Below are 56,454 nucleotides of genomic sequence, written 5' to 3'. Positions count from 1 at the left end.
GCAACATCGTGCCCAACGTCTGGTCGCTGCACATCCGCGATGCGCATTCGCCGATGTGTTTCACCAACGGCAAGGGCGCGACCAAAGAGGGCGCACTGGCCTCGGCACTGGGCGAGTTCATCGAGCGCCTGAATTGCAACTTCTTCTACAACGACCAGTTCTGGGGCGAGGACATCGCCACCGCCGAGTTCGTGCATTACCCGAACGAACGCTGGTTCAAGCCCGGCCCGAAAGACGAGCTGCCGGCGGAGATTCTCGACCAATACTGCCTCGACATTTACAATCGCGACGGCGAGCTCAAGGGCTCGCACCTGTTCGACACCAACTCCGGCAACACCCAACGCGGTATCTGCTCACTGCCGTTCGTGCGCCAGTCGGATGGTGAAGTGGTGTACTTCCCGTCCAACCTGATCGAAAACCTGTTCCTGAGCAACGGCATGAGCGCTGGCAACACCTTGGCTGAAGCACAGGTGCAATGTCTGTCGGAGATCTTCGAGCGCGCGGTCAAACGCGAAATTCTCGAAGGCGAGATGGCTTTGCCCGACGTGCCGCAGGAAGTGCTGGAGAAGTACCCAAGCATTCTCGCCGGGATCAAGGGGCTGGAAGAGCAGGGCTTCCCGGTGCTGGTCAAGGACGCGTCGCTGGGCGGTGAATTCCCGGTGATGTGCGTGACCCTGATGAACCCGCGCACCGGCGGCGTGTTCGCCTCGTTCGGCGCGCATCCAAGCCTGGAAGTGGCGCTGGAACGCAGCCTGACCGAATTGCTGCAAGGCCGCAGTTTCGAAGGCTTGAACGACTTGCCGCAGCCGACTTTCTCCGGCCAGGCAGTGACCGAACCGAACAACTTCGTCGAACACTTCATCGATTCCAGCGGTGTGGTGTCGTGGCGCTTCTTCAGCGCCAAGTCTGACTTCGAATTCGTCGAATGGGACTTCTCAGGTCAAGGCGAAAACTCCAACGCCGAAGAAGCCGCAACCCTGTTCGGCATCCTTGAAGACATGGGCAAAGAAGCCTACATGGCGGTCTACGATGACCTCGGCGCCAATGCCTGCCGGATCCTGGTGCCGGACTATTCGGAAATCTATCCGGTGGACGACCTGATCTGGGACAACACCAACAAGGCCCTGCAATTCCGCGCCGACATCCTCAACCTGCACAGTCTGAGCAAGGTCGGCCTGCGCAACCTCGCTCAAGGCCTGGAAAACAGCGAGCTGGATGATTACACCGACATCACCACGCTGATCGGCATCGAGTTCGACGACAACACGCCGTGGGGCAAGTTGACCATTCTGGAACTGCGCCTGCTGATCTACCTCGCTCTGCAGAAATTCGAGCAGGCCAAGGATCTGGTCGAAGCCTTCCTGCAGTACAACGACAACACCGTCGAGCGCGGCTTGTTCTATCAGGCGGTGAACGTGTGTCTGGAAATGGAGCTGGACGAAGACCTGGAACTGGCCGACTACGAGGCCAACTTCCGCCGCATGTTCGGCGACGAGCGCATGGACGCGGCGATTGGTTCGGTCAACGGCAGTGTGCGTTTCTACGGCCTGACGCCGACCAGCATGAAGCTCGAAGGGCTGGATCGTCACCTGCGTCTGATCGACAGCTATAAGAAGCTGCACGCGGCGCGGGCTAATGCGGCGGCGTTGAATCGCTGATAGCACACGATCACTTTTGCTGAGTAAACCTGTAGTGAGGGGATTTATCCCCGATGGCGCGCGAAGCGGGCCCGGCTTCTTCAACCGATCAAGAAGCGGCCTGCTGCGCAGTCCATCGGGGATAAATCCCCTCGCCACGGGTGAGTGTTCTGGGGACATGGAGATACAAGGATGGAAGAGAGGGTCGTGAAGTCGAAGCTGGTCAACTTTCTGGTGGCTGACGTCGAGGTGGATTACGAAGGTGTCGGCGATTTCTACGATGTTGCCGGCAGTGGCAATGTCAGCGCGTTGGCCGGTGTGCTGGAGGGGGTCAAAGAGGTGTACGGCGGGCTGTGGGTCGGCGGCAAAATGACCCTGACCAATACCGCTGTGTACCTGAATGCCAACGCCATGAACCGCATGGTTCAGGACGGCACACTGGACATCAGAGTGCCGCTGGGGATGATCCGCAAGGTCACGCTTGAAGGTGGCTTCATCACCAAAATCGTCTGCCTGGATACGGATGCTGGCAGCATTCTGTTCCGTTGTTATGGGGCGAAGGACATCGTTGCACTGATCGAAAAGTCGATCCAGCCACGGGTTTCGACGGCGGTGCTCAAGCGCGGTGTTTAGCCGTTGGTCTATTGCGGCGCCAGATCGCCGTACCAATACGCCGCCGTCACACCCCCATCCATCAAGAAATCGCTACCTGTAATAAACGTGCCTTCCGGCCCCATCAACAACGCACCGACCGCGCCGACTTCATCCGGCGTGCCACCGCGTCCGGCGGCGCTGAGGTCTATCATGCGCTGGTAGCCTGGACCACGCGGGCCGCTCAGTTCGTCCCGCGCCAGCGGGGTGAAGATGATGCCCGGGCTGATGGTGTTGACCCGCGCCCCGCGCTTGCCCCAGCGTACGGCCTCGGCCATCACCCGCAAGGAATTGCCGCGTTTGGAGATCTGGTAGGCGTGCAACGGATCACTGATCTGATCGGCCTGCAGCATCGGTAACGCCAACAGTTCTTCCACCGGCGTGGTGGCCAGTGCCTTGTTCTGCTCGACACTCAAAGCCGGCAGGCGATGGCCAGACTGCGAGGCGATCACCACCGCCGAGCCGCCGTTGGCGATTACGTTGCCGAATTCCTCCAGCACCAGCGCCGTGCCATACAGATCCACCCGAAGAATGGTTGCTACTGGCGCCTGCGATGGGGAAACACCAGCGGCATGGATCACGCCGCTGATTTCGCCGATGGCAGTGGCGGTCTGCACCAGTGCCTGCACCGATTCGCGAGAGGCGATGTCGACGACCGTCGCGGTGACCTCAAACCCTGCATCGAACAGGACTTTGGCCGCCGCGTCGGCGTTCTCCTGCTTCAGATCGGCCAGCACCACATGCTTGCCGGCACTGACCCGGCGGGCGATGGCCTGGCCAATAGAGCCGGGGCCGATGACGACGATCACTTGCGCAGGATTTTTCATGGTGGGCAGCTCTTTTCAGGTGATGCGTCACCTTATAGGGCGGCTCATTGCTCAACAATACGGGTTTGATTGCTAGGGCTCATAAGCAGAACTCATCAATTGCCCTCAGCGTTTGCACTGCGCCTGCACAACCTGGCAGGTGTTCGGCGTACCTCCGGAGCGGCTCGCATAACGCATGCAGTTATTCAGTGATTTCTTCCGCGCCATGCTCAAGGTATCGCCCCAGGCCAGACCCCCTTCGCCGGAAGTGGGTACGGCTTTGGCGTAGCAGTTCGAACCGTTGGTGGCGTAGCGCTTGCTTGAACATCCCGCGGTCAGCGTCAGGGTGGTGGCGAGCAGGGTGAGCAGCAGCCATGAGGTGCATCGGCGTACGTTTGTTGCAGTCATCACGGTTCCCCCGCTGGGTCAGGCGCATTGATTGCCTGTCTGTCAGGCGTTGGGCATTATCCAGCAATCGACATAAGGAAGCGTCCCCAATGCGTGCACCCACCCTACACCTGATGTGCGGCAAGATCGCCTCGGGCAAATCCACACTGGCCCAATCATTGGCTGAGCAGCACGGCGCGCTTGTGCTCAGTGAAGATCAGTGGCTGTCGCGGCTGTATCCGGAGCAGATCAAATCCGTGGCGGATTACGTTCGATGTGCGCGGCAGATTCGCGGGGTGCTGGGGCCGTTGGTGATCGATGTGCTGACAGCCGGGGTTAATGTGGTGCTGGATTTTCCGGCCAATACCGTGGCGGACCGGCAGTGGCTGCGAGGGCTGGCGGAAACTGCAAAAGTGCCGCATTGCCTGCACTATCTCGCGGTGGATGACGATACTTGCCGCGCCCGGCTGCATGCGCGCAATGCGCTGGCCGAACATGAGTTTGCCGCTTCGGATGCGGAGTTTGATTTGATCTCCAGCTACTTTCAGGTGCCGGAAGTGGGCGAGGAGCTGGAGATTGTCATGCACCGAAATCGCTAGCAGGCCAGTTCCCACAATGATCTCTACCGCCTGATCCACGGAGAGACTCGTGGTGTCGAGCCGAAGGATCGGCTGCGTCCAGGCTTCATATTCGTGATTCACAACAGAAGACCAGCTCGGGGGAGTCAGCCCCGTTGTGTCTGATTGCCGATGCTCAACCCGGCGACGATGCTCAAGTCGGTCTGAGCAAATCACTTCGATGTTGCGCAACGGCGCTCCCGAGCGGGACGCGATGTCGGCCCACGTCGCGTGCAGAAGTGGATGAAGAACTCGACTTACAAAGCCCACATCCGGACCAGTGCAAATTTCAGATCCACACTGACGCATGTCTGGCCATCCACCCATTCATCTTCGCGAAGGCGCCGTCCGGTATTGGTTTCGCGCTCGCCTTTGGCGATGACCAGGACGAACAGGCGGGTCGGACACTCGAAAGAGCGCAACCGGTCAACATCGGCCCGCACCGACCAATCGCCTTCCAGGCACTTGGCCTGCGAGACATCGCCCAGACATTTGATTTCGGCGACCATCCTTGCCGCGCCGTTGTCGTCCAATGAGTACAGGTCCGCCTTGCGTCGGTCGCCTATCGGCAGATCCGTCCAGATCTCGACCTCATCTTCGAACCAGGCTTGCAGACTGATCTGAGCCTGAATCCAATGCTCGCGGCAACTGTTGAGTTGCAGCACTTGCTCAAGATTCTTTTCCATCTCGCGAAAGGCGCGCTCGAACAAACCGAGCCATTGAGTGGTGTCCATTTCACATTTCCTGTGTCAGTCCATTTGGGGAGAGGGATTATGGACAGAATCTCCTTCAAGCGAAAACTCCACATTCATCACCGAACCCTGTAGGAGTGAGCCTGCTCGCGATAGCGGTATATCTCTGACATTTACGTTGTCTGACCCACCGCTATCGCGAGCAGGCTCACTCCTACAGTGACTCTCCGGCAGATACGGACAAAAAACGCAGCCCACGGCCCAATCGCGCAGGCATTTGCGTGCGCAGTCGTTCTGTCATATTCAGTATCAGTTGATTGCAGATAGTAGCCAGCCCAACGCTAACTCCAATGAGGCTGCACTGTGTTCCAACGTCTTGTGTGTTCGCTGTCCGTTCTGAGCCTGTCCATCGCCGCTGCCCACGCTGCCGAGCCCGTCGCGCTCGACACGCCGCGCCTGAAAAGCATCGACAACTTCCGTGACGTCGCTGGCCTCACCACCGCGTATACCACGGCCCATGACGGCACGATGCGTGGCGGTGTGTTCTACCGTTCCAACGCGATCACGCCGTCGGCGGCGGATCTGGCGACGCTCAACAGCCTGGGCATCAAAGCCGTCTACGACCTGCGCACGCCGAGCGAAATCGCTGGCACCCCGGACACGATTCTGACCGGCGCGACCTACCAGAACATCGACATCATCGGCAGCACCACCTCGGGTGCGAACATCACCACCGTGTCGTTCAAAAGCGCCGCCGACGCCATCGCCATGATGGAACAGACCAACCGTGCCTTCGTCAGCGATGCGGGGATGCGCGGCCAGTTCGGCAAGCTGTTCAACGAACTGGCCACCACCGACGGCGCGCAGCTGTTCCACTGCACCGCCGGCAAGGACCGCACCGGCTGGACCGCCGCCGTGTTGCAGAGCATCGCCGGGGTCGATAACGCGACCATCATGGCCAACTATCTGGCGACCAATGACTACACCGCCGCCCGCGTCGCCGCGACTCTTAAAGCAATGCCGCCAAGCATGGCCTCGGTCTACGCGCCGTTGCTCGGCGTGCAGGCTAGCTATCTGCAGGCCGGGCTCGATGAAGTCACCGCCGAATACGGCAGCATGGACAACTACCTCAAACAAGGCCTCGGCCTGTCGCAGGCAACTATCTACGTGCTGCGCGGCAAACTGGTTGAGTACAACAGTCTGCCGGGTCAGGCCGGGTTGATCGGCAACGCCGCTGCCGGTGCCGAATTGTTGCGCGAGTTGCAGAACACCAGCCTGTCCGGCACCTACAGCGCCTACAACTACTACCTGCAATCGGCGATCGACGCCGGCACCCTCGGCGGTGTTGAATCCCAGGTCGGCGGTCAGGTTCACGCTGACGCCGCCAGCTACCTGCTGCGGCAGAACGCGCTGATCGAACAAGCTGCGGCGCCTTACGCCAGCGGCTTCGATCTGAAAGTCGGCCAATACCGGTTGTGGACCACCGCGCTGGCCGGGTACCTCGGCACCGACGGCTCGTCCCACGCCGAGAGCAGCAACGAACACAGCCAAGGCCTGATGGTCGGCATCACCCAGCGCTTCTCCGAACAACTCAGCGCGCGCGGCGGATTCGGCTACAGCAAAGGCACCGTCGGCGGCGCGGGTGGCGAGGCCGATACCGACTTCACCTTCTTCAACCTCGGCGCGCGCTACGGCTTCACCAGCCTGGAACGCGGCTTGTTCGTCGACGCCAACGCCAGCGCCGGCTACGTCGATTACGACAGCAAACGCGAACTGGGCGGCGGCCTCGGCACCGCCAAGGGCGACACCCACGGCAACCTCACCGGCGCGACGCTGGCGCTGGGTTACCGCGCACCGGTCAACGGCATGATCCTCGAACCAAGCCTCGGCCTGCGCGTCAGCCACCTCGACCTCAAAGGCTTCAAAGAGAAGGGCAGCGAACTGTCCCTCGACGTCGACGACAACACCGCCACCCGCCGCAGCGCCGTCGCCAACCTCAACGTGGCGTTCGCCTCGGTCGCGATGGGTGCCTGGCAACTGGTGCCGGGCGTGCAAGTTGGCTACGAACGCACCCTGGGCAACAACGACGTCAACAACCAAGGCCACCTGCTGGGCCTCGACATCGAACAGCGCGCCGCCTTCGACAACCGCGACCAGTTCAGCGGCGGCGTCAACCTGATGGCCAGCCTCGGCGCCGTCAGCGTCGGCGCGGAAGTCGGTGCCAGCGGCGGTGGTGACAGCCACGGTTTCAGTGGCAGCCTGAAGGCCAGTTACGCGTTCTAAAGAAGGGGAGGACTAACAGGTCAAGGATGACCTCAATCCTCAAGGCACCCCAAAAACAGAAGGTGCCCCCCGAACCTGTGGCGAGGAAGCTTGCTCCCGCTGGGCCGCGAAGCGGCCCTGAAAACAAGCCTTGTCAAACACACCCAACCAGCTCACCGACCTGACCATTCAGTTCCGCAGCCCTCCCACAACGCTCCCCAACAAATCCCACAAACTCCCCTGCAGGCATCGGCTTCGCAAACAACCACCCCTGCCCGAAATCCACGCCACGACTGCGCAAATAATCCAGCTGCGCTTCCGTCTCAATCCCTTCAGCCACCAGCTTCAAGCGCAAACTCTTGGCCATGTCGATGATGTGCGCGGTCACCGAACTCGCCTCCGGATCACGCCCGATAGTGTCGACAAACGACTTATCGATTTTCAACACATCCAGCGGCAGCTGCTGCAAATGCTGCAGGCTGGAAAACCCGGTGCCGAAATCATCGATGGCCGCCAGATGCCCCAACTCGCGTGCCTGATTCACTGTCTGCCGCGCCGATTCGATCTGCACAAAACCGCGCTCCGTGGCCTCCAGCCAGATCTGGCTCGGCCACACATCAGCCTTGCTCATGGCCGACTTGAGCCGTGGCAGAAAGCGCCCGCTGCTGATATCCGCCGCCGCCAGATTGATCGCCACATGCAGGCTGCGTTCTTTCACCAGCAGCGGCCCGAGATCCTGCATGACGTGATCGATCACCTGATCAGTGATCGGCAGAATCAGCCCACTCTGCTCAGCCAGCGGAATGAACAGATCGGGCCGTACCAGACTGCCGTCCGGATGCCGCCAGCGCACCAGCGCTTCGGCCCCGACACAAGCGCCATCGCTCAAATCAATGATCGGCTGATAGTGCACGATGAACTCACGATTACGCACCGCCAGTTCCAGCTCGGCCAGTGGCGACAACCGCTTGCGCGTACGCCGCACAATCACCAGCGCAAGCATCCCGGCAATCAACCCGCCGATCGGCAGCAACAGCATCTCCCGGCGCACCAGACCCAGCAGCAACTCATGACGCGACACCGCCGCAATCGCCACCCAGTCACCGCTGTGCACCAACGTATACAGATAACCGTCCTCCAGCGCCGAAGCGGGGCCCAGATGCACCCGATTCATGAAGCGCTCCGCCCCCGGCCGCGACACGCCGACCAGTTGCCCGGCAGCGGTGCCGACCATCAAATGCACATCGTCCTCAACCAACACCTGCAAAAACTGCTCAGGGTCGACCAGCACATTGAACGCCGCATACTGCAGCGCCATCATCGGCTTGGCTGGCACAATCCGCGCCTGCACACCGAGCGACACGCGCACCCCGTCAGCGGTGACAAAATCTTCCTTCCACGGCGTCACCCGATGGCCCACCGGCCCCCACGAACCGCAGGCGTAAACCTCTTCCTCGACATAGCCGATCGACTTCACCGCAAACGTGTTGATGGTCAGCAGACGCATCTCGTCGATGCTCTCCGGCGTACACGGCGCAAGGCTCGACGCGGCGACGCTCTTCAGCACCCCGGCGGCTTCTTGGAAAGTATTGTTGGCGCGGCTGGACGCCACGCTGGCCAGCGATTCGAGACGTTGCTGCGCCGCTGCCAGGTTCAACACCCAGGCGACGTAACCCATCAAAAGTACTGGAAGCAAGACACACGGAAGGCCCAGGAGAATGCTCCCCCAGACAATGCGTTTTTTGTTCATTTGACGCCACCTTGGCCCACGGCCCGTGACGTGCGGCTGCACGGCTGTTAATCAGCGACCACAGATTAGCGCTGGCACCATCGACCGATCTTGCCGCAGATCAATATTTCTGCCGCCCACGCCTGTCAGCGTCGCGGGTGCGTGCCCGAGCGCAAATCCGCCGGACTCACCCCATACGCCTGCTGAAAATACTGACAAAACCGCCCGACATTACTGAAGCCAAAGCGCAGCGCCACCTCCGTCACCGACGCCGAATGCCGCTGCCTCAGCGCCTCGAAAGCGCGCTCCAATCGCACCTGCCGCTGATACGCCACAATCGACGTCCCGACAAACCGCCGAAACCCATCCTGCAATGCGCGCTGACTGACATTGCTCAACCGCGCCAACTCGACGCCACTCACCAACTGCTCCGGATGCGCCTGAATAAACTCCATCGCCAACTTTACATGCCGCGGCGCCACCCTCGGCGCGGGCTGGCGCAACGCCTCGGTAAAATTGTGCGGCCACGCCTCCAGCACCGCATCAATCAACATCTCACGCAACCGCGACGGCATCAGCGTGCCGCTGTTGAGCAACAGATCAAACTCCGTCCCCGTCGCCAGATCAATCAACGCCTTGATCCCCTGAAACGCCGCCGTGTGCAGATCCACCACCGGCTCAAACACAATTTTCTGCACAATCGGTCGCCCCAACAACGCCGCCAACCGCTCCGTCAGCTGCCCACGATTCACCGAAATCCCGTGCTGCGCATGATTATCGAGAAACCGCATCGAACTGATATCCGCCTTATCAATCGCCAACCCCACCTGGGCCACACCGACGGACTCGGTGCGATGGTTGAACACAATCTTGCCGGCCGTGGGAATCACGAACGTGATCTCGTCCTGCGGGTCGGGGAAGGTGACGGTGAAATCGCCGTGGTAATACATGCGCCGGAAACTGACGCCGTCGTGTCTGCCGTAGACGCCGCCGATGGTGATGTTGGAGGGGATCGGCGGGGTGTCGGCGTAGCGATTGCCGAAGAGGCGGGAGAAGAGGGCGCCGAAGTCTTCGCAGTGGAGGTTTTCGGAGCGGAGGATGATTTTTTGGCGGGGTGGGGCGACGGAGTACACCTTGGGGCACCTTTTGTTGGGGCTCTTGGGGAGGAGGCGCAGGGGAGGTTAGCAGGTTGGGGGTGACAGGTTTGTGACGGGAGATTGAGTGGAGACAGATTTCCTTTCGGCTAATAACCCCCAGGTATATCCGGCAGCAGCGGGCATATACTTCAGGCGATTCCTTGCTTCGGTGTTATCTAAAAAAATTAAGAGTTTTTAAATATCTGTTCTGTCATTTTTATGGTTGGAATGATCAATGACTTTGTGTAATAGATTTTATATCCATGCGCCGTAATGCGTACCTTGCAGGGTATGAAAGCCTTATTGGCTAGTAATGGTCGGACGGCCTCGTAATCATTCAGATCGAGTTGCGTCCCATCGGGTCTTGTATTGTAAAAAACAAGTTCTGAAGTGAAGGTGTGATTTGGTCTGATTTGGCTGCTCGCATTCACCAGACCTTCAGCCTTTATATTGATTGAATGCTCGGACGAAAAATCTATATCGCCGTCTAACGAGCAGATCAATGTCGGTGTAAGCTGATTGGCGCTTTCGTAGTCGTTGAAGGCATTGGGTAAGTCCACTGTTGAAGTGAATTTCACAGAAAAAAGATTATTCGGGCCTAATTCAAAGGAAGACAAGGTAAGGTCTGCGGGCGGGATGTTGGCTGTTTTTACACAGCCAGTGCAGAGAAGTAATGTCAGGTAGACGAAGCAGCGATATAGATTCATTGACCGAAAATACCATTGATGGAATCAAAAATCAGATCGAGCGCTGATTTTTTTCCTGAAAAGGTTGAATGAATATCTAATTATTCGGCTTGTCTTGTTTACCTCTTTGCGCACATTTCAATTTCAGCTTGTGTTGACGCTTTTGTGTCAAGACCTAATCTGTATTTGCAATAATCGATGATGTCCTGCCTTTGCTCGCTCGTGAGTTTTTCTACTCGACGGTAATTTCCATCGTTGGCATGGATGTTTGTAAATTTCACACGCAACGTTGGCTCCTTCTTAATGAAGAAAATTCGATTAACTTCGCCATCAGAAACTTCATTATAGAAGCCCACGTTCAGGATGATCAAAAGCGAGACCAAACCAGCAAATATAAAATATTTCATTCCGCGCCTGGCTTCGGTGGTGGGAGAAGTCCGGTCTTGGTGCGGATGTTTCTGACAAGCTCCATGCCAATGTTGCCGGGACAGATTTTCCCTTCACTCACTTGGCCGGGGTACTCCCGGTGGCCGCCAAAATTCTTGATCAGAAAAACACCTTTAAGCACTTTGATCAATCGCAGTAACGAGTCAATCTGTGCCGCAGGTATGACGTTTGTTGTGCTGACCCCGAAGTACTCCAGGGTTTCTCTGCCTTTCGCAACGATGTCTCCGCCTTCCTCTGCAGTAGTCAGGTTTTCCAGAAGCACTATTCCGATCACGCCTGTGTTGAACAGGTGAACGTTCGACCCTAGAAACCTGATGTCACGGCCTTCGAGAACCGTTCCGTCGCAAGCGATCCCATAGTGGTAGCCGATATCGTCAAAGCCGTTACCCATGTGGTGGGATTGAACGCCCTTCATTTGCTTGCTTCCGCCTGGAGTGCATTCGTATGAGCGCCCGGCATGGTGCAGAGCAATCATTGAATAGTCCCAATCCTTTTCCATGTCAGGTTTGGCCTTGGCCGCTCCCCAACTAGAGCGTTCGGTAAAGACGCCGCCTGCCTTTCGGATGTTTTGAATGATCGCCTCGCGTGTCGCCGCTCGATCATCGACTTTTACTGGGATGGGGCACATGAACTCGCCGGGCTTGATTTTTTGAGCGGTCGCTTTCGTCAAGAAATTGTCAGCCATTACTGCCCCTCCGACAGTTCGTCGAGTGTTCTTGCCGGAGCATTAAATATGACGTGCAGAGAAATTTTTGAGTCTTTCGATGGCGCCTTCACGTGAGCAACTCCATTTGCATCCGTGACGCCCGTGACTTTTACCCCGTCGACGGTTGCAACAAAATCCCTGAGTGCCAATGGCTCACCGGTCTCGCTGTTGAGCACGCTGAATGATTGACCAAAGGTATTAGGCAGGACTAACGGCAGTGGAGGCGTAAACGGCGCGGGAGTATGTGAGTTGCCAATGATTACAGTACCGGAGCCACTGATGACATTGTTGCCATGGGCTCCCGTGCTACCCAAGGTTGCTGCGGGCAAGCCATTGATGAGAACCGTGGAGGCGACGTCTCCGACAATTGCGCTTCCACATGCGCTCTTGTCAGTCTGTCGTGCGGCAGCCAAGCCATCGAAGAAAACGTCTGGAGACCCAGAGGCTATTGGGTTGACTCCGTGCCCTGGTAGTGGGCAGGACGTGGGATCGGTAATACGAGCGGCAGGTTTGCCCGACATCTTGAACATCCTTGTAGAAGTAACGGCAGTCGAAGTCTGGCATAGAGGCAGGCTGCAAACCATAGCAGGGCGATCTTGAGCTTTCGGAGCGAGATGTTGGGAATCTGAGAATTCGCCTATCGGTTCGTCCTGAAGGCAGATGCCTAACGCGTTCCTGTTTCTAGTTAGTCCCTCCGTGGCGACCTATTTAACGCCGCCAAGGAGGGAGCGTTCGTTATGCCGTCGGCACAACATTATCCAACGCCTGATTCACCGCCAGTTCCCCCAGCATCACCACCTGCGCAATGCCCAGCAGCGTCTTGCGAATCGGCCCCTCCACCAGCGCGGCCACATCCCCCAACATCACCGTTGCCGAACCCAGTGATTCACTGGCGTTCGCCAGCAATTCCTCGGTGGCGATTTTGGGGTTGGCCAGGAACATGGCGTTGGGTGTGTAGGGCGTGGCCATGATTTGGCTGGCGGGGTTCAGGTAGTGGTCGAGGGCGCGTTCGGCGGCTTCGCTGAGTTTTCGGGAATCGGAGGATTCGTAGGGTGAGACCGTTTCGGTTACGGGCGGGTTTGGTGTGACCTTGAACATAGTGACGCTCCATATGTGGCTAAGGGAACCATCACATTCGCTACCAAACGAGGGTGGTGGCCATTACGAAGGTTGGTAGACCGGCACACATGGAAAAACCGGCGCGCTCGAAAGCGCCCTGCGCATGGCCACCATAAAACACAGGCGCCAGAAGGCATCTGCGTAAGGTGACGTTTTGCGCCATGTGTGAAACCGGGCTACCAAACCCGATCGCTGCTTTTCAGCGACCGACCCACGATAGAACCCGCACCCTGGGCGCACAAGCCGGCGGATTCTGGCGTAGTCGTAGGCAATGGCGCAAGGCGTTGTAGCCTTGGGGACGTAACACCGGGTGTCATATAAACAACTCTGTTTAAACGCGTCATCGCGCGCCATTGGTAGGGTCGCCCTCGGCCAGCATATGTTTCATGTATTCGCGTTCTGGCGCGCCGGGCAGGACGCCGGTGGTGATAGCTTCGAGCACGGTGATGTGTTGTTCGTTGACGACGCTGACTTCGGCTGTTGCGTGGCCTCGCTCGTCGATGCTGGTGATGAGCCAGTGGCAGGTGATGGTTTCGCCGGGATAGACCGGGCGCTTGAACTGGAGGTTCATGCCGGTGGCGAGCCAGCCGATCTGGCCGCCGATTTCGGTCATCAGGCTGGCCGTGAGCAGGCCGTGGGCGATCGGCGCTTTGAATGTTCGCAGTTGCGCATAGTGTGCGTCGCAGTGGACGGGGTTGTAGTCGCGGGACAGTTGCGCGAAGTGTTGGACGTCGTCGGGTGTGAAGCGGCGGACGACGTTGAAGCGGTCGCCCACCTTGAGGCCTTCGGCGGCGCGTTGTCTCGGGGTTTGCATGGGGGCCTCCTGCTGCTGGCGGTTGGTTAAAAGGTGTGTTCGGGGCCGGGGAAGGTGCCGGCCTGTACGTCGTCGGCGAAGTCTCTGGCCGCCGTTTGCAGGACGCTGCGCAGGTCGGCGTACTGTTTGACGAAGCGCGGCAGACGTCCCTGGCGCAGGCCGGCCATGTCCTGCCAGACCAGCACTTGCGCGTCGCACTGATTGCCGGCGCCGATGCCCACGGTGGGGATCGCCACCGCTTGAGTGATCGCTGCGCCAACGTCGCCGGGCACCATTTCGATCAGCAGGGCGAACGCGCCGGCGGCTTCCAGCGCTTTGGCGCTGTCGATCAGGCGCTGCCCGTCTTCGCCCCGGCCTTGTACACGATAGCCGCCCAATTGATGTTCCATCTGCGGGGTGAAACCGATGTGGGCCATGACCGGGATGCCCGAGACGCTGAGCTTGGCGATGTGTGGGAGCAATTCGACACCGCCCTCGATCTTCACCGCATGGGCGCCAGCCTCCTTCATGAAACGCACGGCGGTTTGCAGGCATTGTTCGGGTGAAACCTGGTACGAGCCGAAGGGCAGGTCGGCGATGACCAAGGCCCGCCGGGTTGATCGGGTGACGGCGCGCACCAGCGGGAGCAGTTCGTCGACGGTCACGGCCAGGGTCGAGTCGTTGCCAAACACGTTGTTGGACGCTGAGTCGCCGACCAGCAGGACGGGAATGCCGGCGTCCTCGAAAATTACTGCGCTGTACATGTCGTACGCGGTCAGCATCGCCCATTTGCGCCCTTCGACTTTCATCTGTTTGAGCTGCGGGATGCGCAGGCGTGTTGCCGGTTTGGTTAGGGCAGTGGTGTCGTAGGGTGAGGTGTGTTCGGTCATTGGCAGATCTCGTCAGGAGGAAGAATCAGGCGTGCAGCTGTTCGATCAGCAGCCCCAGCGCAATCGCAATCATGATCAGCCCTGAAACTCGACTGACCCTGCGTGCCGCTGCAGGCCGGGCGCGCAGTACCACCTGTGAGCCAAACCCGACCAGCAGATAGATCACCGCGCAACTGGCGGTATGCACCAGGCCGAGCGCGACCATTTGCAGCGGCAGGGGCCACGGCGCGGCGGCGTCGGTGAATTGCGGCAACAGGGCGAGAAACAGCAAGAGCACTTTCGGGTTGAGCCCGCTCACGCAAAGGCCCTTCAAGGCCCAGCGCGCCCATGAGTCGCTGGTCTGGCTCGCTGCGGCGTGCGGAGTGGAAGGGCGGGCGAACAGATTGGCGCCCAGCCACAGCAGGTAACCAGCGCCGGCTACGGTCAGTGCTGTCAGGGCCAGCGGATGTCCGGCGACCAGCGTGCCCACCCCGGCCGCGACGATCAGCGTGGCGAGTAAGTGCCCGGACAGCAGACCGCCCACGGCGGGGAGTACGACGCGGTGCTTCAAGCCCGCGGAAATCGCATAGGCCCAGTCGGCGCCGGGGGTGATCACAAACAGAATCGATACCGCCCAAAAGGCGGCAAATACGCTGAAGGTCATGGCGTCACCCATGATCGTTGACGTGGCGTTGCTTTGCTCATGTTGGTTTTCCATCAATCATGTGCCGCGCCGGTTGCAGCGGCGCGGCAGTTTTTGGTTGAGGGAGAATAAGCAAACTCGGCTAGAATATTTTTCCAAAGATGGTCGTCATGGCGCATCAGATTAGAAGGTTTTATTGCGTGGACAGAACTGATCGGAAGATTCTTGCTGAGCTGCAAAAGGATGGTCGCCTGTCGGTCACCGAACTGGCCGATCGCGTAGGCCTGAGCCTTTCACCCTGCCACCGCCGCGTGCGGGCGCTGGAAGAGTCCGGGGTGCTGCTCGGCTACCGGGCAAAACTCGACCCCGCCGCGCTGGGCCTGAACTTTTCCGCGATGGTCTTCGCCACGTTGCGTGAGGGTGACCGGCAAGCGGTGGAGGCGTTCGAGGCGGCGCTGGTGGAGATTCCGCAGGTGGTGGATGCGCAACGGTTGTTCGGCGAACCGGATTATTTGCTGCACGTCATCGCTCAGGATTTGCCAGCGTTTCAGCGCCTGTATGACGAGTGCCTTTCGACTTTGCCGAATGTGCAGCGGCTGACCTCGACGCTGGTGATGAAGCGCGTAGTGCAGGATCGACCGTTGCCGTTGTAAACAGAGTGATACGATCGGGGCGTGCCACCCACGCCACAGAGCAGAATCGGTCACCATGAAACCCAGTTTCGAAAAAATCCCCACCGAAGCCACTGCCTCCTGGACGCTGCTGAACCGGCGCCTGCCAGGGGCAATTCCGTTTGAGTGGCACCACCACCCCGAGTACGAACTGACGCTGACCTTGAACAGTCGTGGCCATCGCTATATCGGCAATGACGTCGCGGCTTACGATGACGGCGATCTGATTCTGGTCGGGCCGAATGTGCCGCATAGCTGGTCGTCGGCGGAGCGGGTCGATGCCGGGCAACCGCATGTGGCGTTGGTGATCTGGTTTTCGGCGGCGTGGGCGGAGTCGCTGGTGACGTTGTTTCCGGAGATGGGGTCGCTGCGGCAATTACTTGTGGCGGCGCGGCAGGCGTTGAGTTTCAGTGCTGCGGCGTCGCAGGAGATTCGGCCGCTGATTGAGGCGATGGTCGAGCAGGAGCCGTCCGAGCGTTTGATCGCGCTGCTGACGGTGTTGAGCAAACTGACACGGGACGTTGATGCCAGGCAAATCCTGTCGGCGCCGGACTCTCAGATTGGCAGTCAGATCGTTGAGGATCCGCGTATACATCGGGTTCTGGATTACGTGCATGGACACTACGCCGAAGCCATCAGCATTCCAGCGTTGGCCGAGATGGCGTGCGTCAGCGTGTCGGCGTTTCATCGAATGTTCCGTCGGCATACGCGCTGCACGGCGTTGGACTACATCGTACGGCTAAGAGTCGGACACGCCTGTGCGTTGTTGATGCAGGGGAATACGACGGTTTCGCTGATTGCCGAAGAGGTAGGGTACTCGTCGCTGGCGCTGTTCAATCGGCAGTTCAAGGCGTTGAAGGGGCTGACGCCTTCGGAGTTTCGTCGTCAGCACTGTCATCACTTTCTGTAAGCGGCGCGCCGCTACAACGCCACAATCGTATTACTCGACGCGGCAAATCAGGCTGCCGCCGACACCATCGGAAGTGGTCCCATACCTGCACCAACAACAAGGTCTGCAGGTCCCCCGATGAGCAAATACCAGTCATTCGAGAGCGCAACGCTTCCGGAGAGTTACCGCGACAGTATCGTAAAAATGAAACGCACCTTACGCGCGCAGATCGGCGATGTGCAGGGGCTGTTCGCCGAGGTCAGTGAGTTTATTGCCGGCGAGATTGCGTCGGTCAAAGCCCATGAGGCGCAGACCGGGTCGGGCTGGCCGGTGCTGGAGTTCGCTGATATCGCCGCTGGCACAGTGACTGCCGAGCAACTGGCGTTGATCAAGCGTCGCGGTTGCGTGGTGATCCGCAATCACTTCCCCCGCGAGCAGGTGCTGCAGTGGGACCAGGGGTTACTGGATTACCTCGACAAGAACCGGTTCGATGCGGTTTACCGTGGGCCGGTCGACCAGTTTTTTGGCAACCTGGAGGCTTCGCGGCCGGAGATTTTTCCGATCTATTGGTCGGCGTCGCAAATGCAGTTGCGTCAGCATGAGCGGATGGGCACGGCGCAGGCGTTTCTCAATCGGTTGTGGAAGACTCATTCGCACGGTAAGGACTGGTTCAATCCGGACATCAACGCGCTGTATCCGGATCGGGTACGTCGGCGTCCGCCGGGCACGCACTCGAAAGGCCTTGGCCCGCACACCGATTCCGGGGCGCTGGAGCGCTGGCTGCATCCGGCGTATTTGAAGGTCTTCGACAAAATCTACAGCAACGACTTCGCGGCCTACGACCCGTGGGATGCGGCGTTTCGTACCGAGGTGGATGAATACGCCTACAAGGACACGGTGAAGTGTTCGGCGTTTCGCACATTTCAGGGCTGGACTGCGCTGTCGGACATGCAGGCCGATCAAGGCGTGCTGCGCACCCTGCCGATCCCCAAGGCGATGGCGTACCTGCTGCTGCGGCCGCTGCTCGATGACGTGCCCGAAGACGAGTTGTGTGGGGTGGCGCCGGGCAAGGTGCTGCCGGTATCGCGGCAATGGCATCCGCTGCTGATCGAGGGGCTAAGTCCGATTCCGGATGTGCAGGCCGGCGATTCGGTCTGGTGGCATTGCGATGTGATCCATAGCGTCGCGCCGGTGGAGAATCAGCAGGGCTGGGGCAACGTGATGTACGTGCCGGCGGCGCCGATGTGTGCGAAGAATCTGCGCTATGCGCGGGATGTGTTCAGGGCGTTTGAGCGGGGTGCTTCGCCGGATGATTTTCCGCGGGAGGATTATGAGCGCTCGTGGGTGGAGCGTTTTGCTGTGGGGAGTCTGAATCCGTTGGGGCGCGCGGGACTTGGGCTGGAGTGAGACCACGTAAACTGACTGAAACAACGACTATGCAGTAATACCGCTCTGAGCAAGGTTGCGGAGCGCAGGCTTGGGACATGTTGAGCGCAGACCGTCGATATGTTCCATCAAACCATCCGGGATGCTCTGCCACATCGGGTCTAGTATGAAATCAACACCTTCTCGCCGGGCCATTTTTGCCGCAGGAACAAAATCAGCGTCACCTGCAATGAGCACAATTTGGTCCACCTGTTGCTTGAATGATAAGGACGCCACATCGAGACCTATCCGCATATCAACCCCTTTTTGTCGGGTTTCAATGCTGACGTCATTTTCCGTAAGGTCGGCGATCAGGATTTTGCCCTTTAAAAGCTGCGCTATTTTTGCTGGCTTTATTGTCCATTTCACATCTTTCGATAGATGCCCTAGCCGTAGGGCGAGCTTGCGTTTATTACGCAATCTGGCATGGAGCTCCTTGCGAAATACCGCCTCTCTGGACTTGGAGAAATCCACTGCTTTTTTGGTGATCGGGTTGTGCTGTTTGGTGTCTAGCGGGGGACAGTCGTAGAAGAAAATTCGATACAGCTCTCTTCTGTGACGTTGTAGGAGCTCTTGCGGCTGGCCGTTATGGCGAGAAATGATTTTGCCAAGAAGGTGGGCAGTGGCCCATCGTTGGACAAGATCAGCAGCACGTTCAGCATTGAATGCATTTTGAGGTTCAATCCTTCGAAAGCGCTTGATGAAAAATGCGCCATCGACCAATACCGCTGTGGGCATGCTTTGTTCCTGATAACAAAACGCCCAAGGGTTTGGCACGTCCTGGATGGTTAGGACGGCGTACTGCCTTGGGCGGGATGGGGGCAGATTAGGTGCGGGCGACGCGGGCGTCAACCGCTCCTTCTCGGTTTGATCAAGCTTTGCTTTCAATCTTGTACGCCCATCGCTTTCGATGATGGGCAACGACGAGCAGAACGATAAAGCTGAAGGGCAAAACGTACAAGCCAGCCACTTCCGCAAGATTTGTAGGCAAATGCGCGGGCGCTTGTAGCCCCAATGTGGGGGTGATAACGGCCTGATATGAGTGGTTTGTCTGTTGGTGCAACGACCATGGAGGGGGCGGTTCTTGACCTTACGGCAGCCTCGGGTTACTCGGTGACGGATCTGACGCCTTCGCGAGCAGGCTCGCTCCCACATGGGTTTTGCGGTGTACACAAATGTTGTGGTCGGTACGAAACCTGTGGGAGCGAGCCTGCTCGCGAATCGGATATCCACGGTACTCAAGTCTATTCATTACCCTTTTGGACACAGTGTTTGTCCAGCCGACCGATTTTTGCCGTGCGCTTGAACCCCTAACATCGTCTCCACTCCGTGAACAAACACGGTTCCCCACGAGACGGTGAACATCATGAAACTTGCAAAGATCGCTCTTCTTCTGGTCCTTGGCGGTATCGGCGCGCAGGCGTTTGCGGCTGACGAGACCGCGCAAGTCGAGGCCTACAACGCCGCCGCTCAAGCAGACATCGCCCACGTGGTGTCGATCTCCGAAGCGGCCAATCAGTGCGGCGCGGTGCCGGTGCAGATGACTTATGACGACTCGACGGGTGCGCGGCATGTCGTGCAATACCAGGTGATGGGCAGCGGTTGTTCCAACGGTTGATGGTCGATGCCGGCGCTGGAGGGTCGACACTCCAGGTCTGCGGCACTAAGCGTTGGCGAGTGGTCTGGCGCCGGCCATGTCTTCATCGGATGCCAGCAGTTGCGGGATGGCAGTTTTCAGGAACTCCACCCAGGTCTTGATTTTGGCGTCGACGAATTTGCGCGACGGGTAGATCGCGAACAGGTTGTATTCCTCCAGGCGGTACTGCGGCAGTACCCGCACCAGTGTGCCTCCGACCAATCCTTCGACGGCTGATGCCAGCGGCTGAATGCCGATGCCCATGCCATTTCTGATCGCCGTGGCCATGCCGTCGGCGGTGTTGATGTGGAAGGGCGAGTCCGGGATATTCTGGGTTTCCATGCCTTGAGGCCCTTCGAACACCCAGTTTTCTGCAGGCATCACCGTGTTGACGATGCGCAGGCAGTCGTGCGCGGCGAGGTCGGCGGGTGTGGCTGGATGGCCACGTTTGGCCAGGTACGCCGGCGAGGCGCAGAGGATGCTGTAGGTGGTGCCCAGGCGTTGCGCGACAAAGCCGGAATCCGGCAGGTCGCGGGCGAGGACGATCGACATGTCATAGCTTTCTTCGAGCAGGTCGGGCAGGCGATTGCTCAGGGTCAGATCGAACATCACCGTCGGGTGAATCTCGCGGTAACGGGCGATTGCATTGATCACGTAGTGGTTGCCGATGGCGGCCATGGCGTGAATCTTCAGACGCCCGACTGGCAAGGTCTGGGCGGTGCCGGCTTCTTCATCGGCTTCGCGCAGGTCATCGAGGATTTTTTCGGTGCGCTGCAAATAACGCACACCGGCTTCGGTCAGGGCGAGGCGGCGGGTGGTGCGGTTGATCAAGCGCGTGTGCAACCGGGCTTCGAGGCTGGAGACGGCTTTGGAGACGTTGGTCGTGGTGGTGTCGAGCACGTCGGCCGCAGCGGTGAAGCTGCCGCTCTGGGCCACGGCGACGAAGCAGCGCAGGGTCTGAATAACGTCCATCGTTGTGGTTGGCTCTGTGGCTGGGATGGCCATTCTAGGGTTTGCCGTGGGTGGTGGTGCAAATGTTTGCGAACGAGGGGCGTGCGCATGGCGGGTGAAGGGCTTGAAGACATTCTGGCGCCGGGGCTTTCGGTAGTGTTCTGCGGGATCAATCCGGGATTGCTTGCGGCGGCGCAGGGGCATCATTTTGCCGGACGCGGGAATCGCTTCTGGCGCACCTTGCACCTGGCCGGGTTCACCCCGCATGAAGTGCGGGCGGAGGACGATCGAAGCATCCTGCAATTTGGCTGCGGGTTGACGGCGGTGGTCGAGCGGCCGACGGCGCGTGCGGATCAGTTGGCGGCGCAAGAGTTCGCCGCTGCGGCCCTGGGCTTTGAGCAGAAAATCAGCTGCCATGCGCCGCGCTTTGTGGCGTTTCTCGGCAAGGCTGTGTATGCGGCGTTGTCGGGGCAGAAGGTGGTGGCGTGGGGGGCGCAGGCAAGGACCTTTGGTGGCGCGCACGTGTGGGTGTTGCCCAATCCCAGTGGGCGCAATCGGGCGTTCTCCCTTGAGCAACTGGTAGCGGCTTATCAGGAATTGCATGAGTCCCTGATCGCTAGAGGGTAAATCATGCGTCCAGCGTTTTTCGGTTGGCCAGCTACGATTGATGCAGTCAAATCGCCGAGGAGGACGCCCGCCATGAAGCCCGAAAACCCAAACATCGACGCCTCGGCGCTGATCGACGCTCGAATCGCCGAACTCGCCGATTGGCGCGGCGCCATCCTCGGCGAGATTCGCAAGGTCATGCACCAGGCCGATCCCGAGGTGGTGGAGGAGTGGAAGTGGCGCGGCGTTCCGGTGTGGTCGCGGGGCGGGATCATTTGCACCGGGGAGACTTACAAGGCGGCGGTGAAGATGACCTTCGCCAAAGGCGCGGCGCTGGCCGATCCGGCGGGGTTGTTCAACGCCAGCCTTGAGGGCAACACCCGGCGGGCGATTGATTTTCACAAGGGCGACCCGGTCGATGAGCAGGCCCTCAAAGCGCTGATTCGCGAGGCGATTGCGTTGAATTTGTCGAAGTGAATCGTGGCGGTTGCACCGGCTCAGAAATAACTGGCTGTTTTAAAACAAATTTTTTTGCATTCAGGGCTTCCCAGATCAAAAAAAGGTTGGTAAATTGCGGCCCATTCTCGCAGAGCTTGTTACAGAGCTTGAGATATAGGGGCGTCGCCAAGCGGTAAGGCAGCAGGTTTTGATCCTGCCATGCGTTGGTTCGAATCCAGCCGCCCCTGCCATATTCAGAAAAAACGCCAGTCCGAAAGGGCTGGCGTTTTTTTATGCGCGCGATTTGGGTCTGGCATCGACAGTGGCCTGAGCCGGAGCGGGGACTGATGTAAACTGCCCGCGCAAAAGTCCCGGTGCGTCGTTGGCCGGCGACCCTCAATCTCTCCAGACAAGAGACTTTCATGGCTAATCAAGACCTCAGCTTCACCCCTGATCCGGATGCAGATTCGATTTCCTCCGACGTTGTCGGTTTCAACGGCATTCTGGTTTCGACCCAGATCCCGACCCGCGCCGACGGCAGCCTGGAGCTGGGCGACATCACCCTGCAAAGCGAATGCACCCTGCAGGCGCTGAAAGTGGCGCTGGAGCGGGCCGGCAGTTCGATGGATCGGGTCATGCACCTGACCATCTACCTCACCGACATGGCTGACCGTGCGGCATTCAACGAAGTCTACAAGCGCTTCTTCGCCAAGCCATGGCCGGTGCGCGCTGCGGTCGGCGTGGCGTCGCTGGCAGTGGAAGGCATGCGCGTGGAAGTCACCGCGATGGCGGCCAAGGCCTGACCGCCCCCTGTAGGAGTGAGCCTGCTCGCGATAGCGGTAAATCAGCCACCATCAACGTTGACTGTGCCACCATCATCGCGAGCAGGCTCACTCCTACAGGAGACTCTCGTGTCGGATTGGAGCGAGGTCATCTGCCACTTGGCAGCACAGGCGTGCCGCCCGGGAGTTTCGCGGCTACAATGCGCGCCTTAACCGTGACAGCCTGACTAAAAAAACTATGTCCTTGCCCAAGCATCATCTGGAATTGCTCAGCCCCGCCCGTGACGTGGCGATTGCCCGCGAGGCGATCCTGCACGGCGCCGACGCCGTGTACATCGGTGGCCCGAGCTTCGGCGCGCGCCACAACGCCTGCAACGAGGTGAGTGAAATCGCCGAGCTGGTGGAATTTGCCCGCCGTTATCACGCGCGCATTTTCACCACCATCAACACCATCCTGCACGACAATGAACTGGAGCCGGCGCGCAAGCTGATCCACCAGTTGTACGATGCCGGTGTCGACGCGCTGATCGTCCAGGATCTGGGCGTGATGGAACTGGACATCCCGCCGATCGAGCTGCATGCCAGTACCCAGACCGACATCCGCACCCTTGAGCGGGCGAAGTTCCTCGATCAGGCCGGCTTCTCGCAACTGGTACTGGCCCGCGAGCTGAACCTGAAAGAAATCCGCGCCATCGCCGACGAAACCGATGCCGCCATCGAATTCTTCATTCACGGTGCGCTGTGCGTGGCGTTCTCCGGGCAGTGCAACATTTCCCACGCGCAGACCGGGCGCAGCGCCAACCGTGGCGATTGCTCCCAGGCCTGCCGTTTGCCGTACACCCTGAAAGACGAAAAGGGTGGGGTGATCGCCTACGAAAAACACCTGCTGTCGATGAAGGACAACAACCAGAGCGCCAATATCCGCGCGCTGGTCGAGGCCGGTGTGCGCTCGTTCAAGATCGAAGGTCGCTACAAGGACATGGGCTATGTGAAGAACATCACCGCCTATTACCGCCAGCGCCTCGACGACGTGCTCGAAGACCGTCCGGACCTGGCCCGCGCTTCCAGCGGCCGCACCGCGCACTTCTTCCTGCCGGACCCGGAAAAAACCTTCCACCGTGGCAGCACCGACTATTTCGTCACCGATCGCAAGATCGACATCGGCGCCTTCGACTCGCCGACCTTCACCGGTCTGCCGGTGGGCGTGGTCGAGAAAGTCGGCAAGCGTGACATGCAGGTGGTGACTCAGGAGCCGTTGTCCAACGGCGATGGCCTCAACGTGCTGGTCAAGCGTGAAGTCGTGGGTTTCCGCGCCAACATCGCCGAGCCGAAAGGCGAGTTCGAAGAAGACGGCGAGAAGCGCTACCGCTACCGCGTCGAGCCAAACGAGATGCCCGAAGGCCTGTACAAGCTGCGCCCGAACCATCCGCTGAACCGCAACCTCGACCACAACTGGCAACAGGCGCTGCAGAAGACTTCTGCTGAGCGTCGCATTGCTCTGAGCTGGGTCGCACGTCTGCGTGAAGAACAGCTGGAAGTGACCGCAACCAGTGAAGAGGGGATCAGTGCCAGCGTGACCCTGAACGGTCCGTTCGGTGTGGCCAACAAGCCGGAACAGGCGCTGGAGCAATTGCAGGATCTGCTCGGCCAGCTCGGTACCACTCAGTACCACGCCACCGACATCAAGCTCGACGCACCGCAGGCGTTCTTCATTCCGAACTCGCAGCTCAAGGCCCTGCGCCGCGAAGTGATCGAAGCGCTGACCGCCGCCCGTGTCGCAGCGCATCCGCGTGGCAGCCGCAAGGCTGAAACCACGCCGCCGCCGGTGTACCCGGAGTCGCACCTGTCGTTCCTGGCCAACGTCTACAACCAGAAGGCGCGCGACTTCTATCACCGTCACGGCGTGAAGCTGATCGATGCGGCCTACGAGGCGCACGAAGAGGCTGGTGAAGTGCCGGTGATGATCACCAAGCACTGCCTGCGCTTCTCGTTCAACCTGTGCCCGAAACAGGCCAAAGGCGTGACCGGTGTGCGCACCAAGGTCGCGCCGATGCAGCTGATTCACGGCGACGAAGTGCTGACCCTGAAGTTCGACTGCAAGCCGTGCGAGATGCACATCATCGGCAAGATGAAAGGCCACATCCTCAACATGCCGCAACCGGGCAGCGTGGTCGGCCACATCAGCCCGGAAGACCTGCTGAAAACCATCCCGCGCGCGCCGCACTGAGTGACGGGCGGGCGTGGCGCTACGGTGTCACGCCTGCGCGGGCTCTCGCTCGGCCAGGTCTTCGAGCAAGTCGGCTGACGGCACAAAGAACAACCCCCCGGTGACTGCGGTGCTGAAGTCGAGCAAACGGTCGTAGTTGCCGACGGGTTTGCCGACAAACATGTTCTCCAGCATCTGCTCGATCGGTTCCGGCGAACGCGCGTAACCGATGAAATAGGTGCCGAACTCGCCAGCCCCCGGACGACCGAACGGCATGTTGTCGCGCAGGATCTTCTGCTCCTGACCGTCCTTGGTGATGGTGGTCAGGGCGCTGTGGGAATTGCTCGGCTTCACTTCTTCACCGAGTTCGATGTCGGCCAGTTTGGTTCGGCCGATCACCTTCTCCTGAGCCTCCACGCTCAGCGCATTCCAAGCGTCCATCTTGTGCAGGTACTTCTGCACCAGCACATAACTGCCGGATTCGAACGCCGGGTCTTCGTTGCCGATCAGGGTGAAATGGTTTGCCTTGCGGCCCACCGGGTTCTCGGTGCCATCGACAAAACCGATGATGCTGCGCATGTCGAAGTAGCGGAAACCCTGCACCTCATCCACCACGGTGATCGCGCCATTGAGCGCGCTGCACAACTGGGTTGCCAGTTCGAAACACAGGTCCATCTGATCGGCACGGATGTGCAGCAGGATGTCGCCCGGGGTCGCCACAGCACGGCGGCCCTCGACGCCGAACTCGCGGAATGGATGCAGCGAAGCCGGACGCGGGCTGCCGAACAGGGCGTCCCAGGCGTTGGCGCTGAACCCGCAGACACACGACAGGTTACCGCTGGGCACGCGTTTGCCAACCGAACGGGTGAGGGCGGCGATGTCGCCGCACCAGCCGCGCACCTGGCTGGCGGCGTCGCTCCCGGGCAGCAGCGTGGCGACGATGAAGATCGCGCTGCTGGTGATCGGGTTGCAGATTGCTTGCGGCTCGGGGGTATCCATTGATGAGGTCATAGTCGGTTCCATATGCGCGGGGCCAAGGTCGGCGCTCAGTATGAAACCAAAAACGTTTCATCGATATCTCAGAAGCGACCGAGTCGATAGGCATCCAGTGCCGGCAAGCCGGAGTTCGCTGAGGGTGATACCAGATGCGCGACCATCTCTGCAGTCACCGCCGCTTGAGTCAGCCCCAGATGCTGATGACCGAACGCAAGCAGTACCTTGCCGTCGCAGACCTTGTCGATGATCGGCAGGGAGTCCGGCAGCGACGGACGAAAGCCCATCCACGGCGTCGCGTCTTCAGCGTTCAAATCATGACGGAACAAGCCCTTGCTCAAACGGTGTAACTGCCAGGCGCGTTCCATAAAGGGTGGACGCTCCAGACCGGCGAACTCTACGGTACCGGCCAGGCGCAAGCCGCCGGCCATCGGCGTCATGATGAACTTGCGCTCCAGCGAGGTAACGGCGAACGGCAGTCGCTCGTGCTCGTGGGGCAGCATCAGGTGATAGCCGCGCTCGGTGTCCAGCGGCACGCGTTTACCGGTGAGTGCGGTGGTGAGTTTCGCTGAGTGCGCGCCACAGGCAATCAGCACCTGCCGTGCAGTAAAACGCCCCTGATCGGTGAGCAACGACACGCCATGCTCCTGTAACTGGCCGCCCTGAACCTCCTGCTCCAGGAACTGCACGCCGGCTGTTTTCGCCGCGCTCACCAGTTCACACACCACCCGGTAAGGGTCAAGAAAATGCCCGGTGCGCGGGTAGAACAACCCGCCCTGAATCTGTTCGCTGAGCTGCGGCGCGGTGTCCCGCACGGCGCTGGCCGACCAGAAGTCCACCGGCACCTGTTGCTGACGCATGCGCGCCAGCAAGGCTTCGACGGCTTGTCGCGATTCGGCGCGCTCGAATACCAGCAGCGAGCCGTCCACCTTGAGCAGGTCGGGGCGGGCGATGCTCTGCAGCAGGCGCTTCCAGGCATCGAGGCTGCTTTCGTTGAGCGCGCGCAAACCGGCCACGGTGCGCTGAAACGGCGCCGGACGCAGGTTCAGCAACAATCGGCTGAACCACGGCACAGCGCGCGGCATGTACTTCCAGTCCAGGCGCAGCGGCCCCATCGGGTCCATCAGCATCGCTGGCAGACGCTTGAGGATCGACGCATCGGCAATCGGGAACACCTGCTCGGTGGCCAGATGCCCGGCGTTGCCAAACGAGGCGCCATGACCGGGCGGCTGCTTGTCGATGACCACCACCCGCTGACCCTGACGCGCCAGCTGCAGGGCACAGGTGACGCCGATGATGCCGGCGCCGATCACCGCGATATCGGCGTTGTCCGCTGTGAGGTTGTCGGGCATGGTCAGGCCTCCCTCTGACCGTCGAGCAAGCGCCGCAATTGCAGCAGATTCGCTTGTTTCAGCGGCGGCGGCAACAGGCTGTCGGGGAAGTCCTGATAACACACCGGCCGCAGGAAACGCAGAATCGCCGCCGTACCGACCGAGGTGCTGCGCGAGTCCGAGGTGGCCGGAAACGGCCCGCCATGCACCATCGCATCACACACCTCGACCCCGGTCGGCCAGCCGTTGACCAGCAGGCGTCCGGCCTTGCGTTCCAGTGTCGGCAACAAGGCCCGGGCGCGATCCAGATCGGCGTCATCCAGGTGCAGGGTGGCGGTCAGTTGGCCTTCGAGGTGTTCGCAGACCTGACTGATTTCATCGTCGTTGGCGCACTGGACGATCAGTGATGCTGCACCAAAGATTTCACCTTGCAGGCGTGCGTCGGCAAGGAAATCCTGCGCCTGGGTCACGAACAGCTGCGCCTGACACTGGTTCGGCCCTTCAGCCGCTAGACCGATGGCCACGCGTTGCGCCTGAGGATGCTCGGCCAACGCAGCGACTGCGCTTGCATAGGCGCGGAAGATCCCCGGCGTAAGCATGGTCTGCGCCGGGCTGCGCTGGACCCCTTCGGTGGCGGTGGCGATGAAAGCGTCCAGCGCCGCCTCTTGGCGAGCAATGACCAGCCCGGGATTGGTGCAGAACTGCCCGGCGCCCTGAGTCAGCGAGGCGACAAAACCCTGCGCCAACGCCTCACTGCGAGCGGCAAGCGCTGCGGGAAACAGCAGCACCGGATTGATCGAACTCATTTCCGCGTACACCGGAATCGGCTCGGGCCGTGCCTGTGCCGCTTTACTCAGGGCGAGACCGCCACTGCGCGAGCCGGTGAAGCCCACCGCCTTGATGCGCGGATCGCTGACCAGGGCGATGCCGACCTCGTTGCCGGAACCGAACAGCAGCGAAAACACGCCGTCGGGCAAACCCGATTTTTTCACTGCACGCGTCAGCGCCTGGCCGACCAGTTCACTGGTGCCGGGATGCGCGCTGTGCGCCTTGACGATCACTGGGCAACCGGCGGCCAATGCCGAAGCGGTGTCGCCGCCCGCCACTGAGAACGCCAGCGGAAAGTTGCTGGCGCCGAACACGGCCACTGGCCCCAGCGCGATCTGCCGCTGGCGCAAATCAGAACGTGGCAGCGGCTGGCGCTGGGGTTGTGATTGATCGACGCGAACGTCCAGCCACTCGCCAGCACGCACTGTGCGGGCAAAGGTGCGCAGTTGCCCGCAGGTGCGTCCGCGTTCGCCCTGGATACGGGCGCGTGGCAGGCCGGTTTCGGCCACGGCACGGTCGATCAGCGCATCGCCAAGGGCTTCGATCTCATTGGCGATGGTTTCGAGAAATTCGGCGCGAGCGTTGAGGGAGGTCTCGCGATATCGATCAAAGGCTTGCCACGCCAGTGTGCAGGCCTGTTCGACATGCTCGCTGCTGCCCCCAGCATAGGCCGGTTCCAGCGCCGCGTCAGTGGCGGGATTGATCGCGCGGATCGCTTCACGGCTGCCGGCAATGGCTTGGCCGCCGATCAGCATGTGGCCTGTCAGAGTCATGGCGCTTCCTTGATAAAAAAGGTGAAGCCCCGGCATCACACCGGGGCAGGGACTGCGGTCAGGCGAGGTTCTGTTCGGCGGACCAGTTTTTGTACCACTGGCGGAACAGCGCGTACTGGGTCTCGGCGTAACGGCGCTGGGCATCGCTCAAGGCGTCGGTTTCGTTGAAATGCAGGGCGTATTCGCGGTCGCCGTTGAGCACCATCAGGTGCTTGTAATACAGCACCAGGTCGCAGCCCTCATCGAACGACGACAGCACTGCCAGCGCCGCTTCCAGTTCGCGCGCCAGACGTCGAGCCTTGGCATCGCCCTTGGCCGCTTGCTTGCTCAGCGCCACCAGTTGCAGCACTTCGCGCGGCAGGGCGTTGCCGATGCCGGTGATCGCGCCAGTGGCGTTGCAGTTGACGAAACCGTGCACCACTTGCGTATCGACGCCGACCATGAGGGTCACGGCATCGTCCTGCGAGGTGATGTTCTCGGCGGCGTAGCGCAAATCGGCGCCACCGCCGAACTCCTTGAAGCCGATCAGGTTCGGGTGTTCGCGGCGCAGTTCGAAGAACAGCTCGGCGCGGGTGGCGAAGCCGTAGTAAGGGCTGTTGTAGATCACTGCCGGCAGGTTCGGCGCGGCGTTGAGGATCGCGGCGAAGTGGGCTTTTTGTGCGGTGGCCGAGGCACCACGGGACAAGACGCGTGGAATCACCATCAGGCCATGGGCGCCGACTTTCGCCGCATGTGCAGCGTGGGATACCGCTTCACGGCTGTTGACCGCGCCAGTGCCGACGATGGTCGGTACCCCGGCGGCTACCAGACGCGCCACGCCTTCCTGACGCTCGGCCTCGGTCAGCAGCGGCCAGTCGCCCATCGAGCCGCAGTAAACCACCGCGCTCATGCCGATATCGATCAGCTCGCGACCCTTGGCCACCAGTGCGTCGAAGTCAGGTTTGCGCGCGGCGGTGCACGGAGTCATCAGCGCGGGAATGCAGCCAGTGAAGATGTTATCGCTCATTGTTGTAGCTCCTCGGGACATTCATTCGGATCGTTAGAAAGCGGGGCACTCAGATGCCCCACGCGAAAGGGTCCTGCTCGTCGATCAGCAGAGTGGCGTCGGCGGTCATGTAGGCGCGGCCGGTAATGAACGGGCGCACGCGCTCGCCATGCCATTCGAAGCAGCCTTCGAACTGGCTGCCGGTGATGCTGGCCTGGGTCCAGACCTGGCCTTCAGCGAGTTTGCCGTCAGCGGCCAGACAGGCGAGTTTGGCGCTGGTGCCGGTGCCGCAGGGCGAGCGGTCGTAGGCCTTGCCCGGGCACATGACGAAGTTGCGGCTGTCAGCCTTGGGGTCGTCGGCAAACAGCTCGACGTGGTCGATCAGCGCGCCGTCCTCACCGTGAATGCCTTGGGCTTCCAGAGCCTTGAGCATCGCCCAGGTGTAATCGGTGAGGGCTTCGACGTTGCTCATCTGCAGGTCCTGGCCGTGCTCGGAGACGAGGAAAAACCAGTTGCCGCCCCAGGCGATATCGCCGAATACGCGACCGTAACCGGGCACGTCCACCGGCACCTGTTTGCGGTAGCGCCAGGCCGGGACGTTGCCCAGGGTTACCGCGCCGTCCTCGTGCAGGGTGGCGCTGACCGGGCCGACCGGGGTGTCGATCTTGTGCACGCCCGGTTCGATGCGGCCCAGGTAATGCAGCGAGTTGACCAGACCGATGGTGCCGTGGCCGCACATGCCGAGGTAGCCGGCGTTGTTGAAGAAGATCACCCCGCAAGTGGCATCCGGCGAGACCGGCGCGCAGTACAGCGCGCCGACCAGTACGTCGTTGCCACGCGGCTCGAGCAGGCAGGCGCGGCGCCATTGATCGTGGCTTTCGCGCAAGGCATCGCGCTGCTCGGCGATGCTGTTGCCGGGCAGCTCGGGAAAGCCTTTCATCACCAGGCGCGTGGGTTCACCGCCGGTATGGGAATCGATGATGTGCAGTCGTTTCATGAACGCGTCCCTTCAATCAAAGTCAGGCGTGAGCAGGGCGCTGGCCCTGTGCCGAATGGGTGGAGGATTCAGCGGCTTCGCTTTCGTCGTCTTCGGTTTCCAGACGAATCAGGTGTGCCGGTACGCCGGTGGCGGCGCCCCAGTAGTAAATGCCCAGCGCGCAGACCGCGACGATTACGGTATCGAACGGATGGCTGAGTACGCCGATACCGCCGAAGCTGCCGAGTTTGGAGAGGACGATAGTCACCGCGTAGAAGCCGATCAGCCACGCCGACGAGCGCACTTGCTGGCCGAGGTTCAAGTGCGCGGTCGGCACCATGCGCCCACACAACAGGTAGATGACGAACATCAAAATCTGCAAACCGAGCAACCACGACACGGTGCCCCAGCCCGACCAGTAGACGATCAGCGCGGCGATAATGAACGACAGCGGCCCGAGCACACGCATGCCCTTGACCCGGAACGGACGCGGCATGTCCGGCGCGTTGCGGCGCAGTGCGGCCACCGTCACCGGGGCCACCGCATAGCTCAACACCAGCGCGGCGGAGACCACGTTGATCAGCGCTTCCCACGACGGGAAGGGCAGGGTCCAGAACACCGACAGGCCAAAGGTCAGCCACAGCGCCGGACGCGGGATGCCGGACTTCTCATCGATGCGGGTAAAGATCTTGAAGAAGGTCCCGGTCTGCGCCCAGCCGTAGATCACCCGTGGCGTGGCGTTCATGTAGATGTTGCCGCAGCCGCTGGGCGAGATCACCGCATCGGCCACCACCAGATACGCCAGCCAGCCGACGCCCAGTGCCAGGGCGATGTCGCGATACGGCAGGGCCAGTTCCTTGGCGACGCCGGCCCAGCCATTGGCGAGCATTTCGGTCGGGATGCCGCCGAGGAAAGCGGTTTGCAGCAGCACGTAGATAGCGGTGGAGAGCAGCACCGAAAGGATCAGCGCAATCGGAATCGTGCGTTGCGGGTTCTTCACTTCGCTGGCCACGGAAATGATCGGCGTCAGGCCCAGATAAGCGAAGATCACCCCGCCGGCCGACACGGCCATTTCGATGCCGGACAGACCGAACGGCGCAAATCCATGCACTTCGAAATTGGCCGGTTTGAAGAAGGTGAACAGCACGCCGATCACCAGCAGCGGCACGATGAACTTGAACACGCTGACCAGATTATTGGCCATGGCGAAGGTCTTCACGCTGCGGTAATTGAGCAGGAAAAACAGGCACAACAGCCCGAACTGCACGAACCAGCCAAGCACGGTCGGGTCGCTGGAGCCGACCTTGGTCAACTCGGGAAACCACGCCGCCGCATATTGCCGCGAGGCAACCACTTCGATCGCCACCAGACTGGAAAACGCGATCAGCGTGATGAAGCCCATCAGGTAGCCGAGCAGCGGGCCGTGGGAGTAAACCGGGTAGCGCACCACACCGCCGGCACGGGGCAGTGCGGCGCCCAGTTCGCAGTAGACGATGCCCAGCAGCAACACGGCGAAACCGCCGAGCAACCAGGAAAAGATCCCCGCCGGGCCGGCGATGGCCGACACGTGACTGGCCGCGAACAACCAGCCCGAACCGAAGATCGCCCCCAGTCCGATGAACGTGAGGTCTATCAGTGAAAGTTGCTTCTTGAACTTGCCTTGGCCTGTCATAGCGTCGCCTTCTTGTTGGTTGTTGGAGGGGCGTGCAGTGGCGTTACAGTGAACTCATCAGGCGATGGGCGATTGATGTTTTTTGCCGGTGACGATGACGAAATCAGCACAATGGCCAACGGCAAAGGCCCGGCTCGACAGGCTCTCGGCCATCGGGCAATCTGCGCGCAAGCCAATGCGCACCGTGGGGAGTGACAGTCATGACGCAGAACGCGTTTGCGATCCTGAGCCAGCAGAACGAGGCGAGCCGACCGCAGAGCCTCGACGATCTGCTCGCCAGCATGGCGCTGCTGTTGCCCATGCTCGACGTGATTCCCAACGCGGCGATCTTCATCAAGGATCTGCAGGCGCGCTATGTCATGGCCAACCAGACGCTGGTGCAGCGCTGCGGTTTGAAAGACTTGCGACCGTTACTGGGCAAGACCAGCGCCGAGGTGTTTCCGGCGCAATTGGGGCCGGGCTATACCGAGCAGGATCGGCGGGTGCTGGAAGAGGGGTTTGTGTTGGAGGATCAGCTGGAGCTGCATCTGTACGGCAGCCGCGAACCGGGTTGGTGCCTGACGCACAAGCGTCCGCTGTACGACCGTAATAATCGGATCATTGGCCTGGCGGGAATTTCCGTCGACCTGCAAACCGCCAGCGAAACCCATCCGGCGTATCAGCGACTGGCGGCGGTGGATGAATACATTCGGGCGAATTTCAATCGCCGGGTCAGCCTCGGCGAACTGACGCGCATCGCCGGGATTTCAGTGGCGCAACTGGAGCGCTACTGCAAACGCGTGTTCCACCTGACGCCGCGGCAGATGATCCAGAAAGTGCGCCTTGAGCATGCGCATCGGCTGTTGCACGGCGAGTTGCCGATCACCGAAGTGGCGCTGCAGTGCGGCTATACCGACCACAGCGCGTTCACCCGGCAGTTCAAGGCTTCGACCGGATTTACTCCGCGCCAGTATCGCTTGGCGACGGGGAGCTAGGCGCGCGCTGGGGATCTAAAGGGTTCAGTCGCTTCCCTTTTGAAGTATTTCTTCCGCAATGCGTTTGTAGAACTGCCGGGTCAAGCTGAAAAAGGAACTGAGTTTTCCATTTTGAGGTAATAGTTCATTGCTGGCGAGACGTTGAAGGGCGTTCTCATCGTTTTTGTATTTTTCATAGAGCTCATTTAATTCATGTCTCCATTTCCGTCGTTCTGTACGTAAGAAGGGGCTGTCTAGATTGAGCACATCGATGGTGTACAGCGCACAGTCTTTATCTTTTTGATTCAACCCTTCAGCAGGAACGACGCTTCCGTCCGGTAGATACCAGAAATAGCGTGCGCAATCAGCTTGGCGAGGTGAAATAAAACGTTGCATGTCGACAGCTTTCTGTTTTTTAGGAGCATGTCCACCGAATATCATCTTGGAATGTTTGACAGGCTGAGCTGCTTTAAAGGGGCCTATCTCGTCGCTGCGTAAGGCGCTCGCCGCTATATTGCTACTGTCGAAAGTACGCTGAGGGCTTTGGCTTTTGTTCTCTAGATGCTCAATGTGATATCCCAGTTGATACTGATCAGCGCGCAATTCGCTGTAGCAACACAGAAAGTATTGCTCTGAGAGCATGATGTTCAAAATTTTCTTTCTGTGCTTGAAATAGCTCCATTTGAGTGATGCTTGTCCAGATGTCTGAGGTGGTTCTTTTTTCAGGTATTTTTCCGCGTTTACCCGCTCACGGATAAATTTCATTTGTTCAGCGCCTTTTGTCGCTGGATGTCCCGTTTCAGCCTAAGCAGTTGTGGGTGCAACTCACCCAACGTGGCAATCAATTGCTCCATTAACAGAACACTTTCAGGGGCTTCATGGAAACCTTGGTCAACGAGTGCGGTGAGGCGCTTCAGGTCGGTTTTCTCTGGAACAGGCGGCAGTGGATCCACTTCCATTACACTTTGCAGTACGTCACCGCTAGATTCGCCATAGGTGTGGACAAGGGGTTCACTTGCCACGATTTGACCATTCGCATTGCGGTCGACTACCCGAATGTTTTCCCGCCGCACCGTACTCAGTACTTGAGGGCTGTGTGTAGTAACAATGAACTGAACTTTTGGGAAGGCGTCCTGCAGTTGCTTCAGAATTGTTTGTTGCCATCCAGGGTGCAGATGCATATCGATCTCGTCGATAAGCACAACGCCAGAGGTTTTCTTCACGGCGTCTTTTTTGTAATGGTAATTCAACAGCGCACAGCGGCAGGCAAGATCACCGACCAGTTCAATCATGCAGCGAACACCATCGCCCAGTTGAGAGAGCTTCAGCTTCTCGGAGCCATGCTCGAAAAGCAGATCTTTTTCGCCAGACCTCGGGAGTTGAACCTGCCAGCCCGTGACGGTGCAGATCGCATCGCCCACCCCCTTCCACAATAGAGCAATTGAGTTGCGATTGAGTAATCCACTGCTCGCTGAAGAAAAGAGAAACATAACGAACCATTCGAGCCTCATGAAGCTCGATTTAACGCTCGTTGCACCGTCGTATCCTGCAAATCGGATAGTAGAACGGCCAGTTCCTCTCAGGCCTGCACTTCTTTTCCAAAGGCGACTTGTTCCGTAACAGGCGATAACCGGTAAATCAGTAGGTCGTACGTCAGCTCCCAAAAGAAGATCAAGATCTTCAGATACTGCATCCATTGCCTTTTCGGCTGCACGCACGTCGACAAAACTACCGCGTGACCATTGAAGTCGGCCTTTTTCAGTCTTTAGTGCACATCCAGTTTTATTTAAATGGAGACTCTCAAAGAGATCGTCCTCGTCGTCCTCATCAAAGGCATCAGAGTCCCAGTCATCAGGAAAGACAAACTTCCCTTCAACTGAACATGGAAACTGCAGCGCAATGCCACCGCTTGCTGTTGGGATGCGATGTACATCGTCGATATCGATTCGAGGCGGTGATCCTGGTCTGATATCGTCCACATAGTTGCGAACATAGGACCAAAGTAGCAGCCTCAAAGCGCTCATCAACGTTGTTTTGCCGCAACCGTTCACACCTACAATGACTGTCACGTCGGGGTGTAATTTGAGGTTAAACCTTTCGAAACCTCGGTAGTTTTTAAGACGAATGTTACCGAGTCTCAAAGGGTATCCTCCGATCTGTCTACTGTGATCGATTGATTGAGTAAATCAAAGTTGCATCTAGGGCAGAGTTGATTGCGAGTACTAATGTTTCTGTGCGTTTGCATGTTGAGCCCTGAGCGTCCATGAGCGGGTGTGACTATCCGGAAAAGGCAGAAATTTTAGCAGTGCAAATTCTGGTGTGCATTTTAATAGGTCAAGCCTTGACCCAGCGCTGCCGGCTCCATGCACTCAGCGAATCCACGCCCAGCACCAGAATCAGCATCGCCAGAATCACCGTACTCGCCTGCGCTTCCTGAAACAGGCTCAGGCTGACATACAGCATCTGCCCCAAACCACCGGCACCGACAAACCCCAGCACACTGGCCATGCGAATATTGTTTTCCCAGCGATACAGGCAATACGCGAGCAATTGCGGGGCGAGGTTGGGCAGGGTGCCGTAGCAGAACGCGAGCACTGGATTGCCGCCCTGCAAGCGGATCGCTTCGGCCGGTTCTGGCGGGGTGTTTTCCAGCGCTTCGGCGAACAACCGGCCGAGCACGCCAGTGGTGTGCAAGGCCAGCGCGAGGGTGCCGGCGTTCGGGCCGAGGCCGGCGGCGAGCACCATCAGCGCCGCCCACACCAGTTCCGGAATCGCCCGCAGGCCGTTGAGCAGCAGGCGCGAAGCGCTTTGCAACGGCCAGCCGAAACGCCCGGCCGCGGGCAGCGCGAGGAGAATGCCGAACACCGCCGCGAGCAGGGTGCCGAGGGCCGACATGGCGAGGGTTTCCAGCGCGCCCTTGAGGATCGCCTGCAAATGCGTGGCGCTCAGGTCCGGGCTGAGAAAACGCTGCGCGTAGGCACCCATCTGCTTGAGGCTGGTGGCGCTGCCGAGTTCACCGAGATCGAGTTCGAGGTAACCGAACGAGGCGATAACCGCGACGCCAATGCCGACGATCAGCAACAGATTGATCAGGCGATTCATGTCAGCCTCCAGCGCAGCAGGCGGCTGAGTTGGTCGGCACCGAGCACCAGAATCAGGAACGTCAGCAACATGCTCGCCACTTCACCGCTGGCGAACATGCGCAGTGACAGGTCGATCTGTTGGCCAAGGCCTCCGGCGCCGACGAATCCCATCACCACCGACGCACGAATCGCGCACTCCCAGCGATACACCGTGTACGACAGCAGCTCGGCCGCGACATTCGGCAGAATCCCGTAGGCGAACGCCGCGAGTCGTCCGCTGCCGGCCTGCATCAAGGCGTGCGCCGGGCGTTGGTCGGTGGATTCGAAAATTTCCGCGTAGACCTTGCCGAGCATGCCGCTGTAGGTGATGGTGATCGCCAGCACACCGGCTGCCGGGCCGAGGCCCACGGCACGCACAAATAGTAGCGCCCAGACGATCTCGGGCACGCTGCGCAAGAAGATCAGCAGGCCGCGCACCGGCCAGCGCAACAAGCGCCCGACCCGACTGGGAATGCCGCCGCGGGACGCGGAGGACAACGACAGTGCGCGGCTGGCAATCAGGCTCGCCGGCACCGCCAGCAGCAGCGCCAGAGCCATGCCGGCGGTGGCGATGGCCAGGGTTTGTAGGGTGGCTTTGAACAGCAACTGAAGAAAATCGTGGTCATGCGCCGGTGGCCAGAATCCGGAGATGAAACGGCCCATTTCGGTCTGGCTGTCGCTGTGCAGCAACACCCCCAGATCCAGTTCGCTGAGCTGGATGCCCGGCCACAACAAGGCCAGCGCCAGCAGAGTCAGCAACAAGCGCGGCGCGGCGGCCGGGTCGCGTGAATCAGCCCTCAGCATCGCGGGATCTGCACAATCAGCGGCGCACTGTGCGTCGTCGGGCTTTGCAATTGCTCGTTGGCGTACAGCGTGTCGAGCATTTCGCGGCTGACCTGTTCGGCAGGGCTGTCAAACAGGATCTGGCCGTCGCGCAGGCCGATGACCCGCGGGAAATGCGCCAGCGCCAGTTCCACCGCGTGCAGGCTCGCCACCAGTGTGACGTTGTGCGCCCGCGCGTGCTGCGCGAGGATCGACAGGGTGTGCCCGGCGAGCACCGGGTCCATCGCCGACACCGGTTCGTCCGCCAGCAGAACCTCCGGCGCCTGATACAGCACCCGGGCAATGCCTACGCGCTGCAATTGGCCGCCGGACAATTGCTGGCAGTAAGCGAAGAGTTTGTCGCCCAGATCCAGGCGGGCGAGGGCGGCACGGGCGCCGGGAATGTCCGTGGGATGCAGCAGATTCAGCAGGCTTTTGCCCAGACTCCACTGCCCGAGTTTGCCGGCCAGCACCGCCGTCACCACCCGTTGGCGCGGCGGCAGCGGCGGCGCTTGGTGAACCAGACCGATGCGCGCACGCAGGCGTTGCCGTTGATGGGCGGATAGGTGCCAGGGACGCTCGCCCAGCACCTCGATTTCACCGCTGCTGGGGCGCAACGCGGTGGCCAACAGATTCAACAGACTCGACTTGCCGGCCCCGGAAGGGCCGATGATCGCTACCTGTTCGCCCACGCCAATCTGCAGGTCAACGCCGCGTAACGCGTCGACCCCGTTGGCGTGGTGCAGGCTGGCGTGTTTGAGGCTCAGGGTCATTTCAGCAGGTCGGCAGCGCGAGCGGCTTCCTCGATGCCCTTGTAGTTCTCGGGTTTGGTGTCGATGAAACGGCTGGCCGCCTGCAGATCAAGAATCTTCTTCTGCTCAGGGTTGGTCGGGTCGAGGTCGAGGAAGGCTTTCTTGATCTTCGCCGCCAGCGCCGGGTCGAGGGTGCCGCGCACGGTCCAGTTGTAATCGAAGTAGGCCGGGGTGGTGGCGAACACGTGGACTTTGCTGGTGTCGACCTTGCCGGCATCCACCAGTTTCTGCCAGACGCTGGCATTCAGCACACCGGCGTCGACTTTACCGGCCTGGACCCAGGCCACGGTGGCGTCATGCGCGCCGGAGTAGGCGACGCGGCTGAAATAGGCTTCAGGCTTGATGTTGTCGTTCTTCAGCATGAAATAACGCGGCATCAGGCTGCCCGACGTCGACGACACCGAGCCGAAAGCGAAGGTCTTGCCCTTGAGGTCGGCCAGACTCTTCACGTTTGGGTCGGCGGTGATGAACTTGCTGGTGAACTGCGCATCCTGCTCGCGCTGCACCAGCGGGATAACCGGGGTGGTGGCGTCGGTCTTCAGGCGCGCCTGAACAAAAGTGAAACCGCCCAGCCAGGCCATGTCGAGGCGATCGGTCGCCAGCGCTTCAACCACCGCCGGATAGTCGGCCACGGGAACGAACTGCACTTTCATGCCCAACTGCTGCTCCAGATACGCGCCCAGCGGCTCGAACTTGCGCAGCAATTCGGTCGGGGCTTCATCGGGAATCGCGCTGACCCGCAACACATCGGCGGCATGCGCCACCAGAGCAGAAAAAGACAGGGCCAGACCAGCAGTCAGTGCCAGGGTTCGTTTGAGCATGGAAATCTCCGTTTCATGAGCGTCGCATTCTAAGTGCCAGGGCGCGAGGTGTCGCGCTCGGGCGCTCAATCAGGTTAGACGAAACGGCGAGGTTATACGCAGCCGGGCAGTCAAAGGCCAGCGCGGGTATCCGGGGATGTTTTGCTCCACGTTTCATGCCGGCGGTTGGGGCTGAGATGAAACAACTGATTCAGGATCGCTCGGTGCCGCTTTGGCGGTCGCTGATGCGCTGTCGGGTGTCTTGGTCGATCAGCTCGCGCAGGGTGGCGAAAACCGGGTCGGCGCTGGTGTATTTCTTGCCGTAGCCGAGATTGAAACCGTAATCGAAATCCGCCGGGTTCAAACCTTGATTGTGCTGCAACAAGGTCTCCAGCTTATCCAGTGCCTTGACCGCTTTGGCTTCGGCGGACTGCGCATTTTCGTAGTCGTCCCACAGCGCCAGAATCTCGTTGCGCAGTGCTTCATCGAGCGAACGGGTCAGCAGCAAAAGGTCGTTGCGCTCCTGTTCGCCCTTGTCGGGGAACGCGGCTTGATTGACCGCAGGAATATCGCCATTGATGGCTTCGCCCAAATCGTGAATCACGCACATCTTCAGGACTTTGAGCAGGTCGAGGCCGTCCAGTTGATCGGCGAAGACAATCGCCATCAGGCACAGGCGCCAGCTGTGTTCGGCGGTGCTTTCGGTGCGGCCGCTGGAGGTGTGCGCGCTGCGCAGGACGTCCTTGAGTTTTTCTGCTTCGCGCAGAAATTCGAGGCGGCCCTTGATGATTTCGAGGTTCATGTGTCTGCCTGGCTGAATACGCCGAAAAGCTCAGCCTAGAACTGAAGACACTTGGCGTCCACGCATAAAATATGCGTTCAGAGGGTTTCCACCAGACGCGCGGCGCTACCGTCAGACAGCGCAATGCGCGTCCAGCGGCACAGGCTGGGACGAATCGGCACGAGGTCGGAGGCATTGCTGCCGGTGCTGAATTCCACGGCCGGCGGCGCCTGAGTCTCGTGCCAGCCACGGCTCGTCAGGGCCGACTCACTAAGCACAATTTCCGGCGTTGCGAAGCGCCACAGCGACTGCCCCAGCAACTTACTCAAGGGCTGGGTGAACTCGGCAGCACGCGCAGGAGAGCAGGCCAGCAAACGGTGGGTGAGGTCGCAGATCAGGTGCATCGGCCGCTGACTTTCCCCGACCAGACGCGCCAATACCTGATCGGCCGCGCTGTCCAGGCGCGCAGCCAGCAAGCGCTCCAGCTGTTGTTGCGCGATAGGCTCCAGCGCCTGCACACCGCTTTCCCAGCGAGAAATGGTCGACTGGGTGACGTTGAACAACTGCGCCGCATGCGTCTGTTTGACGCGATGCAGCAGGCGCCAGCGTCGTAAGGCGATACCGGGCAGGGCGGGCTTCAATAACAGGTCTGACATGGCGGTTGTGGAAAATGGGTAGGCGGGCCGGACAGTCTGAAGACTGCCGACCCCCGGTGCAAATCCGCCAGACGATCAGGCCGTTTCGCGCAGCCTGGCGATCACCTTGATCTCGAACTGAAACCCGGCCAGCCAGGTCACGCCGACTGCGGTAATCGTCGGATACGGTGCGCTGCCCCAGAACTCCGGCACTACTTCCCAGATGGTTTCGAAGGTCGATTGTGGATCGATCATGAACACTGTGACGTCCACCGCGTCGGCAAAGCTGCAACCGGCTGCATCGAGAATCGCATTGAGGTTGTTGAAGGCCAGGCGCACCTGGTCCTGCAGATCCGGTTCGGGCGAGCCGTCCTCACGGCTGCCGACCTGTCCCGAGACGAACAGAAAACCGTTGGAACGAATCGCCGGCGAATAACGATGGCGCTCGTAAAGCGCATGGCGGGCTGGCGGGAAAACGACGTCGCGCTGGGTCATGGGTGTCTCCATCATTGTTTGGTCATTGACGATGGGGTGACTTTAGGGACTTGCGCAGCCGCGATAAACGCGCAACCTTGGCGTTCACTGTTTGCAAAATCCAAACAATCCGAGGGCGAAAAGTGGACCGTTTTGATGCAATGCAGGCGTTCGCCCGGGTGGTCGAGGCGGGGAGTTTCACCAAGGCTGCCGAGACCTTGCACATGAGCAAGACCACCGTGACGCAACTGGTGCAGCGACTGGAGGCCCGGCTGCGGGTCAAGTTGCTCAATCGCACCACGCGCAAGGTCAACGTCACTGCTGATGGCGCGATTTACTACGAGCGAGTGATCAAGCTGTTGGCCGATATGGACGACGCTGAAACCGGTCTGTCCGGCGCCTCGGCATTGCCCAGAGGGCGCTTGCGCGTCGATGTGCCAAGTCCGCTGGCGAGGCTGATCCTGATGCCGGCATTGCCTGAGTTTCACGCGCGTTATCCGGATATTCAGATCGACATGGGCGTCAGCGACCGCATCGTCGACATCATCGATGAGAACGTTGATTGCGTGGTACGCGGCGGCGAATTGCTCGATCAGTCACTGATGGCGCGGCGGGTTGCCGATCTTCAGCTTGGGGTCTTCGCCGCGTCGAGTTATCTGGCCCGCGCCGGCACGCCGCTGCATCCACGGGAGCTGGAAGACTCGCATCATCGGGTGGTCGGCTTTCTCTGGGCGCGCACCGGCAAACCGGTGCCCTACGCCTTGCACAACGGCAGCGAACATCTGCAGATCAAGGGGCGTCACGTGCTGGCAGTCGATGACGGCAATGCCTACCTTGCGGCAGGTCTGGCCGGCATGGGCGTGCTGTGGTTGCCCAGGTACATGTCGCACGCACATCAAGCCCGGGGTGAGTTGGTGCCGCTGTTCGAGGACTGGCAACTCGAACCGATGCCGCTTTATGTGGCATATCCGCCGAACCGGCATGTCAGCCTGAAACTGCGGGTGTTCATCGACTGGATCATCGAGCTGATGGCGCAGCATGCACCGGTCATCGAGCGCCGAGGTTTTTGATCAGCCACTCGCTGAAGCATCGCGCCATCGGGTCATTCTCGCTGTCGCGATGGGTCAACAGCGCCCAGTTCGGGCCACGAATGGTTTGCTCCACCAAGGGTTGCAGCAGCCCGTTTTCCTGCGCCTGACGGCTGAGCAACTGACTGACCAGCGCAATCCCCAACCCCGCCGCAGCGGCATCGAGCAACAAGCCCGGATCGGAAAAATTCAGCCCCTGATCCTGCTGCCCGACATCGACGCCGGCCTCCACCGCCCAGTGGCTCCAATCCATTTCCCGTTCACCGTGCAGGGTGGTGCGCTGCGCGGCAGGTTGCGCCAACACGTTGGGGTGACACGCCGGAAACAGGCGGTCGGCATGTAGCACCTTGAAGTTGCATTCAGCCTGGGAGCTGATGTCGTCGCGCACTGCCAGATCGATGGTTTGCGTGGCCATGTCCGGCACTTCATCGGTGCTGAAAATCCACAGATCGACCTGCGGATGCTGACGCCGAAAATCCGCCAGACGCGGCAGCAGCCAGTGCCGGGCAAACGCCGGCGTGGTGTTGAGCACCAGTTGGTTGGGCTTCTGATATTGCCCCAGACGCCGGATGCCGACCGCCAGTTGCTGCAGCATCGCCTGGGTGGTGCTGAGCAGATCGTGGCCGGCATCGGTCAGCGTGACGCTGCGACCGTTGCGAAAGAACAGTGGCTGTTCGAGGTACGCCTCGAGGCTGCGGATTTGCTGGCTGATCGCCGATTGAGTGAGGCTCAACTCATCGGCCGCCTTGTGAAAACTGCCAAGGCGCGCAGCCGCTTCGAAGCCGCGCAGCGAGCTGAGCGGCGGCCAGTGCTTGAGCATATCGATAAGTTCCTCTAATCAGTTGTGCGCTAAATCCATCGTTTGTTGGCGCGGTTTTAGCTCGGTAGCATTCACCTCAAGCCAAATCACGGCAATTTCCATTGAACACAATGGCTTAATCGAGAGGTGCTTGTCATGTCGCTCAACGAGAATAACAACAACGCTTGGATGATGCCTGCCGAATGGGTGTCGCATGCCGCGACGTGGATGGTCTGGCCGCATAACCAGGCGCTGTGGGAGTCGGGATGGCGCGTGACCTTGCCGCTGGTGCAAAAGGATTTCGCCCGGGTCGCCAACGCCATCGCACGCTTCGAACCGGTGAAAATGGTCGTCGATCCGTCGGCGCTAGCGAGCGCCAAAGCCCTGTGCGGGCCGAACATCGAGCTGATCCCGCTGGCGGTCAACGACAGTTGGTGCCGCGACTCTGGCCCGAGCTTCGTCTGCCACCCGCAACAAGGGCTGGCCGGTGTCAGCTGGCGCTTCAATGCCTGGGGCGGCAAGTCAGCGCATGAGCTGGACGAAAGCCTCGCGCGGCGCGCACTCAATCATCTGGGGCTGGAATGCTTCGGCACGCCGCTGAGCAACGAGGGCGGGGCGATTCATGTCGACGGCGAGGGCACGCTGATCACCACCGAGTCGGTGCTGCTCAACCCCAATCGCAACCCGGGGATCGGCAAAGCCGAGATTGAAGAAATCTTCAGCCGTCTATTGGGCGTGAAGAAAACCATCTGGTTGCCGGGCGATCCGGATTACGTCACCGGCGACATGACCGACGGCCACGTCGATGGTGTCTGCGCCTTCGCTCGTCCCGGCGTGCTGCTGGTGGATGCGACACATGACCAGCGTTCGGTGTACGCCGAAGTGGTGCGGGAAAATCGCCGCGCATTGGAGTTGGCGACCGACGCCCAAGGGCGCAAGTTCGAGCTGATCGAACTGTTCGAAGCCAGCGAAGCGGTGGACAGCGACGCCGAAGTGTTCTGCGCCTCGTACACCAATTTCTACATCGCCAACGGCGCGATCATCATGCCGGCCTACGGCATCGAGGCCGACGAGGTGGCGGCCAAAGTGCTGGCGCAGGCGTTCCCCGGACGCGAAGTGGTGCCGGTGCGCATCAATCATCTGGCCCATGGCGGCGGAGGGGTGCATTGCATCACCCAGCAGCAACCCGCCTGGCCAGTGGAGGGTTGAGCAATGAGCCATCTGACCATCGCCACCACCCAGATGCCGTGCACCTGGGACCTGCCGAGTAATCTCGATCAGGCCGAGCAACTGGTGCGTGAGGCCGCCGCGAAGGGCGCGCAGGTGATCCTGTTGCAGGAGCTGTTCGCCACGCCGTATTTCTGCATCGAACAGAGCCACAAACATCTGGCGCTGGCCGAGGAATACCGCGACAGCCGCGTGCTGCAGCGTTTCGCTGCGCTGGCCAAAGAGCTGGGCGTGGTGCTGCCGCTGAGCTGGTTCGAGAAGGCCGGCAATGCCTACTTCAATTCGTTGAGCGTGGCCGATGCCGACGGGCGTCTGTCGGGGGTGTATCGCAAGACCCACATCCCCAACGCCATCGGTTATCAGGAGAAGGAATATTTCAGCCCCGGCGACAGCGGTTTCCGCGTTTGGGACACCGCGTTCGGTCGCCTCGGCGTGGGTATCTGCTGGGATCAGTGGTTTCCCGAGACCGCACGTTGTCTGGCGTTGATGGGCGCTGAAGTGTTGCTGTTCCCCACGGCCATTGGCTCCGAGCCGGGATGCACGGCGCTGGATTCCCGCGATCACTGGCAGATGACCATGCGCGGTCATGCTGCCGCCAACCTGCTACCGGTGGTAGCCGCCAACCGGGTCGGGCGAGAAGTGGCGACCACCGATCCGTCGCTGCAAATGAGCTTCTACGGTTCGTCGTTCATCAGCGATCACAAGGGCAAGTTGCTCGCCGAAGCCGACCGCGACAGCACGGGCGTGCTGGTGCACGGCTTCGACCTCGAGGCGATGCGCGAAGAACGCCTTAGCTGGGGCATCTACCGCGACCGGCGGCCGGACATGTACGGCGCGGTGCTCAGTCAGGACGGCCGCCACCTCCATGCACGCTGGAACACTCAAGGGGTTTGAACATGGCTACGCACCACAAAAGACTGCTGGGCGCGCTGGGTCTGGCGCTGACATGCGTGATCCCGTCGCTGCACGCCGAGGACAAAACCCTGCGGCTGTACAACTGGGCCGATTATTTTGCCGAAGACACCCTGAGCCGCTTTACCGCGGAAACCGGGATCAAGGTGATTTACGACGTCATGGACGGCAGTGAAACCCTCGAAGCCAAGATGCTCTCTGGCGGCAGCGGCTATGACCTGATCTTCCCCGGCGACACCGTGGCCGAGCGCCTGATGCGGGCCGGCAGCCTGTTGCCGCTGGATCAATCGAAGCTGACGGCGCTGGCCGACATCGAACCCGGTTTGCAGAAATTACGCAGCCATTACGAACACTCAAGCAAAGCCACCGTGCCCTACACCTGGGGCACCATCGGCCTGACGTACAACGCGGCGCAGATCCAGCAGCGCATGGCCGACGCACCGGTCAACAGCCTGGACATGCTGTTCAAACCGGAGCTGGCGGCGAAGTTTGCCGACTGTGGAATTTCGCTGATCGACTCGCCGGATGAAGTGCTGGCGGTGGTGCTCAATTATCTGGGCCGCGATCCGCGCAGCGCGAAACCGGCGGATCTGGCAGCGGCCAGTGAGGTGCTGATGAAGCTGCGGCCTTACGTGCGCAAGTTCCAGTCGCAACCGGTGACCGATCTGGTCAACGGCAACCTGTGCCTGTCGCTGGGTTACAGCGGTGACATGACCCAGGCCCAGCGCACCTCGGACAGCGCCGGCAAGACCACCCGATTCGAATACCGCATCCCCCGCGAGGGCACCACGGTGTGGATGGACACGATGGCGATTCCGGTCGATGCGAAACACCCGGAATACGCCTACGCGTTCATCAACTTTGTGATGCGCCCGCAGAACATGGCGGCGATCAGTAACTTCACCGGTTACCCGACTTCCAACGTCAAGGCGCGGGCCAGCGTCGATGCGGCGATGCGCAACAACCCGGACATCTACCTCGATGAGGTGACCTACGCTCGATTGATCCCGGGCAAGGACATTCCTCAGGCCGATATGCGTGCACGGATGCGCACCTGGACCAAATTCAAAACCGCCACTCAGCCATGATTCAACCGCCGGCGCCCGGTCGCCGGCCCTTTTCAGGAAAACCAGATATGTCGACGCGTCGAGAGTTCATCAAACAGGTATCAGTCGCCGCAGGTGTCAGCGCCGCGGTCATGGGCCTTGGCCTGACGCCGGGCAAATTGCTGGCGGCCAGCGCGGGGGACTGGTTTATGCCCGACGAGGGCGACAAGCACGAGCGCGCCTTCATCGCTTTCGGCGCACAGGATGCGATCTGGGAAGATTTCACCGCGGATGTGCAGGCTGCGCTGGGCCGCATTGCTCGCACCATTGCCCGTTATGAACCGCTCACGGTGTTTTGTCGCAGCGGCGAACGCAGCCTTGCCGAAGAGTACTGCGGCACCCGCAACGTCACCTACGTGACCGCCGCGCTCGACGACATCTGGATGCGTGACATCGGCGCCAATTTTGTCATCGACGACAGGGGCGGACTCGGCGCCGTGGACTTCAATTTCAACGGTTGGGGCGACAAACAGCGGCACAGCAAGGATGCAAAAATCGCCGCGCGTGTGGCCGCCGACGTACAGGCGACGTACCTGCGCAGCGAGCTGGTGGGCGAGGGCGGCGGCATTGAAGTCGACGGTCACGGCACCGGGATCATGACCGAGAGCAGCTGGATCAACAGCAACCGCAATCCGGGCTGGAGTAAGGCCGAGGTCGAGGCTGAATTGAAGGCGCGTCTGGGCCTGCGCAAAATCATCTGGCTGCCGGGGATCAAGGGCAAGGACATCACCGACGCTCACGTCGATTTCTATGCGCGGTTCATCAAGCCCGGTGTGGTGATCGCCAACCTCGACAGCGACCCTGAATCCTACGATCACCAAGTCACGCTGGCGCACCTGGAGATTCTCAAGAAAGCCACCGACGCTGATGGTCGCAAACTGCAGATCCACACGATTTCGCCGCCGCTCAAGCCGCGCAAAAGCAAGTTCAATCAGAACAACCCGGATTTCGCTGCCGGTTACATCAACTACTTCGTGATCAACGGCGCGATCATCGCCCCGGAATTCGGCGACAAGGCAGCCGACCAGAAGGCTTACGACCTGCTGTCGAAGCTGTATCCGGAGCGCAAAGTCGAGTTGCTGAACATCGATGCGATTGCTGCCGGTGGCGGCGGGATTCACTGCGTGACCAGTCATCAGCCGCAAGCGTGATTGACTCTTTGGCCCGGCAAGCCAACTATCGGCGGATAACAACATGACCGATGGGCCAGACCTTGATCGAACGACGTCAATTCAGCGGAGGCATGAAGGGCAAAAACCTCCGCTATCTGAATGAGCAAGCCACCGAGACCCGCATCACCCGCACCGGTTTCCTGTTGCTGGAGCACTTTTCACTGCCGGCCTTCACCCAGGCGCTGGATACCATCATCACCGCCAATCTGTTGCGCGCCGGACTGTTCAGCTCGCGCACGTTCGGTCTGGGCGAGGGAGAGGTGATCAGCGATCTGGGACTGGTGATTCGTCCGGACTCGCGGATTGACCCGGCCAGTCTTGCTCAGCTGGATCTGCTGGTGGTGTGTGGCGGCTACCGCACCGAGCTGAAGGCCAGCGAGGAGTTGATCAGCCTGTTGCGCTGCGCCGCAGAGCGCGGTGTCGGTCTGGCCGGATTGTGGAACGGTGCGTGGTTTCTCGGCCGCGCTGGGCTCCTTGATGGCTATCGTTGTGCGATCCACCCGGAACATCGTCCGGCGCTCACGGAGATTGCCAAAGCCACCCAGGTCAGCAGCGAGCCGTATGTGATTGATCGTGATCGACTCACCGCGTCGAGTCCGTCCGGGGCGTTCCATATGGCGCTGGACTGGATCAAGGGCCTGCACGGCAAGGCGCTGGTCGAAGGCATCGAGGATATTCTGGCGTTCGAGGAGTCGCGGTACCGGCGGATCAAACCGGACGAAAACCTCTGCGTCAGCGCACCCTTGCGCGAGGTGGTCAAACTGATGGACGCCAACCTCGAAGAGCCGCTGGAGCTGGAGCAACTGGCGGTGTATGCCGGCCGATCGCGGCGTCAGCTGGAGCGTTTGTTCAAGGAGCAACTGGGCACCACGCCGCAGCGCTATTACCTGGAATTGCGCATCACCGAAGCCCGGCGCCTGCTGCAACACACCGAGCTGTCGCAGATGGAAGTGCTGGTGGCCTGTGGTTTCGTTTCGCCGAGCCATTTCAGCAAATGCTACAGCGCGTTCTTCGGCTATCGACCGTCCAGGGAAAAACGCCTGGTCAAATAACCCGTGCTGTTTCTACTGCCAGCCACAGACCCGATCCCTGTGATTGGTGTCAGAGCCAATGGCTGAGCGCAGACCAATGTGGGAGCGGGCTTGCTCGCGAAGGCGGTGTGTCAGTCAGCATATGAATTGGCTGACACGGCCTCTTCGCGAGCAAGCCCGCTCCCACAGGTTTAATTGTGTGGTGTCAGGTCCACTGGCTCAGCGCAGGCTAATGTGGGAGCGGGCTTGCTCGCGAAGGCGGTGTGTTAGTCAGCATATAAAGTGCCTGACACGGCCTCTTCGCGAGCAAGCCCGCTCCCACAGGTTTAACTGGGTGGTGTCAGAACCACTGGCTCAGCGCAGGCTAATGTGGGAGCGGGCTTGCTCGCGAAAGCGGTGTGTCAGTCAGCATATGAATTGGCTGACGCGGCCTCTTCGCGAGCAAGCCCGCTCCCACAGGTTTAATTGGGTGGTGTCAGGTCCACTGGTTTAGCGCAGGCCAATCAAGCTATAGGCCAGTGACGCTTCATCGGGCCCGTAGCAACTTGCGGTAATCCACCGGCGAGATCCCGCGTGCCTGTCGGAAGGAGTGGCTGAAAGAACTGGCCTGCGAGTAACCCAGCATCAGGGCGATGTTCATGATGCTGGTCTCGGTCCGGCGCAGGTAATGGTCGGCCAGTTCCATGCGCATGGTTTCCAATACTTGATTGAAGTTTTCCCCTTCGGCCGCCAGTTTGCGCTGCAAGGTGCGCGGTGAAATCGCCAACTGCCGGGCCAGGCTTTTCAAGCTGAAATCGCCGGTCGGCAATTGTTCGGTGAGCAATGCACGCAAGCGATCGGTTACGGAAAATGCCGGGTACGTCAGACACAACTGCCAGTCGGCCTCCAGCAGCATGCTGCGATGCATGCGCGGGTCGGCGCCCTGGATTCGCGTCGAGAGTGTCGACTCGGCAAACACCAGTGCATTGCTCCCGGCCTCGAACTGCACCGGACAGCCAAAAAAGTCTTCGTACAGCGCCGGCTCGCCGACTGCCGGATGCATCATCCGGACCTCCAGCATCGGCTGGTTACTCGCGATCAACCAGCGGCCGAACGCTGCCCAGCCGACCATCAGGGCTTCCTGATGCAGGGCGCAGTAAGGCTCCAGTTCACTGATGCGCTGATCTTCGAGAGTCACGCGACCGTCGCCGATGACGATCCGGGTCTGGCTGGCAGGGCTGTCGTAAACGATCTTGCCGAAGCGCAGAATCATGTTCAGCGATTCGCCGAGCGTCGCGCTGGTCATCAGCACATAACCCAGCACACCGTAGGTGCCCGGGCGCACGGCGGTGCCGACCAACAGACCGAAATGCGGCAGGTTGCTGCTGAGCGCCGCCAGTTCCAGCAACGCACGCAGTTGGCGCATGGGAATGCGCACAATCGAGTCGGACAACTGCTCGCGTGAGAGTCCGGTCTGCTGCAACAGCCAATCGCCATCGCAGCCGTATTGTTCGGCGACATCGAGGACGTGGTTAACGAAAGCAGCGCTGGAAGTGGCGGGTCGCATGGGGGGAGGGGAAGTCCGGTAATCCGGTGATCTTGCTTTTCCGAAAGGTGAAGAAAGCGACGTCGCCAAGGCGCGCGGCGTCAATAGACCCTACATGCGCCCGATCACCGGAATGCCGGTGCCGGTGACGGCCGACGCTTGTTCCGAGATCAGAAACAGAATGACCGCCGCCAGTTGCGCCGGTGTCACCCAGCGCTGATGTTCGGCGTCGGGCATGGCCTCACGATTTTGCGGGGTGTCGAGAATGCTCGGCAGCACGGCATTGACCGTGATGCTCATGTCCTTGAGCTCTTCGGCGAGGCTTTCGGTCAGGCGCAGTACGCTGGATTTCGACGCAGCGTAAGCGCCCATGCCCAGCCCGGCTTTGGCCGCCATGCTCGCACCGATGTTGACGATGCGTCCTGCCGAGGATTGCAGCAGCAATGGCAGCAGGGCTTTGCTGGCATTCAATGCGGTTCGAAGGTTCAGCGAGTAGAGCCGATCCCAGGCCTCTATCGCACCGCCCAGCAACGGCTCCCACGCATAGCCGCCGGCGCCGTTGACCAGCGCATCGAGGCGACCGAAATAGCGATTGATCTGGTGGGCGACTTCCTGGCAATCGGCAAAGGAAGTCAGATCAATCCCGGACAGGACCAGTCGATTGTGCGAACTGGGCAGCGTAATCATCGCCCGATCGATCAGCACCAGATCTGCGCCCCGGGCTGCGGCCATGTCCGCCAGGGTCTCGCCGAGATTCCCCAGGGCGCCGGTAATCGCCACAACGCGCCGTGAGAGTGACTGAGTCATCAAGAGTCCTTTCCTTTTTAAGGGCGCATACTCTAATGATATCGGTGACCCGTGGCATGCTTTTGGATGTCAACTTGTTGTGCAAAAGTGCCAAAATTTTATGCCTGGCAAAACAGGCGAAAAGGGTCGTGAAACAGGCGTCAGAAAGTTGGCTTTGGGGTTGCGCAGCCCTGTCAAATCCTGAAAGCCTGGCGACGGTTTGGACTGGCATTCTTGTCGTGGTTTTTGCGCTACATAATCTATCCACCGCTGCTTGTATTCTTGTTCAAAACAAGGACAAATGGCCGCCGCCATTGCGTCGATCCACCAGTCGTTGAAACGGAAAACCGGACTTTCCCAAAGGTAGTAATGTGAAGCGTGATACCCACCTGGTTGTGCTTTTGTTGTTGGTGATCGGTTGTTCCCTCGCGTCACTGACGGTGTGGAAAGTGTTGGCCTCCCGAGAGCGGGCACTGGAGGAAGTCAACGTTCATGGCTTGAACCTGACCCAGGCGCTTGCGACTTACTCCGAAGGGATCGTCCGCCAAAGTTCGTTGCTGCTGCTTGGACTCGTCGAACGCCTGGAAACCGAAGGTAGCGGCCCTGCGCAGATCCAGCGTCTGAGCGCGCTGGTCAATCGTCAGGAGCCGCTGATGCCACAGCTCAGCGGCATCACCATCTACGACAATCAGGGCCGATGGTTGATGTCGTCCAACCGACCGATTCCGGCCGGGGCCAACAGCAGTGATCGTGTTTATTTCATCCATCACCGTGACGATCCAAGCCGCGAGACTTTTATCGGTCCGCCGATCCAGAGCCGCTCCAATCAGGAGTGGGTGATTACCGTCAGCCGCCGTTTCAATGATGCGCACGGCGAGTTTGCCGGGGTGGTGGCGGTGACCCTGGGCGTCGAAAACTTCCTGCGTCTGTTCGGCAAGATCGATGTGGGGCAGGAGGGCGCCATCGGCTTGTCCTACACCGACGGTACGTTGCTGGTGCGCTATCCCTTCCGTGAGCAGGACATGGGGCGCAACTTTTCCAAATCGCCGATCTATGAGAAGTATCTGGTCGATCGATCCGTCGGCACCGCGTCGTTTACTTCCAGCCTGGATGGCGTCGAGCGGCTCTATGCGTTCCGCAAGAGTGACCGGTTGCCGCTGATCACCACCGTCGCACTCGGCAAGCGCGAGGCCCTCGCTGCGTAGCGCATGGAAGCATGGCTCTCGGCAGTAGTCGTCATCGGGCTGCTGGGACTTACCGGGCTCATCGGCTGGTTCCTGATTCTGGATATCCGCAGGCGTACCAGGGCTGAAGATCAATTGCGCGGTACGCAGCAGCAATTGCTCGCATCCAATCGCCAGCTTGAGTTGCTGGCGATGAAGGACGCGCTGACTGGTCTGGCCAACCGGCGCTGCTTCGATGAAAGCCTCGCCATGGAAGCACGGCGCGCGCAGCGTGACGGCACGACGCTGGCGTTGCTGATGATCGATATCGACTACTTCAAACTGTTCAACGACTCATTCGGGCATGTCGCCGGCGATGCCTGCCTGCAGAAGGTCGGCAGAATCCTTGAGGGATGTGTACGGCGCCCGTCGGATCTGGTGGCACGTTACGGCGGCGAGGAGATGAGCGTGATCATGCCGGCCACCGACAGTGAGGGGGCCGCAGTGGTGGCTCAGTTGATCCTTGAGCGCTTGCAACAAGAGAACATCTCACATCCGTCCAGTCCGTTCGGACGGCTGAGTGTGAGTATCGGCATCGCTACGGCCACGGGGTCGCAACTGGAAAGCCTGCAAGGGTTGATCGAGGTCGCAGATCAGGCGTTGTACAACGCCAAGACGCTGGGGCGTGACCGGTTTGTGCAGGGACTCTGGTGATCTGCGTCGTTGCCGACCCGATGAACTCGTCGATCTGGATTTCGTCATGGTGCATGACTAAAACCGTTGGTCAGCTTTCAATGCAACCTGACTGCCTAGCGACTACTTTTGTGGCTCGGTCGTTAAAGTGACAGGAGGTACCACACAGTATTTAAACGTTGATTCAGTTGGCCTCAATGACGTTGATTTCAGGAAGGATCTTGAATAAGGCGCGGTGCATCGCTCTGGCGAATGTGTATCCAGACTCCCGGTCTGTAACGCAGTGCCCGCCACCTTTTGCTTGTTAAGGAGAACACAGATGGCAATCAGCCGAGTACCCGAAACATCCGACAAAAGCGCGCTCGTCGAAGCAGAGGTATACCGTTGGTACAACCTCTTTTTCCCGTGGTCACGCGGTGTGGCTTCGCAATCCGAAGGCGCCATCAAACCCTTGTACGATGCGCTGGCGAGCGACTTCCGAGTGGTGCTCACGGATGGTCAGATCATGGATCGGGCGGACTACTGGGAGCGACTTTGGGGGCTGTACGGGAAGCGTGTTGGCAGCCCCGAATCGCACATCATCAATCTTTCGATCACGCCTCTGCCGGGCGACCTGTTCCTTACGGTTTTCGATCTCGTCAAAGACGGAATCACCAAGAAAAAAGTCGATTCGGCGCTTATGCGTCTGGACCCCACATCGCCTTCGGGAATCTCGTGGGTTTATGTTCATGAAAGCGAGCATGAGAGTGTGGCTGCGTAGTGGCTGAGGACGCACTAGCCATTTTGATTTGCCGCCATCCAGATGCGCCTGGCAGAAACCACAAAGCCCTGATTATTCAGGGCTTTGTCGTATATAGATGATGTATGCGATGGGGTTTTACGTTAAGTATTTCTAATCATCGATGAAATCTACTTCGTTTTACTTCTTTTAAATATGGATCTGTCCAATCATGTCCTATGCCGCTTCGATAAGGCAATACGGCCCCTCTCTTCGCCTCGAGCCATAGGTTTCCGGGTTCTCAAGAGTTTCATGTTTAGTTCAAGGTCTGCGCAGTCGAATGCTTCTGTTAATTCGAGGGCTGTTACCTGCGTGGGTTTTGAGTAGGGAAATATATTATGGACGTTTGTCTCCAAAGGATTTTAGAGATTGAAGTTGTAAAGGTGTTGCAAAATGAAAACCGAAAAAGTGCTGGTCCTGAGAACATGCGCCAATAACATGGCCGACCATTGTGGTCTGATATGGCCCGTGTCAGGACCGGTGGAATGCAGGTTTTGGGAGCCGACGAGAAAACTTGAAAATGGGCTGGCTGGCTTGCTTTGGGGCCAAGGCACAAACGCCCATTTGAGCATGCAGGCGGATGCGCGATGGGTTGTGTGCGAAGTGGCGGTACGCGACTTGATATTTCTCGAGGACGACGAAGGCGTCAAGTTTTGCCGTGCAGAAGTCGTTCACGTGGGGACGCGAAATAGCGCATTGGATTACATCGCCGATAATGCGGCTGATTATGAAGCGTCGACGAAGAACTTGATTGAGACTTTTGAATTTCCTGAAGTGCAATCCGAGACAATCGAGACACTTCCCGGGCTCCCGGTTATTGCTGGCAGTCTTCCCGATGTCATCAGTCACCGTACAACTGTAAGGGCCACGCAAAAACTCGAAACAGCGGTTTATGGCAGTACGCTCACTGGCGCCAGTCAGAGCCAGCTCATTGCAGGCTACGGCAGCACTGAAACCGCCGGCGATAGCAGCACGCTTATTGCGGGATACGGCAGTACCGGGACTTCGGGGTCCGACAGTTCGATCATTGCAGGTTATGGCAGTACACAAACCGCCGGAGATGAAAGCTCGCTGATGGCGGGTTACGGCAGCACACAAACAGCCAAGGCAGGTAGCGATCTCACCGCTGGCTACGGCAGCACCGGCACCGCCGGCTCCGACAGTTCACTGATTGCCGGCTATGGCAGTACGCAAACTGCCGGTGGCGAAAGCTCTCTGACCGCTGGTTACGGCAGTACGCAAACGGCTCAGGTGGGTAGCGATCTCACCGCCGGTTATGGCAGCACCGGCACCGCTGGCTCCGACAGTTCACTGATCGCCGGCTATGGCAGCACCCAGACTGCCGGCGGAGAAAGCTCCCTGACTGCCGGTTATGGCAGTACGCAAACCGCCCAGGAGGGCAGTGATCTCACCGCCGGCTACGGCAGCACAAGTACCGCAGGTTCGGACAGTTCGCTCATAGCTGGCTATGGCAGTACACAGACTGCCGGTGGCGAAAGTTCTTTGACCGCTGGTTACGGCAGTACGCAAACGGCTCAGATCGGCAGTGATCTCACCGCCGGCTACGGCAGCACCAGCACCGCCGGCTCCGACAGTTCGCTGATAGCGGGTTACGGCAGCACGCAGACGGCCGGCGGAGAAAGCTCCCTGACCGCCGGTTATGGCAGCACTCAGACAGCCCAAGAGGGCAGTGATCTCACCGCCGGTTACGGCAGCACAAGTACCGCAGGTTCGGACAGTTCGCTGATTGCCGGCTACGGCAGCACGCAAACGGCTGGCGGAGAAAGCTCGCTGACCGCGGGTTATGGCAGCACTCAGACAGCCCAAGAAGGCAGTGATCTCACCGCCGGTTACGGCAGCACCAGCACCGCCGGCTCCGACAGTTCACTGATCGCGGGCTACGGCAGCACCCAGACTGCGGGGCAGGAAAGCTCGCTGACCGCCGGTTATGGCAGTACGCAAACCGCGCAGATCGGCAGTGATCTCACCGCAGGCTACGGCAGCACGGGCACCGCCGGCTCCGACAGTTCACTGATCGCAGGCTACGGCAGCACGCAGACTGCTGGGCAGGAAAGCTCGCTGACCGCGGGTTACGGCAGTACGCAAACTGCCCAGGAAGGCAGTGACCTCACCGCCGGTTACGGCAGCACGGCCACCACTGGCCCCGGCAGCATGGTGACTGCCGGTTACGGCAGCTCGCAAACCGCCGGTCACGGAAGTGCGCTGATTGCAGGCTATGGCAGCACCCAGACTGCCGGTTACAAAAGCATTCTGACCTCGGGTTATGGCAGCACTCAGACCGCCCAGGAAAGCAGTGACCTGATTGCAGGCTACGGCAGTACCGAAACTGCTGGTTACGACAGCTCGTTGATCGCCGGTTACGGCAGTACGCAAACTGCCGGACACGGCAGCATCCTGACTGCCGGATACGGCAGTACCCAGACCGCACAGGAAGGCAGTTCGCTCACAGCCGGTTATGGCAGCACGAGCACCGCCGGCCCTGACAGTTCGCTGATCGCGGGTTATGGAAGCACACAGACCGCAGGACACGAAAGCACCCTGACCGCGGGCTACGGGAGTACCCAGACTGCTCAGGAAGACAGTTCACTTACTGCGGGATATGGCAGTACCTCGACCGCTGGATTCAACAGTTCGTTGATCGCAGGTTATGGCAGCACTCAAACAACGGGATATGAAAGCACCCTGACTGCCGGATACGGCAGCACGCAAACCGCGCAGGACAATAGCTCACTGACCACTGGCTACGGCAGTACGTCGACGGCGGGCTATCAAAGCTCGTTGATTGCCGGTTACGGCAGCACCCAGACCGCAGGCTACGAATCCACGTTGACGGCGGGTTACGGCAGTTGCCAGACAGCTCAGGAGCAAAGCTGGTTAACGACCGGCTACGGCAGTACCTCGACCGCTGGCTACGAAAGCACACTGATCGCCGGTTATGGCAGTACGCAAACTGCAGGCTACGGCAGCACCCTTACCGCCGGCTACGGCAGTACGCAGACCGCCCAGGAACAAAGTTCGCTGACCACCGGTTATGGCAGCACTTCAACGGCAGGCTACAGCAGCACGTTGGTTGCCGGTTATGGCAGCACGCAAACCGCCGGCTTCAATAGCAGCCTGACGGCAGGTTATGGCAGCACTTCGACCGCAGGGTACGAGAGCACCCTGATCGCCGGATATGGCAGCACCCAGACCGCGGGGTACGACAGTATCCTGACGGCGGGGTATGGCAGCACGCTCACTGCACTCGACAGCAGTACCCTGACCGCAGGCTACGGCAGTACGGAAATCGCAGGATTTGGCAGTTCGCTGATGGCCGGCTACGGCAGTTCGCAGACTGCCGGTTACGAGAGCACGCTGACGGCGGGTTATGGCAGCACCCAGATGGCGGCGCGCGACAGCACACTCACCGCCG

54 protein-coding genes, 1 tRNA gene and 1 pseudogene (2 of these 56 cut by a window edge) are annotated in these 56,454 nt (G+C 60.1%); 23 read left to right on the top strand and 33 right to left on the bottom strand.

The genetic code is table 11. The features are described 5' to 3' along the window. Both JFU48_RS23600 and JFU48_RS23595 read left to right on the top strand, forming a co-directional pair. A protein-coding gene (locus JFU48_RS23600) for an OsmC domain/YcaO domain-containing protein (RefSeq protein WP_103520573.1) crosses the window boundary here: on the top strand, nt 1-1,658 show its 3' portion. The gene continues 547 nt to the left of window position 1, outside the view; 1,658 of the gene's 2,205 nt are visible here — the last part of the coding sequence; its start codon lies beyond the left edge, outside the window; it ends in the stop codon at nt 1,656-1,658. Between the two features lie 171 nt (nt 1,659-1,829). Next, complete coding sequence (locus JFU48_RS23595) at nt 1,830-2,270, top strand: hypothetical protein (RefSeq protein ID WP_201137848.1); 441 nt, start codon at nt 1,830-1,832, stop codon at nt 2,268-2,270. A gap of 8 nt (nt 2,271-2,278) precedes the next feature. Here the strand turns inward: JFU48_RS23595 and JFU48_RS23590 are convergent, their stop codons facing one another. Then, nucleotides 2,279-3,115: an SDR family oxidoreductase gene (locus JFU48_RS23590; RefSeq protein WP_201137847.1), complete on the bottom strand. Its 837-nt coding sequence runs from the start codon at nt 3,113-3,115 to the stop codon at nt 2,279-2,281. Between the two features lie 105 nt (nt 3,116-3,220). Next, nucleotides 3,221-3,502 (bottom strand): hypothetical protein, encoded by a 282-nt coding sequence (locus JFU48_RS23585; protein ID WP_201137846.1) that lies wholly within the window; start codon nt 3,500-3,502, stop codon nt 3,221-3,223. Between the two features lie 89 nt (nt 3,503-3,591). Between JFU48_RS23585 and JFU48_RS23580 the strand changes: the two genes are divergently transcribed. After that, the gene (locus JFU48_RS23580; protein WP_201137845.1) at nt 3,592-4,080 is read left to right on the top strand and encodes an AAA family ATPase; all 489 of its coding nucleotides are present in this window, start codon (nt 3,592-3,594) and stop codon (nt 4,078-4,080) included. Between the two features lie 275 nt (nt 4,081-4,355). Here the strand turns inward: JFU48_RS23580 and JFU48_RS23575 are convergent, their stop codons facing one another. Then, nucleotides 4,356-4,832 carry a hypothetical protein gene (locus JFU48_RS23575; protein ID WP_201137844.1) on the bottom strand — a complete coding sequence of 159 codons (477 nt, stop codon included), beginning with the start codon at nt 4,830-4,832 and terminating at the stop codon, nt 4,356-4,358. 321 nt (nt 4,833-5,153) lie between these two features. Here JFU48_RS23575 and JFU48_RS23570 point away from each other — a divergent pair, with 321 nt between their 5' ends. After that, nucleotides 5,154-7,073, top strand: coding sequence for a tyrosine-protein phosphatase (locus tag JFU48_RS23570; protein ID WP_201137843.1), 1,920 nt, complete (start codon nt 5,154-5,156; stop codon nt 7,071-7,073). Between the two features lie 133 nt (nt 7,074-7,206). Here the strand turns inward: JFU48_RS23570 and JFU48_RS23565 are convergent, their stop codons facing one another. The 10 genes from JFU48_RS23565 to JFU48_RS23520 form a co-directional block, all read right to left on the bottom strand. Next, nucleotides 7,207-8,730: an EAL domain-containing protein gene (locus tag JFU48_RS23565; protein WP_242486701.1), complete on the bottom strand. Its 1,524-nt coding sequence runs from the start codon at nt 8,728-8,730 to the stop codon at nt 7,207-7,209. Between the two features lie 197 nt (nt 8,731-8,927). Then, entirely contained in the window at nt 8,928-9,914 is a 987-nt protein-coding gene (locus JFU48_RS23560) for a helix-turn-helix domain-containing protein (RefSeq protein WP_201137841.1), read from the bottom strand. Nucleotides 9,915-10,102: 188 nt separating this feature from the next. Then, complete coding sequence (locus JFU48_RS23555) at nt 10,103-10,624, bottom strand: hypothetical protein (RefSeq protein WP_201137840.1); 522 nt, start codon at nt 10,622-10,624, stop codon at nt 10,103-10,105. A gap of 98 nt (nt 10,625-10,722) precedes the next feature. Next, nucleotides 10,723-11,010, bottom strand: a complete 288-nt coding sequence (locus tag JFU48_RS23550) for a hypothetical protein (RefSeq protein WP_003224352.1) — start codon at nt 11,008-11,010, stop codon at nt 10,723-10,725. Next, nucleotides 11,007-11,735 carry a peptidoglycan recognition protein family protein gene (locus JFU48_RS23545; RefSeq protein ID WP_201137839.1) on the bottom strand — a complete coding sequence of 243 codons (729 nt, stop codon included), beginning with the start codon at nt 11,733-11,735 and terminating at the stop codon, nt 11,007-11,009. Before JFU48_RS23545 ends, JFU48_RS23550 begins: the two co-directional genes overlap by 4 nt. After that, nucleotides 11,735-12,277 (bottom strand): PAAR domain-containing protein, encoded by a 543-nt coding sequence (locus JFU48_RS23540; RefSeq protein ID WP_045122413.1) that lies wholly within the window; start codon nt 12,275-12,277, stop codon nt 11,735-11,737. The genes JFU48_RS23545 and JFU48_RS23540 overlap by 1 nt, the downstream gene beginning before the upstream one ends. 214 nt (nt 12,278-12,491) lie before the next feature. After that, nucleotides 12,492-12,854: a DUF6124 family protein gene (locus JFU48_RS23535; RefSeq protein ID WP_134786166.1), complete on the bottom strand. Its 363-nt coding sequence runs from the start codon at nt 12,852-12,854 to the stop codon at nt 12,492-12,494. Nucleotides 12,855-13,215: 361 nt separating this feature from the next. Then, nucleotides 13,216-13,689: a MaoC family dehydratase gene (locus JFU48_RS23530; protein ID WP_003224361.1), complete on the bottom strand. Its 474-nt coding sequence runs from the start codon at nt 13,687-13,689 to the stop codon at nt 13,216-13,218. Between the two features lie 26 nt (nt 13,690-13,715). Next, a complete protein-coding gene (gene panB, locus JFU48_RS23525; RefSeq protein ID WP_003224363.1) occupies nt 13,716-14,558 on the bottom strand; it encodes a 3-methyl-2-oxobutanoate hydroxymethyltransferase in 843 nt (280 codons plus the stop codon). Between the two features lie 25 nt (nt 14,559-14,583). Beyond that, the gene (locus JFU48_RS23520; RefSeq protein WP_045122748.1) at nt 14,584-15,201 is read right to left on the bottom strand and encodes a LysE family translocator; all 618 of its coding nucleotides are present in this window, start codon (nt 15,199-15,201) and stop codon (nt 14,584-14,586) included. Between the two features lie 179 nt (nt 15,202-15,380). On the opposite strand from JFU48_RS23520, the gene JFU48_RS23515 reads away from it, so the two are divergent. From JFU48_RS23515 to JFU48_RS23505, 3 genes are all read left to right on the top strand, one after another. Next, on the top strand, nt 15,381-15,833 hold the full coding sequence (locus JFU48_RS23515) for an Lrp/AsnC family transcriptional regulator (protein WP_045122414.1): 453 nt from the start codon (nt 15,381-15,383) through the stop codon (nt 15,831-15,833). Between the two features lie 55 nt (nt 15,834-15,888). After that, complete coding sequence (locus tag JFU48_RS23510) at nt 15,889-16,761, top strand: helix-turn-helix domain-containing protein (RefSeq protein ID WP_201137838.1); 873 nt, start codon at nt 15,889-15,891, stop codon at nt 16,759-16,761. A 117-nt stretch (nt 16,762-16,878) separates the two neighbouring features. Continuing rightward, nucleotides 16,879-18,147 (top strand): DUF1479 domain-containing protein, encoded by a 1,269-nt coding sequence (locus tag JFU48_RS23505; RefSeq protein ID WP_201137837.1) that lies wholly within the window; start codon nt 16,879-16,881, stop codon nt 18,145-18,147. Between the two features lie 27 nt (nt 18,148-18,174). Here JFU48_RS23505 and JFU48_RS23500 read toward each other — a convergent pair whose 3' ends face one another. Further along, nucleotides 18,175-18,903: an NYN domain-containing protein gene (locus JFU48_RS23500; RefSeq protein WP_201137836.1), complete on the bottom strand. Its 729-nt coding sequence runs from the start codon at nt 18,901-18,903 to the stop codon at nt 18,175-18,177. 628 nt (nt 18,904-19,531) lie between these two features. Between JFU48_RS23500 and JFU48_RS23495 the strand changes: the two genes are divergently transcribed. Continuing rightward, nucleotides 19,532-19,783, top strand: coding sequence for a DUF2790 domain-containing protein (locus tag JFU48_RS23495; RefSeq protein ID WP_201137835.1), 252 nt, complete (start codon nt 19,532-19,534; stop codon nt 19,781-19,783). A gap of 45 nt (nt 19,784-19,828) precedes the next feature. Here JFU48_RS23495 and JFU48_RS23490 read toward each other — a convergent pair whose 3' ends face one another. Further along, nucleotides 19,829-20,773, bottom strand: coding sequence for a LysR family transcriptional regulator (locus tag JFU48_RS23490; RefSeq protein WP_201137834.1), 945 nt, complete (start codon nt 20,771-20,773; stop codon nt 19,829-19,831). A gap of 87 nt (nt 20,774-20,860) precedes the next feature. Between JFU48_RS23490 and mug the strand changes: the two genes are divergently transcribed. From mug to JFU48_RS23465, 5 genes are all read left to right on the top strand, one after another. Further along, a complete protein-coding gene (mug, locus tag JFU48_RS23485) occupies nt 20,861-21,379 on the top strand; it encodes a G/U mismatch-specific DNA glycosylase (protein ID WP_201137833.1) in 519 nt (172 codons plus the stop codon). Nucleotides 21,380-21,451: 72 nt separating this feature from the next. After that, the gene (locus JFU48_RS23480; RefSeq protein ID WP_201137832.1) at nt 21,452-21,835 is read left to right on the top strand and encodes a DUF1801 domain-containing protein; all 384 of its coding nucleotides are present in this window, start codon (nt 21,452-21,454) and stop codon (nt 21,833-21,835) included. A 137-nt stretch (nt 21,836-21,972) separates the two neighbouring features. After that, nucleotides 21,973-22,047: transfer RNA gene (locus tag JFU48_RS23475), tRNA-Gln, on the top strand. Nucleotides 22,048-22,218: 171 nt separating this feature from the next. Then, nucleotides 22,219-22,599, top strand: coding sequence for a RidA family protein (locus tag JFU48_RS23470; protein ID WP_003224376.1), 381 nt, complete (start codon nt 22,219-22,221; stop codon nt 22,597-22,599). A gap of 217 nt (nt 22,600-22,816) precedes the next feature. Further along, complete coding sequence (locus JFU48_RS23465; protein WP_201137831.1) at nt 22,817-24,805, top strand: peptidase U32 family protein; 1,989 nt, start codon at nt 22,817-22,819, stop codon at nt 24,803-24,805. 27 nt (nt 24,806-24,832) lie between these two features. On the opposite strand, the gene JFU48_RS23460 is transcribed toward JFU48_RS23465, so the two are convergent. The 6 genes from JFU48_RS23460 to JFU48_RS23435 form a co-directional block, all read right to left on the bottom strand. Further along, nucleotides 24,833-25,795, bottom strand: a complete 963-nt coding sequence (locus tag JFU48_RS23460; RefSeq protein WP_201137830.1) for a Dyp-type peroxidase — start codon at nt 25,793-25,795, stop codon at nt 24,833-24,835. Between the two features lie 68 nt (nt 25,796-25,863). Then, nucleotides 25,864-27,129, bottom strand: a complete 1,266-nt coding sequence (locus JFU48_RS23455) for an NAD(P)/FAD-dependent oxidoreductase (RefSeq protein WP_201137829.1) — start codon at nt 27,127-27,129, stop codon at nt 25,864-25,866. A 2-nt stretch (nt 27,130-27,131) separates the two neighbouring features. Further along, a complete protein-coding gene (locus JFU48_RS23450) occupies nt 27,132-28,709 on the bottom strand; it encodes an aldehyde dehydrogenase (NADP(+)) (RefSeq protein WP_201137828.1) in 1,578 nt (525 codons plus the stop codon). A gap of 58 nt (nt 28,710-28,767) precedes the next feature. After that, complete coding sequence (locus JFU48_RS23445) at nt 28,768-29,715, bottom strand: dihydrodipicolinate synthase family protein (protein WP_041072540.1); 948 nt, start codon at nt 29,713-29,715, stop codon at nt 28,768-28,770. A 49-nt stretch (nt 29,716-29,764) separates the two neighbouring features. Further along, on the bottom strand, nt 29,765-30,691 hold the full coding sequence (locus JFU48_RS23440) for a 4-hydroxyproline epimerase (protein ID WP_201137827.1): 927 nt from the start codon (nt 30,689-30,691) through the stop codon (nt 29,765-29,767). A gap of 22 nt (nt 30,692-30,713) precedes the next feature. Beyond that, nucleotides 30,714-32,342 (bottom strand): APC family permease, encoded by a 1,629-nt coding sequence (locus JFU48_RS23435; protein ID WP_003224387.1) that lies wholly within the window; start codon nt 32,340-32,342, stop codon nt 30,714-30,716. Nucleotides 32,343-32,542: 200 nt separating this feature from the next. On the opposite strand from JFU48_RS23435, the gene JFU48_RS23430 reads away from it, so the two are divergent. Continuing rightward, a complete protein-coding gene (locus tag JFU48_RS23430; protein WP_201137826.1) occupies nt 32,543-33,316 on the top strand; it encodes an AraC family transcriptional regulator in 774 nt (257 codons plus the stop codon). Between the two features lie 24 nt (nt 33,317-33,340). Here JFU48_RS23430 and JFU48_RS23425 read toward each other — a convergent pair whose 3' ends face one another. The 9 genes from JFU48_RS23425 to JFU48_RS23385 all read right to left on the bottom strand — a co-directional run bounded on the left by JFU48_RS23425 (nt 33,341) and on the right by JFU48_RS23385 (nt 40,762). Next, nucleotides 33,341-34,060: a retron system putative HNH endonuclease gene (locus JFU48_RS23425; RefSeq protein ID WP_201137825.1), complete on the bottom strand. Its 720-nt coding sequence runs from the start codon at nt 34,058-34,060 to the stop codon at nt 33,341-33,343. Then, nucleotides 34,057-35,436, bottom strand: coding sequence for an AAA family ATPase (locus tag JFU48_RS23420; protein ID WP_201137824.1), 1,380 nt, complete (start codon nt 35,434-35,436; stop codon nt 34,057-34,059). The genes JFU48_RS23425 and JFU48_RS23420 overlap by 4 nt, the downstream gene beginning before the upstream one ends. Nucleotides 35,437-35,629: 193 nt before the next feature. Then, nucleotides 35,630-36,397, bottom strand: a complete 768-nt coding sequence (gene phnE, locus JFU48_RS23415; RefSeq protein WP_007969262.1) for a phosphonate ABC transporter, permease protein PhnE — start codon at nt 36,395-36,397, stop codon at nt 35,630-35,632. After that, nucleotides 36,394-37,221: a PhnE/PtxC family ABC transporter permease gene (locus JFU48_RS23410; RefSeq protein ID WP_201137823.1), complete on the bottom strand. Its 828-nt coding sequence runs from the start codon at nt 37,219-37,221 to the stop codon at nt 36,394-36,396. The genes phnE and JFU48_RS23410 overlap by 4 nt, the downstream gene beginning before the upstream one ends. Continuing rightward, the gene (locus tag JFU48_RS23405) at nt 37,215-38,012 is read right to left on the bottom strand and encodes a phosphonate ABC transporter ATP-binding protein (RefSeq protein ID WP_201137822.1); all 798 of its coding nucleotides are present in this window, start codon (nt 38,010-38,012) and stop codon (nt 37,215-37,217) included. Before JFU48_RS23405 ends, JFU48_RS23410 begins: the two co-directional genes overlap by 7 nt. Next, nucleotides 38,009-38,872 carry a putative selenate ABC transporter substrate-binding protein gene (locus JFU48_RS23400; protein ID WP_201137821.1) on the bottom strand — a complete coding sequence of 288 codons (864 nt, stop codon included), beginning with the start codon at nt 38,870-38,872 and terminating at the stop codon, nt 38,009-38,011. Before JFU48_RS23400 ends, JFU48_RS23405 begins: the two co-directional genes overlap by 4 nt. Before the next feature lie 190 nt (nt 38,873-39,062). Continuing rightward, entirely contained in the window at nt 39,063-39,653 is a 591-nt protein-coding gene (locus JFU48_RS23395) for an HD domain-containing protein (RefSeq protein ID WP_201137820.1), read from the bottom strand. Between the two features lie 77 nt (nt 39,654-39,730). Further along, on the bottom strand, nt 39,731-40,288 hold the full coding sequence (locus JFU48_RS23390) for a helix-turn-helix domain-containing protein (RefSeq protein WP_201137819.1): 558 nt from the start codon (nt 40,286-40,288) through the stop codon (nt 39,731-39,733). 75 nt (nt 40,289-40,363) lie between these two features. Beyond that, nucleotides 40,364-40,762: a RidA family protein gene (locus tag JFU48_RS23385; RefSeq protein WP_201137818.1), complete on the bottom strand. Its 399-nt coding sequence runs from the start codon at nt 40,760-40,762 to the stop codon at nt 40,364-40,366. Nucleotides 40,763-40,884: 122 nt separating this feature from the next. Between JFU48_RS23385 and JFU48_RS23380 the strand changes: the two genes are divergently transcribed. Continuing rightward, nucleotides 40,885-41,811, top strand: a complete 927-nt coding sequence (locus JFU48_RS23380; RefSeq protein WP_201137817.1) for a LysR substrate-binding domain-containing protein — start codon at nt 40,885-40,887, stop codon at nt 41,809-41,811. Here JFU48_RS23380 and JFU48_RS23375 read toward each other — a convergent pair. After that, the gene (locus JFU48_RS23375; protein WP_201137816.1) at nt 41,789-42,649 is read right to left on the bottom strand and encodes a LysR substrate-binding domain-containing protein; all 861 of its coding nucleotides are present in this window, start codon (nt 42,647-42,649) and stop codon (nt 41,789-41,791) included. The genes JFU48_RS23380 and JFU48_RS23375 overlap by 23 nt on opposite strands. Nucleotides 42,650-42,784: 135 nt before the next feature. Between JFU48_RS23375 and JFU48_RS23370 the strand changes: the two genes are divergently transcribed. The 5 genes from JFU48_RS23370 to JFU48_RS23350 are packed head-to-tail and all read left to right on the top strand — an operon-like array spanning nt 42,785 to nt 48,097. Beyond that, the gene (locus tag JFU48_RS23370; RefSeq protein WP_201137815.1) at nt 42,785-43,837 is read left to right on the top strand and encodes an agmatine deiminase family protein; all 1,053 of its coding nucleotides are present in this window, start codon (nt 42,785-42,787) and stop codon (nt 43,835-43,837) included. Between the two features lie 3 nt (nt 43,838-43,840). Beyond that, a complete protein-coding gene (aguB, locus tag JFU48_RS23365; protein WP_201137814.1) occupies nt 43,841-44,749 on the top strand; it encodes an N-carbamoylputrescine amidase in 909 nt (302 codons plus the stop codon). 2 nt (nt 44,750-44,751) lie between these two features. Beyond that, complete coding sequence (locus JFU48_RS23360; protein ID WP_201137813.1) at nt 44,752-45,855, top strand: extracellular solute-binding protein; 1,104 nt, start codon at nt 44,752-44,754, stop codon at nt 45,853-45,855. A gap of 47 nt (nt 45,856-45,902) precedes the next feature. After that, nucleotides 45,903-47,024 (top strand): agmatine deiminase family protein, encoded by a 1,122-nt coding sequence (locus JFU48_RS23355; protein WP_201137812.1) that lies wholly within the window; start codon nt 45,903-45,905, stop codon nt 47,022-47,024. A gap of 50 nt (nt 47,025-47,074) precedes the next feature. Further along, on the top strand, nt 47,075-48,097 hold the full coding sequence (locus tag JFU48_RS23350; RefSeq protein WP_201137811.1) for a GlxA family transcriptional regulator: 1,023 nt from the start codon (nt 47,075-47,077) through the stop codon (nt 48,095-48,097). Between the two features lie 505 nt (nt 48,098-48,602). On the opposite strand, the gene JFU48_RS23345 is transcribed toward JFU48_RS23350, so the two are convergent. Together JFU48_RS23345 and JFU48_RS23340 are read right to left on the bottom strand one after the other, a co-directional pair. Continuing rightward, nucleotides 48,603-49,622: an AraC family transcriptional regulator gene (locus tag JFU48_RS23345; protein WP_003224413.1), complete on the bottom strand. Its 1,020-nt coding sequence runs from the start codon at nt 49,620-49,622 to the stop codon at nt 48,603-48,605. A 90-nt stretch (nt 49,623-49,712) separates the two neighbouring features. Then, nucleotides 49,713-50,408: an SDR family NAD(P)-dependent oxidoreductase gene (locus JFU48_RS23340; protein WP_201137810.1), complete on the bottom strand. Its 696-nt coding sequence runs from the start codon at nt 50,406-50,408 to the stop codon at nt 49,713-49,715. Between the two features lie 350 nt (nt 50,409-50,758). Between JFU48_RS23340 and JFU48_RS23335 the strand changes: the two are divergent. The 3 genes and pseudogenes from JFU48_RS23335 to JFU48_RS23325 form a co-directional block, all read left to right on the top strand. Further along, a pseudogene (locus tag JFU48_RS23335) lies at nt 50,759-52,264 on the top strand (sensor domain-containing diguanylate cyclase). Between the two features lie 298 nt (nt 52,265-52,562). Continuing rightward, nucleotides 52,563-53,003 carry a hypothetical protein gene (locus tag JFU48_RS23330; RefSeq protein WP_201137809.1) on the top strand — a complete coding sequence of 147 codons (441 nt, stop codon included), beginning with the start codon at nt 52,563-52,565 and terminating at the stop codon, nt 53,001-53,003. Between the two features lie 834 nt (nt 53,004-53,837). Continuing rightward, on the top strand, nt 53,838-56,454 hold the 5' portion of the coding sequence (locus tag JFU48_RS23325) for an Ice nucleation protein (RefSeq protein WP_446739785.1). Its footprint extends 785 nt past the window's final position; only the first 2,617 of its 3,402 coding nucleotides appear in the window; its start codon is at nt 53,838-53,840; the stop codon falls past the right edge of the window.

Source organism: Pseudomonas sp. TH49, from assembly GCF_016650625.1.
Classification (GTDB): Bacteria; Pseudomonadota; Gammaproteobacteria; order Pseudomonadales; family Pseudomonadaceae; genus Aquipseudomonas; species Aquipseudomonas fluorescens_H.
This window is presented reverse-complemented; position numbering and strand designations above follow the sequence as displayed.

Excerpts from the sequence above, each read along its gene's own strand:
- JFU48_RS23595 (WP_201137848.1), top strand. The coding sequence starts at position 1,830 with ATGGAAGAGAGGGTCGTGAAGTCGAAGCTGGTCAACTTTCTGGTGGCT.
- JFU48_RS23590 (WP_201137847.1), bottom strand. The coding sequence starts at position 3,115 with ATGAAAAATCCTGCGCAAGTGATCGTCGTCATCGGCCCCGGCTCTATT.
- JFU48_RS23585 (WP_201137846.1), bottom strand. The coding sequence starts at position 3,502 with ATGACTGCAACAAACGTACGCCGATGCACCTCATGGCTGCTGCTCACC.
- JFU48_RS23580 (WP_201137845.1), top strand. The coding sequence starts at position 3,592 with ATGCGTGCACCCACCCTACACCTGATGTGCGGCAAGATCGCCTCGGGC.
- JFU48_RS23575 (WP_201137844.1), bottom strand. The coding sequence starts at position 4,832 with ATGGACACCACTCAATGGCTCGGTTTGTTCGAGCGCGCCTTTCGCGAG.
- JFU48_RS23565 (WP_242486701.1), bottom strand. The coding sequence starts at position 8,730 with ATGGGTTACGTCGCCTGGGTGTTGAACCTGGCAGCGGCGCAGCAACGT.
- JFU48_RS23555 (WP_201137840.1), bottom strand. The coding sequence starts at position 10,624 with ATGAATCTATATCGCTGCTTCGTCTACCTGACATTACTTCTCTGCACT.
- JFU48_RS23550 (WP_003224352.1), bottom strand. The coding sequence starts at position 11,010 with ATGAAATATTTTATATTTGCTGGTTTGGTCTCGCTTTTGATCATCCTG.
- JFU48_RS23545 (WP_201137839.1), bottom strand. The coding sequence starts at position 11,735 with ATGGCTGACAATTTCTTGACGAAAGCGACCGCTCAAAAAATCAAGCCC.
- JFU48_RS23540 (WP_045122413.1), bottom strand. The coding sequence starts at position 12,277 with ATGTCGGGCAAACCTGCCGCTCGTATTACCGATCCCACGTCCTGCCCA.
- JFU48_RS23535 (WP_134786166.1), bottom strand. The coding sequence starts at position 12,854 with ATGTTCAAGGTCACACCAAACCCGCCCGTAACCGAAACGGTCTCACCC.
- JFU48_RS23530 (WP_003224361.1), bottom strand. The coding sequence starts at position 13,689 with ATGCAAACCCCGAGACAACGCGCCGCCGAAGGCCTCAAGGTGGGCGAC.
- panB (WP_003224363.1), bottom strand. The coding sequence starts at position 14,558 with ATGACCGAACACACCTCACCCTACGACACCACTGCCCTAACCAAACCG.
- JFU48_RS23520 (WP_045122748.1), bottom strand. The coding sequence starts at position 15,201 with ATGACCTTCAGCGTATTTGCCGCCTTTTGGGCGGTATCGATTCTGTTT.
- JFU48_RS23510 (WP_201137838.1), top strand. The coding sequence starts at position 15,889 with ATGAAACCCAGTTTCGAAAAAATCCCCACCGAAGCCACTGCCTCCTGG.
- JFU48_RS23505 (WP_201137837.1), top strand. The coding sequence starts at position 16,879 with ATGAGCAAATACCAGTCATTCGAGAGCGCAACGCTTCCGGAGAGTTAC.
- JFU48_RS23500 (WP_201137836.1), bottom strand. The coding sequence starts at position 18,903 with ATGCCCACAGCGGTATTGGTCGATGGCGCATTTTTCATCAAGCGCTTT.
- JFU48_RS23495 (WP_201137835.1), top strand. The coding sequence starts at position 19,532 with ATGAAACTTGCAAAGATCGCTCTTCTTCTGGTCCTTGGCGGTATCGGC.
- JFU48_RS23490 (WP_201137834.1), bottom strand. The coding sequence starts at position 20,773 with ATGGACGTTATTCAGACCCTGCGCTGCTTCGTCGCCGTGGCCCAGAGC.
- mug (WP_201137833.1), top strand. The coding sequence starts at position 20,861 with ATGGCGGGTGAAGGGCTTGAAGACATTCTGGCGCCGGGGCTTTCGGTA.
- JFU48_RS23480 (WP_201137832.1), top strand. The coding sequence starts at position 21,452 with ATGAAGCCCGAAAACCCAAACATCGACGCCTCGGCGCTGATCGACGCT.
- JFU48_RS23470 (WP_003224376.1), top strand. The coding sequence starts at position 22,219 with ATGGCTAATCAAGACCTCAGCTTCACCCCTGATCCGGATGCAGATTCG.
- JFU48_RS23465 (WP_201137831.1), top strand. The coding sequence starts at position 22,817 with ATGTCCTTGCCCAAGCATCATCTGGAATTGCTCAGCCCCGCCCGTGAC.
- JFU48_RS23460 (WP_201137830.1), bottom strand. The coding sequence starts at position 25,795 with ATGACCTCATCAATGGATACCCCCGAGCCGCAAGCAATCTGCAACCCG.
- JFU48_RS23455 (WP_201137829.1), bottom strand. The coding sequence starts at position 27,129 with ATGCCCGACAACCTCACAGCGGACAACGCCGATATCGCGGTGATCGGC.
- JFU48_RS23450 (WP_201137828.1), bottom strand. The coding sequence starts at position 28,709 with ATGACTCTGACAGGCCACATGCTGATCGGCGGCCAAGCCATTGCCGGC.
- JFU48_RS23445 (WP_041072540.1), bottom strand. The coding sequence starts at position 29,715 with ATGAGCGATAACATCTTCACTGGCTGCATTCCCGCGCTGATGACTCCG.
- JFU48_RS23440 (WP_201137827.1), bottom strand. The coding sequence starts at position 30,691 with ATGAAACGACTGCACATCATCGATTCCCATACCGGCGGTGAACCCACG.
- JFU48_RS23435 (WP_003224387.1), bottom strand. The coding sequence starts at position 32,342 with ATGACAGGCCAAGGCAAGTTCAAGAAGCAACTTTCACTGATAGACCTC.
- JFU48_RS23430 (WP_201137826.1), top strand. The coding sequence starts at position 32,543 with ATGACGCAGAACGCGTTTGCGATCCTGAGCCAGCAGAACGAGGCGAGC.
- JFU48_RS23425 (WP_201137825.1), bottom strand. The coding sequence starts at position 34,060 with ATGAAATTTATCCGTGAGCGGGTAAACGCGGAAAAATACCTGAAAAAA.
- phnE (WP_007969262.1), bottom strand. The coding sequence starts at position 36,397 with ATGAATCGCCTGATCAATCTGTTGCTGATCGTCGGCATTGGCGTCGCG.
- JFU48_RS23410 (WP_201137823.1), bottom strand. The coding sequence starts at position 37,221 with ATGCTGAGGGCTGATTCACGCGACCCGGCCGCCGCGCCGCGCTTGTTG.
- JFU48_RS23405 (WP_201137822.1), bottom strand. The coding sequence starts at position 38,012 with ATGACCCTGAGCCTCAAACACGCCAGCCTGCACCACGCCAACGGGGTC.
- JFU48_RS23400 (WP_201137821.1), bottom strand. The coding sequence starts at position 38,872 with ATGCTCAAACGAACCCTGGCACTGACTGCTGGTCTGGCCCTGTCTTTT.
- JFU48_RS23395 (WP_201137820.1), bottom strand. The coding sequence starts at position 39,653 with ATGAACCTCGAAATCATCAAGGGCCGCCTCGAATTTCTGCGCGAAGCA.
- JFU48_RS23390 (WP_201137819.1), bottom strand. The coding sequence starts at position 40,288 with ATGTCAGACCTGTTATTGAAGCCCGCCCTGCCCGGTATCGCCTTACGA.
- JFU48_RS23385 (WP_201137818.1), bottom strand. The coding sequence starts at position 40,762 with ATGACCCAGCGCGACGTCGTTTTCCCGCCAGCCCGCCATGCGCTTTAC.
- JFU48_RS23375 (WP_201137816.1), bottom strand. The coding sequence starts at position 42,649 with ATGCTCAAGCACTGGCCGCCGCTCAGCTCGCTGCGCGGCTTCGAAGCG.
- JFU48_RS23370 (WP_201137815.1), top strand. The coding sequence starts at position 42,785 with ATGTCGCTCAACGAGAATAACAACAACGCTTGGATGATGCCTGCCGAA.
- aguB (WP_201137814.1), top strand. The coding sequence starts at position 43,841 with ATGAGCCATCTGACCATCGCCACCACCCAGATGCCGTGCACCTGGGAC.
- JFU48_RS23360 (WP_201137813.1), top strand. The coding sequence starts at position 44,752 with ATGGCTACGCACCACAAAAGACTGCTGGGCGCGCTGGGTCTGGCGCTG.
- JFU48_RS23355 (WP_201137812.1), top strand. The coding sequence starts at position 45,903 with ATGTCGACGCGTCGAGAGTTCATCAAACAGGTATCAGTCGCCGCAGGT.
- JFU48_RS23350 (WP_201137811.1), top strand. The coding sequence starts at position 47,075 with ATGGGCCAGACCTTGATCGAACGACGTCAATTCAGCGGAGGCATGAAG.
- JFU48_RS23345 (WP_003224413.1), bottom strand. The coding sequence starts at position 49,622 with ATGCGACCCGCCACTTCCAGCGCTGCTTTCGTTAACCACGTCCTCGAT.
- JFU48_RS23340 (WP_201137810.1), bottom strand. The coding sequence starts at position 50,408 with ATGACTCAGTCACTCTCACGGCGCGTTGTGGCGATTACCGGCGCCCTG.
- JFU48_RS23330 (WP_201137809.1), top strand. The coding sequence starts at position 52,563 with ATGGCAATCAGCCGAGTACCCGAAACATCCGACAAAAGCGCGCTCGTC.